Source organism: Sphingobacterium rhinopitheci (genome assembly GCF_022627575.1).
Lineage (GTDB): Bacteria > Bacteroidota > Bacteroidia > Sphingobacteriales > Sphingobacteriaceae > Sphingobacterium > Sphingobacterium rhinopitheci.
Genome location: NZ_JADEYQ010000002.1, coordinates 115344 through 173014, shown reverse-complemented (window position 1 = coordinate 173014; position 57671 = coordinate 115344). Strand labels below are relative to the sequence as shown.

Below are 57671 nucleotides of genomic sequence, written 5' to 3'. Positions count from 1 at the left end.
TTATTCCAGGCTTAAAACCTTTAACAAGTAAAAAACAATTGATAGCATTGCCAAAAATATTTCATTTGGATATACCAGAAGAATTGAGTGATGCCATCAGCAGCTGCAAAAATACGGCAGATGTACATCAAGTAAGTCAGGAATGGATGGTTAATATGTGTAAGGAGCTTATTGATTTTGGAGCGCCAGTTTTACATTTTTATACCATGAGTAATCCTGGGCCTACGAAAAAAATTGTAGAGCAATTATTCTAATATAAAAATAGGGAAGTAATATTACTTCCCTATTTTTATATTAAATCAAAGTGCTGTTATAGTCTGATACCTACTCCAAAACCTAATAGGAATGGGTTGAGGGTTACTTTTGCAGGGATATTTAAGCCTGCAGCTAAATTTGTAGCATCAACATCTGCATCTGTTTTTAAGAACAATTGCTTAATATCAAGATTCAAGAAGAAATTCTTTGATACATTTATATCTACACCTAATTGTGCGGCTAACGAAAATTTGTTTTTATAGCTGATGTCTTTTACAACAGGGCCTGCATCTTCATTATAAAAAATAGTATAATTGGCACCTATACCTACATATGGTTTCCAAATAGGGCTAGGGTGAAAGTGATATTGTAATGTCAATGTAGGTGGTAGCAACCAAACATGTCCCAAATCGATGGAAGTATTATTTGAGCCTCCAATAGATGATAAATCAGAATTCTGCGTATTTATTTTATGCTTTGATGTACCCAATATTAATTCTGCAGCAATATTTTTGGTAAAAAAATACGTGAAGTCTACTTCAGGGATAAATGTAGCGGAAACATCAACACTACCACCTATTTTGCCTACTTCAGAACTTTCCGTAGGTACAACACCTACTCCTCGAACTCTAATCTGCCATTTTGAATAATCACTACCATCTTGTGCTTGTACTACACCAAGACTTAAAAATAATCCTGATACCAATGCTAATAATCCCTTTTTCATATTAATATTATTATATTTTGATTGCTCAAATCTAGGGGTAATCAGGTATAATTAAAGTGACAAAAATCAGATTTAAATATGTAATGGGCCTATTTATTCGATATATATAGACTTTATCTTTGTAAGATATTATGTTTAAATATCCTATCTATAATTAATCTTTAGCATTTTTTTTGTCTATCCTTTAGTTGCTGACGCTATATTTTTCTCTTTGTTAAATAGTGTTAATTGCTTAGTTATGAGTGTTTTTATATTTAGATTTAAATAGTACTACCCAATTTAAATATATGAATTATAATAAATGGAATAATCTATTAGGATGGGCCTGTGGTCTTATTGCCGCTTTAATATATGTATCTACTGCGGACCGTTTTAATAGTTGGTGGGATACGGGAGAGTTTATTGCTTCCGCTTATAAGCTTGAGATTGTCCATCAACCTGGTGCTCCCTTGTTCTTAATGCTTCAAAATATACTTTCTAATCTTGCTTTTGGTGATACAAGTCGTATTGCATTTTGGATGAATGTAGGTTCAGCACTATATAGTGCTTTGACGATTGTTTTTCTTTTTTGGACGATTACTGCTTTAGCGAAGAAAATTCAACCAAAAGGAGAGGCTAAAAACTCTGCTTTAAATCAAGGGTTGATTCTTGGCGCAGGAGTAGTAGGTTCTTTGAGCTATGCTTTTACGGATACTTTTTGGTATTCTGCTGTGGAGAGTGAGGTTTATGCGATGTCTTCTTTGTGTACCGCTATCGTGTTTTGGATGGTATTGAAGTGGGAAGCACGTGCGGATCAACAAGATGCTAACCGATGGTTGTTGGCAGTGGCCTTTGTGATGGGCCTATCTATTGGTGTGCATTTGCTCAACTTATTAACTATTCCTGCGTTGGGCTTGGTTATTTATTTTAAGAAGGTTAAGAAACCTACTCTTTTAGGTATTTTAAAAACATTGGGCTTAGGGGTTATTGTCTTGGCTTTTATACTGTGGGGAATTATCCAATATACGGTTAAAGGGGCTGCTTATTTTGATTTGTTTTTTGTCAATTCCTTAGGTTTAAGTTTTGGTACTGGAATTGTTTTTTTTGTATTATGCTTAGCATCTATGCTCATTTATGCTATAGTTTATTCGATCAAAAAGCATAAACCAATAGTGCAATTGGTGGTATTAGCTATTTGTTTTGTGTTGTTTGGGTTTAGTTCGTATACTATGCTTATTATCAGGTCTCAGACCAATATATCCTTGAATAATGCATCTCCTGATAATGTATTTTCTTTTTTAGGCTATTTAAGTAGAGAGCAATATAGTTCGGAGCCTTTGTTGAAAGGTCCTATTTATACGTCGGAAATTGTAGGCGTACAAACAAAAGAATCATTTCACAAGGATGTGGATAAATATAGGCCGATCGAGGTAGGGGCGACTTATACCTATGATAAGGAGATGTTGTTCCCGAGAATATATAGCCATAAACATGGTTCCTTATATAACCATTACCTTAGTTTAGGATCTTCAAATCCTACATTTATAGATAATCTCAAATTCTTCTTCAGTTACCAGGTCAATCATATGTATTTACGTTATTTGATGTGGAATTTTGTAGGTAGGCAAAATGATGTACAAGGACATGGTGGGAAGATAAATGGTAATTGGTTGTCGGGGATAAATATACTAGATAGTAGATTAGCAGGCCAAGGTACTTTATCTGATGCAATGAAGGCTGATCCTTCACGAAATACGTATTTCTTCTTACCACTGATATTGGGCTGTATTGGTTTGATATGGCAACTAAAAAATCAAAAGAAAGATGCGTTAGTTACCGGATTATTATTCTTTTTTACCGGCTTGGCAATTGTTATTTATTTAAATCAAACTCCTATGCAACCTCGGGAGCGTGATTACGCGTATGCGGGCTCCTTCTATATATTCGCTATTTGGATTGGATTAGGGGTTTTGGGATTAGGTGCACTTTTGAAAAAAATGGTCGCTCAAAAAATTGCTATGCAGATGGCTTTTTCATTGGCTTTGTTAGGTGGCCCCATAATATTGCTTGTTCAAAACTGGGATGATCACGATCGTTCGGATCGACAATGGACGCGAGATATGGCTTATAATTATTTAGAATCTTGCGAACCCAATGCGATTTTATTTACCTATGCTGATAATGATACTTTTCCATTATGGTATTTGCAAGAGGTGGAGGGCATTCGTACGGATGTGCGTATTGTGAATTTGAGTTACTTACAATCCGACTGGTATATTAAACAAGCGATGGAAGATATTAATAAGGCCAAAGCTCTTCCAATGGAAATACCTTTTGAAAAAGTGAAAAAAGGAGTTCGTGATGTATTATATGTGCAGGAGATGGGGATCGATGGTTATACAGATTTAGCTACTTTACTAAAGATAATGCTTTCGGATAATGAAAGCAATCAAGTGCAGTTGACCAATGGTAAATATGTTAATATTTTGCCGACTAAAAAAATACAACTTCAAATAGATAAGGATACTGTTGTGCGTAATCGTGTTGTTCCTGCATCTTGGAACGATCATATCACTACAGCAATGAAATGGACTTATAATAAAGAATATGTCACTAAAGCTGAGCTAGGTGTGATGGCAATATTAGCACATAATAATTGGGAACGCCCAATTTATTTTGCCAATATGCTTTCTACAGAAAACTTTATCGGCTTGGATAAATATCTTGTTAATGAAGGGATGGTTTATCGATTGATGCCTATTGATGTTCAGCAACAAGAAGATCGCGTTTCTTTGGTCAATGAAGATTCGTTATATAGGAATATTATGGAAAAATATAAGCTTGGTAATATTGCTCATCTAAACCATTACGATACGGACTATAAAATATTTGTTAATCGCTACTTATGGGAGGAAACAATTGCCCTCGCTTTAGATACTTTGAATAAAAAAGGTGATCTCACAAAATCTAACGATATAGCGCAACTGGCATGGGCTAATATTCCCCGAAAAATAATCAATACACAGCAAGTACAGGTTAATTCTTATATCGTAGATACTTTGCTAAGGGTAAAGGATAATAATAAAGCGCTAAAATTAGCAGAAGTAGGGCTTGATTATTTAGATCAGCGTTTTGCTTATTTAGAATCTATAGGTAAAGGCTTGTCGGGTTTTGATGTTAATGAGTTACAGCTGGCGGTAGATACTTTAGATCGTTATAAATATATAGCATCACTGCACGGTAATACGAATTTGATAACACGTATCAACAATTTGGAAGCTCGTTATGTCAATAAGTATGAATAGTAAAACGGATTTTAACAGTATACTGAAAGTTATTAACAATTTGTAAATATCTATGTGGAGAGCTGTTGATAAAATTAAATTATCTATACACTTTTATTTGTACACGTGTTATCATCTATTTTTTCTTTGATGCTATGTTTATTGTTTTCTGTTTTAACATATAATTTAAAGTTATCCACATTTTGTGGATAACGGTGTGGAGAGCAGTTAGTAAAATAATACGATTTATAAATGTTAATTTCCGTACTCTTTATAATCAATTTTTTTAATCTGTGATTCTGAGCATCTATTTAAACATGTTATCTGAAGTTATCCACATATTGTGGATAACGGTGTGGAGTGCTGTTGGTAAAATAAAGTGATTTGGAATCTTTAATTTTTACTCGTTTTATTTTCTATATATTTATTTATGCTATGATTGCGGATATCTATTTAAACATATAAGTGAAAGTTATCCACATTTTGTGGATAGTGCTGTGGAGAGCTGTTGGTAAAATGTAGTCATATAGGATAGTAGCTTTGTGTTGTTGGATTTTAATATTATGATAGCGGTCCAATATTTTTATGCTTATTAACATGATATGTACATAATGTTCAATACCGATCGTATTTATAGCTGTTGAAAAGTGGATTGCTAGGATTATTATTTTATCTCATGTTGGCTCAGCGAATATTTTTATGCTTATTAACATGATGTGTACATAATGTTCAATACCGATGGTATTTCTAGCTGTTGAAAAGTGGATTGCAATGATTATTATTTCGAATCCCATGTTGGCCAGCCAATATTTTTATGCTTATTAACATGATGAGTGCATAATGTTCAATACCGATCATATTTATAGCTGTTGAAATGGAGAATTACTATGATTATTATTTATTATCCTATGTTGGCAAGCCAATATTTCTATATTTATTAACATGATATGTATATAATGTTCAATACAGATCGTATTTCTAGCTGTTGAAATGCTAGAATTACTATGATTATTTATTATCCTATGTTGGTAAGCCAATCTTTCTATGTTTATTAACATGATGTGTACATAATGTTCAGTACCGATCGTATTTATAGCTGTTGAAATGGAGATTGTATGATTATTATTATTTTATCCTATGTTGGCCCAGCGAATATTTTTATGCTTATTAACATGATGCGTACATAATGTTCAATACCGATCGTATTTCTAGCTGTTGAAAAGTGGATTGTTATGATTATTATTGTCGAATCCCATGTTGGCAAGCCAATCTTTCTATGCTTATTAACATGATCTGTACATAATGTTCAATACCGATCATATTTATAGCTGTTGAAATGCTAGAATTACTATGATTATTTATTATCCTATGTTGGTAAGCCAATCTTTCTATGTTTATTAACATGATGTGTACATAATGTTCAGTACCGATCGTATTTATAGCTGTTGAAAAGTGGATTGCTATGATTATTATTTTCGAATCTATGTTGGCCCAGCCAATCTGTCTATGCTTATTAACATGATGTGTACATAATGTTCAATACCGATCGTATTTATAGCTGTTGAAATGGAGATTGTTATGATTATTATTTTCGAATCTATGTTGGCCCAGCCAATCTGTCTATGCTTATTAAGCATGATGTGTACATAATGTTCAATACCGATCGTATTTCTAGCTGTTGAAATGCTAGAATTACTATGATTATTTATTATCCTATGTTGGTAAGCCAATCTTTCTATGTTTATTAACATGATGTGTACATAATGTTCAATACCGATCGTATTTATAGCTGTTGAAAAGTGGATTGCTATGATTATTATTTTCGAATCTATGTAGGCCCAGCCAATCTGTCTATGCTTATTAACATGATCTGTACATAATGTTCAATACCGATCGTATTTATAGCTGTTGAAATGGAGATTGTATGATTATTATTATTTTATCCTATGTTGGCCCAGCAAATATTTTTATGCTTATTAACATGATGCGTACATAATGTTCAATACCGATCGTATTTCTAGCTGTTGAAAAGTGGATTGTTATGATTATTATTGTCGAATCCCATGTTGGCAAGCCAATCTTTCTATCATTATTAACATGATATGTACATAATGTTCAATACCGATCATATTTATAGCTGTTGAAAAGCGGATTTCTATGATTATTATTGTCGAATCCCATGTTGGCAAGCCAATCTTTCTATGCTTATTAACATGATGTGTACATAATGTTCAATACCGATCGTATTTCTAGCTGTTGAAAAGTGGATTGTTATGATTATTATTATCGAATCCTATGTTGGCAAGCCAATCTTTCTATGTTTATTAACATGATGTGTACATAATGTTCAATACCGATCATATTTATAGCTGTTGAAATGCTAGAATTACTATGATTATTTATTATCCTATGTTGGCAAGCCAATCTTTCTATCATTATTAACATGATCTGTGCATTATGTTCAATGCTCCTTTTATAAAATATTATTCAATTAAAGTTATATTATATGTAATAATCCTATTAGGGTCGAATATGGTTTACTACAGGTTGATTATTCACAAAGTTATAAACATATGATCTATCGGTTACATACCCATTTTCATGTAAAAAGCCTAATCTAAGCTCATATTGACCAGATTTCTTCTCGAATTCATTTAAATCACATACAAATTCAAAATTATTACCTGCTGTAGTTTTCGTATTCCAGCTAATAGCGTCATAATCAAAGTTTTGACTCTCTGTAGAACCAAAAGGCTCGGGGTCATGCCATACTACAACGTCTGGTACTGTAATATTTGACGTATAATTTCCTCGTATGGTTATACTATTATTCTCCACAGCTACATTTAGGGTATTTAATTGAAATAGCGGTTCTTCGTACCAATTCGCTCGTGTCATCGTACTTACTGTTTGCGCATGGCTGATCTGTATCACAGCGGGGCCGGTTAAAGAAGTGGTGCTTAAGCCATATGTACTATTACCAAATCCCATCAGTGCGGTGCCTAGTGTTGGGGTTAGAGAAGGTCTCATTGTATTGTGGCTTGCTCCTAGCATATGGCCAATTTCATGGTATACGCTACCAATATTATACTCCGTTAGTCCGTCGAGTAGTCCCATGTATTCTGTATCTAGGTACAAAAAATCCATTACATAAGCCGTTCCATTCACTTCAAAATATGGGCCTCCTTGTGGATCTAAGTCGTCATCATTGTACTTAGGAATAAACACCAAGTCTTGACTGCTCTTTCTAGCTATGGTGTTATTTCGGCTGAAGAAGTTATCGATTTCACGTTCGATAATGATGTCTCCATCCTCTTCGGGATATGCATTCTTACCCAAGAGGCCATTTATTCTAATGATATTCACGGTATTGTCATCAATAAGATCCAGCCCAAACGATCGTCTACCTAATCCTTCTCTTTGTAGATTATTTGCAAAGTATTGCTGTGCCTCGAGTAGTATTTTACTTATTCTTTCTTCATATCGTGGGATAGGGCTTACGTCTCTAGGAACAAAGTAGATTACATTTACTTTATATGGGTTATTACGCCATGGGTTGCTCGTGCTCTCTGAGGGGGTGGGGCTCGGGTTGTTATCTTCATTTTTTGAGCATGAATAAAAAAAGAAGCTAATAAATAATAGTAAGATAAATTTTTTCATGCGCAGTAAGTGTTAGTTGTAGCGATTATAAATACATGGCTTTAGCCATATATTTGTTAATAGTTAATCTTTTTATAGTCCGTTGTTTTTGAAATAATTTCTCCATTTTTTTGGTATAAAAATGCTTAATACTTCATCATGTATCTTTATAGAATTGGACTATTAATTACTTAATCTATAATGTATTCTTTATTAAGTATTTATAGAAATAGGGCTATTTTGTATGCTGAGGTGAATACTTGATTAGCATAATGATTTCTATCAACAATTAATATAAGGCTTACTTAAAGATTGTGGTAATTTCTTTAAATGTAGGTAATTGTCGCTTTGGTTAATTGTGAAGTCGGTGGGAAAAATTTTTGCTGTAGAAAAAAAGCTACTTTATAAATCCTAAGATTTTATAAAGTAGCTTTACTATAAGTTGAGTTAAAAGGAGGTTATCCTTTTTTTACTTCTTTGGCCCAAGAGTCTTTTAAGGTTACCGTTCTGTTGAATACTAGATTATCTGCAGTAGATTTAGTATCTAACGTGTAATATCCAATACGGATAAATTGGTATCCTTTTCCTGCCTCTGCTGTTGCTAAATCAGGCTCAATGTATGCTTTCTTAATAACTGTTAAGCTATTAGGATTGATAGTGGCTTTGAAATCTTCTTCCGCGACAGGGTTTTCTACTTGGAATAAACGATCATATAATCTTACCTCAGCTTCTTTTGCATGAGCAACAGATACCCAGTGGATTGTTCCTTTAACTTTTAAACCTGAAGTGTCTTCACCAGATTTTGAATTTGGAATGTAGTTACAATGTACTTCTTTAACATTTCCATTTTCATCTTTTTTGAAATCGTGACATTCTACAATATAGCCATGTTTCAAACGAACAGATAAACCAGGGCCTAAGCGGAAGAATTTCTTTGGAGCATCTTCCATAAAATCATCTCTTTCTATCCACAACTCTTTGGTGAAAGGAATAATACGAGCGCCTTCACCACCTTCTACCTCAGGATTATTTTCGCCAATCAGCTCTTCAACTTGTCCGTCTGGGTAGTTGGTGATCACTAATTTTATCGGATCTAGCACTGCCATTCTGCGCCATGCTTTTTTGTTGAGGTCTTCACGAATACAGAATTCTAAAAGACTCATATCAATCATATTTTCGCGCTTTTGAACACCAATACGATCACAAAAATTACGAATACTTGCAGGTGTATAACCTCTACGACGGAAGCCCGAAATAGTAGGCATACGTGGATCATCCCAGCTTTCTACATGTCCTTCATTTACCAATTGCAATAGCTTACGCTTACTCATGACTGTATATGTCATGTTGAGGCGAGCAAATTCATATTGTTTTGACGGAAAAATATTTAAGCTTTTAATCAAATAATCATATAATGCACGGTGAGGAATAAACTCCAACGTACATATAGAATGTGTTATTTTTTCGATAGAGTCTGATTGCCCATGTGCAAAATCATACATCGGGTAGATACACCATTTGTCGCCTGTGCGGTGGTGATGTGCATGTTTGATACGGTACAATAATGGATCACGCATGTGCATATTTGGATTAGCTAAATCAATTTTTGCACGCAATACCTTTTCTCCATCTTTATATTTACCCTCACGCATCTCTTGGAAGAGTGTTAAGTTCTCTTCTATTGAGCGGCTACGATTAGGCGTTGGTACGCCTGGTTCTGTAGGCGTCCCTTTTGCAGCAGCAATTTCTTCTGCAGTACTATCGTCTACATATGCTAAGTCATTCTTTATTAAGGTGACAGCATAATCATATAATGTTTCAAAATAGTCTGAAGTATATAATTCATCAGCCCACTGAAACCCCAACCACTGTATATCTTTTTTTATGCTTTCAACGTACTCTGTGTCTTCTGTTACAGGGTTTGTATCGTCAAAGCGTAGATTTGTTTTTCCATTATATTTCTGTGCCAATCCAAAGTTTAAACATATGGATTTAGCATGGCCAATATGAAGATAGCCATTAGGCTCAGGAGGGAAGCGTGTCAATACACGTCCGTCATGTGTTCCTTCGCGAAGATCCTCTTCGACGATCTCTTCAATAAAATTTAATGATTTTTCTTCCTCTATCATAGAGCAAAGTTACTCAATATTGCGATATAAGTAAATATGTAGCATCATTTTATGTGGGATATACTGTAATTATAAGTGTCTATTTTATGTATATTCGGATATGAAATTGATTAATAGGACCATTTCGATAGTAGTTTTATATTTTAGCATCATTTTTAATCTATCTGCAAAAGAGGTAAAACCTCAATTGCTGGTTTATGGTGATAATATTCAAGCCTTTGCAGCAGCGTTGCAAAGTGCACGCTCTGGTGTTCCTACGCTCTGGGTGATGCCATCTGGCGATTGCTGTAGTGAGTTATTGGGTAATACTAGTAATATCGCAAATGAGAATAAGCTTATTGGCGGGATTTGGATGAATTTATTGCAAGAAGTAGGTTCGAATAAGGAAAAAAAAGATTCTCTGTTTACCCTTATACAGCAGGGACTCCGTCCTCAAATGCTTAAGGATGCTATTCTTAATATGATTGCTAATCAAGAGAATCTTACTGTTAGAAAGAATTTTAAAGTAACGAAACTGACAAATAATAGGAAGAATATTGATGTCGTATGGAATGATAAATCCAAAACCAAAGTATTGGCCGTCGTAGATGCTACTTATACTATGGATTTGAAATTATTTTTAAAGGAGCAGCCTTCGCCAGTACAACATGAAGTAGATACCGTGTACAATGGTCCCATTGTATTAATGCGAGATAATATTTTACGAACAATCGTGGCGACAGGAATTTCAAATCAGCAAATATGTGGTATTTCTTTGCGCGCTATTCTTGCGAAGGGTGTTGATAATATCTTTTTTACAGCCGATATGATGGATGATAAGAGGATCAATTCTTTGCCCTTTCAATTGGCTGTTGGTCAGGCAGTAGGCGCCTGTGCAGCATACACTTCATTTTTCAAAACTACTGCTGACAAAGTTGATGTACGCAAAGTGCAAACGGAGTTGATGTCTTTTGATAGTCGATTAATACCATTTGCTGATATAAGTGTTGAAGATCCTAACTTTAACGCCCTGCAAAGGATATTTTTGGTTAATATTTTACCTTGGGATCATACGGTCTTCCCGTTACAGTTTAACGGTACTGATTCCGTTTCTATTGCATCAGTAAGACCTGTGATACAGCAATTATATTCGCGTGCTCAATTGTGGTTTCTAGATAATGAAACTCAATTTTTTAAAACCAAAGACTTAATAGAATTGATCAAAGTAGTTGCTTTTCGTGGGGATGAATTGGATGAAGAGATCGAAAAAGCGTGGACCAAACGTTTCAAATTATCGGGTACATTTAGTCCAAGTCGTACGCTATCACGATACGAATTTGCTGTTTTGATGGATGCTTATGCCGAGCCATTTGCGAAGCGTGTCAATTTGCAAGGCGTAATATTGAGATAAATGTTGTTAACTAGTTATTTCAAAAAAACGATCACGCAACAATTGACAGGCACCATAGGATGCAGCAGATGAGCCATTTTTAGAAAATATGATTCTGGTATCTTTATTAACTATTGATAGGGAATATTTGTTGATAGAGTTTAATAGGGGGAGTGATAGGTAGTCATCTGCTTTAGCAATAATACCGCCTACCACAATCAATTCAGGATTGAAAATATTGATCAATGCCGCTATTCCACGACCCAATTTGTCTCCGATATAGTTTATCGATTCGATAGATAAGTTGTCATCTTTTTGCGCGGCTACGATTATATCATTCAACTTGATGTTATCATAGTTTTCAAATTTTCTATTAAGTATACTTGTACCACCATTTTTTAGCCTATCTATTACAATTCTTCGTAAAGCATGGCCTGATGCTTCCGTTTCTAAACATCCTATTTTACCACATCTACATAATATTTCATTTTCAAATATTGGAATATGCCCAAATTCACCCGAGAAGCCTGATTTACCATAGTAAATATTGTTGTTTATGAGTATACCTAAACCAATACCAGTATCTATATTTATGAATAAAACATCTTTTTCATTTTTAATAATACCGCTATTAAATTCTGCATAGGACAATGCTTTTGTGTCGTTTTCTAAAACCGTGTTTATCCCAAGCTCTTGTTCAAAATATTTGGATAGCGGATCTTCATAGAAATTAAAATAACTGTATGAATAACCTGTTCTATAATTTATTCTTCCAGATAAGTTGATGCCAATACCTAATATTTTTTCTTTTTTGATATTTTGCTTTGCAATAAACTCTTTTATCTGTATACAAATGATTTGTAATGATTTTTCATTGTTCTCAAGCAGGTAGGGGATCTCATCTTTTGTAGCGACAATTTCTTTTTTCATATTTATCATCGTGATACTTAGGTTGTCATTGCCTACCTGTACGCCTATGAAAAAGGCTGAATTCGCTTCCAGGCCATATGCATTTGGTTTGCGGCCTATACCCGCTGTAGATTTTCCGTAATCTTTGACTAATTTTTCCTCTATCAATTCGGTGATAGATTCATTAATTTTTGGAATACTAATATTGAACTCCTTACTCAATTCTGCAATTGTGCTATTACCATTGGTCGCAAAATACGCTAATATTTTTTTCTTTAAGCGTATATTTTTATACGCCACACCACTTACTGATGTCGAATGAATAGCGGAAAGGAAGTCTGGTATCATGTATTGTAATAATTAGTTTTATGTAAATATAATGAGATTTTTTGTGAAAGCTCTAGTTTTGTAAAAAATTGGAGTCAATAACATTACTTATTAATTTTTTTTAATAAATAATTTGATGTTATTGTTTTTATTGAATAATTTAGACCAGTTTTACAATACTATCCGAGATGAAACTTTACTATAAACCTATCCTATTTTGAATAAAACTACTAAAAAATCTGTTCATCCAATGAGGTGGATCCCTACAACATGGTTTGCGATGGGATTGCCTTTTGTAGCTCTTTCTGGAGCAAGTTCTATAATGTATAAAAATATGGGCGTATCCGATGCAAAGATTGCTTTCTGGACGTCTTTGATCATGTTACCATGGACATTAAAGCCACTTTGGGGGCCTTTTTTAGAGCTCTACAAGACACGTAAATTTTTTGTATATATCACTCAAATATTCACAGGATTGTTGTTTGGACTGGTAGGGATATCTTTACAATTAGATCATTTTTTCAGTATTTCGATAGCTGTTTTTACTATAATTGCACTAAGTGGTGCTACGCATGATACGGCGGCAGATGGTGTTTATTTAAACGAATTGTCGGAGACTCAACAAGCTAAATATGTGGGTTGGCAAGGGGCATTTTATAATGTGGCGAAGGTTTTTTCGGGAGGAGCTTTAGTATACTTAGCGGGCGAATTGGAGAAGACAATGGGTATACATATTGCTTGGATGATCGTCATGTTTGCATATGGAATTATTATGCTATTATTGGGTTTCTATAATATGAAAGCTATTCCGTCAACGGAAAGTGATGTAAAGACGTCTACCTTTCAGCAAGGTGTTTCAACGCTTAAAGATGTGATAATCAGTTTTTTTCAAAAAAAGTATATTTGGTTTAGTCTTGCGTTTATCGTTTTCTATCGATTTGCTGAAGGACAAGCTATCAAAATTATACCCTTGTTTTTTAAGGCTTCACGTAGTGAAGGTGGATTAGAATTGACAACTTCGGAGATTGGTATTTTATATGGCGTATTTGGGGCAATAGCATTTGTATTGGGTTCTATTGTTGCCGGTAATTTTATCGCCAAATTTGGACTAACGCGCAAGTCTCTTTTGATATTATGTGCATTTTTCAATATCCCCTTTTTGGCATATGCATATTTAGCTGTTATGTTGCCTACTAGTTTGTATGTGATTGGTACTGCAGTCGTGATAGAATATTTTGGTTATGGCTTTGGTTTTGTGGGATTGATATTGTTTATGATGCAAAATATAGCACCAGGGAAATATAAAATGGCACACTATGCTTTTGGTAGCGGTTTGATGAATTTGGGTTTTATGCTTCCTTCAATGGTGAGCGGTATATTGAGTGATTATCTTGGTTATAAAGAATTTTTTATTTGGGTGATGATTGCTACTATTCCAGCTTTTATCGTTACAGTATTAGTGCCTTTACGAAAAGCTGATGAGCAAGAGTAAGATTTTAAAGATTTATATTTTAGACAACCAATATATTATTAAATAATTTTAATAATATATTGGTTGTTTTTATTTTTTATTTGTAATTTAGATCCCGTTAACGATTTGATCTATGGTCGATTTGTTATAAATAACCTAAGGACTACTTATTTTTATTAAACCTATGATGCGATTCTTTCTTCAGGTACTATTGTTCTTTCCTATCGTCATTTGTGCGCAAGAGTATCAAAAAACAGATGTTATAATTATTGGAGGTGGCGCTAGCGGTACCATGGCCGCAATTCAATCGGCGCGATTGGGCGTTAGTACGTTGGTAGTAGAAGAGACACCATGGTTGGGGGGAATGTTAACTGCTGCAGGGGTGTCTGCTATTGATGGTAATCACAAAATGCCTTCAGGGCTTTGGGGGGAGTTTCGTGATCAGTTGTATGCTTATTATGGTGGACCTGAGGCCGTGGAAACTGGCTGGGTAAGCAATACTTTATTTGAACCTTCTGTGGGGAATTCCATTCTTCAAAAAATGGTTGCTGCCGAACCTAATATTAAAGTGCTATTCAATACGAAGTGGATTGCTGTAGAGAAAATGGATAGCGGATGGAAAGTAAAGATTAAAGGGAAAGATGCTAAGGTGAAGACTATAGAATCTAAAGTATTGATCGATGCGACTGAATTGGGGGATGTCATGGCTTATCTAAAAGTACCCTATTATCTTGGTATGGATAGTAAAGAATTGACTAAAGAACCTTTTGCTTTAGATAAATCAAATGATATTGTTCAAGACCTTACCTATGTAGTGACACTTAAGGATTTTGGTAAGGGGACGGATAAAACAATCAAAAAACCGAAAAATTATGATAAGGCAGAGTTTGCAGGTTGCTGTGATGTTTCTGACCCTGCAACATTATTGAAAGATAATAATGATTGTTTTAAGATGCTTACTTATGGACGTCTGCCAAACAATAAATTTATGATCAACTGGCCTAAGAAGGGTAATGATATTTATTTAAATATTATTGAGAAGACTCCAGAAGAACGCGCACTACTTTTGGAGGATGCTAAGCAGATGACTTTACGCTTTGTATATTATATACAACATGAATTAGGCTTTAAAAATTTGGGTATTGATTATACCGAATATCCTACAAAAGATGGTTTTCCTATGATTCCTTATCATAGAGAATCAAGAAGGTTAAAAGCCAAATCGTTATTTGCTTTACAGCATGTAATGACACCTTATGATACACCAGAAGCATACTACAAAACGGGGGTAGCTGTTGGTGACTATACAATAGATCATCACCATTATAAATATGGTAATGCGCCAGAAATTGATTTTGTTAAAATTCGTGTTCCTTCATATAATGTACCTATGGGATCCTTAGTTCCGCAAGATTATGATGGTTTAATCGTCGCCGAAAAGAGTATAGGCGTGACTAATATTGTGAATGGCGCAACTAGACTACAGCCAGTGGTATTAGGTATTGGGCAGGCAGCAGGTGTGCTTGCTGCATTATCCGTTCAACAAAATGTCCTGCCTTCAGATGTTTCTATCCGTGATGTTCAAAATACACTTTTAGATAATAAGGCTTATATCATGCCTTTTATTGATGTCCCAAATACAGATCCTCATTTCAAAATTTTACAGCAAATCGGTGCAACGGGTATTTTGAAGGGGGTAGGTGTTCCTTATAAATGGGCTAACCAAACTTGGTTTTATCCAGAACGTGAAATTAGTGAATATGAGTTAATGCAGGGCTTAAGATTATATTATCCAGCATTGAAATCAAATTGGAATGCTTCAGGGGCAGCATTGACAGTTGATGCATGTATCAATTTATTGAATGATATAGGTGTTCATCTAACAGTAGATAAAGTTAAATCCATTCTTATTAATGAGAATATAAATAAGCAGATAATAAAGAATACAATATTGAGTAGAAGAGAGGTGAGTATTCTATTGGAGGATCTTTTGCATGTGTTTGAAAAAGATATCGACTATAACGGGGATTTGAGGTAAAATATATTATAAATAAAGCTAATTAAATTATGAATTATCTAAAACTAAAATTTAGACAATCTTTTGTTTTTAGGTCATTCTGTTTGCTTTTTATGCTTACACAATTTTTTGCGGCATACGCACAAACTATTGTACGGGGAGTTGTAAAAGGTGAAAAGAATACACCTATTCCAGGAGCGACAATAAAAGTCGTAGGAAATGGAAAAACAAGCATGACCGATGCTAATGGAAATTTTCGGTTAGATGTAGAAAAGCTACCTATTTCGTTAAATGTCTCTTTTATGGGATATGCTACTAAGCAAGTATCTATTAAATCAGATCAGCAAGTAACCATTGATCTGGAAAAAGAATCTAGTGATATTGACGAGGTAATGGTTGTAGCCTATGGTACACAAAAGAAAAGTACAATGGTAGGATCTGTCGCACAAATAAGTGGAGATGAGATAAAAAAAGCTCCAGCGATGAATATTACCAACACATTAGCGGGTAGGTTACCAGGACTTACTTCATTGCAACAATCCGGTAGACCAGGAGCTGATAATGCTTCCTTGTATATACGTGGTATAGGTACAACAGGTTCAAATAGAGGGCCTTTGGTGATTGTTGATGATATCGAGAGACCATCTTCAACATTGGCTTATTTAGATCCTAATGAGATTGAATCTATTTCGATCCTTAAAGATGCTGTAGCAACAGCTGCATATGGTGTACAAGCTGCCAATGGTATTATTTTAGTGAAAACAAAAATGGGTAATCAAGGGCCTGCGAAAGTATCTTATGATTATTCTTTAAATATTGGGCAAAATACACGTCTACCTGAGTTTTTGGATGGTCCTGATTATATGTCTTGGTATAATAAAGGTATCGAGATGGATAATGATGCTCTTGTGAATATGGGAGGTGCTATAGCGCCATATGTATATTCTCAAGAAATGATTGATGCTGTTAGAGATGGTTCGAATACGAATCCTTTATTAGGAAATACCGATTGGATGGGAATACTAGCGGGCAAAAATAGTTATTCGCAGCATCATGCTTTAAATCTAAGAGGAGGATCTGCTAATACACAATATTTTGCCAGTGTGAATCACTTGAGCCAAGATGGTATCATCAATCATACAAATTTCAAACGTTACAACGTACGTACGAATTTAAATAGCAATTTGAATGATTATTTGTCTATCGGTTTAAATCTAGGTGCTAGAAATCAGGAAAGCAATACCCCGGGTATATCTCCTGATAATACGGCTTATATGAATCCTTTCTATCAGGCATCTCGAATGTTACCTAATATACCATTATATGCACCTAATGGGGTGTATACAGCGGTTAATAATACTGCAGGGTTGATGAGCCCAATAGCATCGGTAGAAAATTCGGGATACCAGAAATATTTGATGAATATATTTCAAGGTACGGCCAATATCCAATTAAAAGTGCCTGGTGTAACAGGTTTGATTGCTAAGGTTCAAGGCGCGTATGACTATACTTCACAAGAAGGTAAAGTTTGGACACAGCCTTATGCTACAATGATGAGAGGGACAGAACAAGTAACAGGTGATTATTCAGCACAAACGTTAATTCCTGGTATTTCTAAGACTACGTTGAGACAAAGTTTTTCTGCCAACTATGCTAAAACATTACAAGCAAGTTTAGCATATAATAATGTATTCAACGAAGATCACTCTGTAGGTGCATTAGCATTATACGAATTCTATAAAGGTAATGGTAATGGCTTTGCTGCAGGAGCGAGTAATTTTCCTATTGCAGTAATTCATGAGATAAATTATGGTTCAAAGGCTGAGGCTGATATCATAAGTTCAACAGGATCGTCAAATGCCGAAACTGCTCGTGCTGGGGTAGTTGTTAAATTGAACTATGCATATAAAGAGAAATACTTACTCGAGGCAGCTAGTAGATGGGATGCATCTGCCAACTTTGCTAAAAATAATCGTTGGAAAATATTCCCAGGTGCAGGTTTAGGTTGGGTTATTTCTAAAGAGAATTTCTTTGAAGATGTTACAGCTATTAATTTCTTGAAATTAAAAACATCTTTTGGTAAAACGGGTAACGATCGTGCTCAAGTAGGGACATTCCCGTATATGGCTACTTTTGTACAAAATACATCCCCTGTTGTGGTGATTGATGGTAAACCAGTAGCTGCAATTTATAGTTCTAATATTCCTAATCCAGATTTGAAATGGGAAGAATCTACCATGTTTAATGTTGGTTTCGAATCTCGCTTTTTAGAGAATTTCTCCTTTGACTTTGATTGGTTTTACAGAAAAACTACTGGTATCTTAAAAGGAGTAGCGAATCTTTATCCTTCTTCTATAGGTGGTTATTTCCCTTCATTAGTTAACTCTGGTGAAGTAGATAATAGAGGATTTGATGCGCAATTGAAGTATAATAAAGTATTTGGTGAATTTAGATTAGGTCTTACAGGTAATTTGAACTGGGCACGCAATAAAGTATTAAGAGATGACGTCGCTGATGGTACGCCTGCCAACTTGAGCACTATAGGAAGACCTATTGGTGGTAAAACAGGATATGTAGCGGACGGCTTTATTGAGACTTGGGAAGAAGCACAAAATACATCATCTCCATCTTCAGGTGTTATCGCTCCTGGTTTCTTCAGATTTAAGGATTTGAATGGTGACGGTCGTATTACTGCTAATGGAGATAGAACTTATATCGGTCGTTCAAATGTACCAGAGTTGATGTTTGGGTTCAATATTGATATGGCTTATAAAGGTTTTGATTTCTCTGCATTACTTCAAGGTGCTGCACTTGTTGATGTGTCTTTAGCCGGTGAATATGAAGGTGCTGTTGGCATAAGTAGTGGTGTTCATGATAATACGGTTTGGACAAAGACATTTTATGGAAGCGGTAACTCCCCGTATTTTATTGTTGAGAATGCTTGGAGACCTGATAATTTAGATGCAGAGTTTCCACGATTAACAGCTAACAAAGTTGGATTGTCGCCACACAATGCTAATGGTAATTCTGGTTGGATTCGTAAAGGGGATTATTTACGTCTTAAATCTATTCAGTTAGGGTATACAATTCCGGCTAAAATAATGAATAAAGCTAAAATTAGCAATCTAAGAGTATTCTTTACAGGATCAAACTTATTTACATGGGATCATATGAAATTTATCGATCCTGAGATGCCAAATGTGAATTTAGGTTTCTATCCTCAACAAAGGATTTATGCTTTCGGAGCGAGTATTACTTTTTAATTATTAGATTATGAAATTCAATAAAAAAATAAAATATAGTGCTTTGGCATTAATGACTTCAGTGGTATTTAGTATGAATAGCTGTAGTGTTGATGTCGTGCCTCAAGATAGGCTTGCAGAAGGAGTGGTATGGACTGATCCTATATCTATAGATCTGTACTCAAGTGGTCTTTATTCAGAATTTAAAAATTTCCAATTTGGTCTTTTTCCGGGATTAGGATATGATAATGCAATGGATGCCTTGTCTGATATCATGAAATTTACGTCTACTGTTTCAGGTAATGGTACAGTAAATACATTGATTTCTAATTCGAGCTCATTTTCTCCCGCAAGTGTTGGCCTAAATTATTGGAGCACTGGATATACGCGTATACGTCGTATCAATGAGTTTATTAATGGATTGTACGAAAGATCAAGTTTGAGTGACTCTGAAAAATTGAGATATGAATCTGAAGCTAGGTTTGTAAGGGCATGGACATATTTTTGGTTAGCTAAGCTACATGGTTCAGTAATTATTCTAAAAGATATTAATGAATATGCCAATAAGGATAATGCAAGGTCTAGCGAAGAAGCGGTATACGACTTTATGATCGACGATCTGAAGTTTGCAGCAGCAAATTTGGCAGCAACTAGTAAAGCAGGTACTGCTAATAAAATGGCGGCCAATGCGCTATTGTCTCGTGTAGCATTGTACGCGGGGTCGATCGCTAAGTACGATTTGAAGCAATATAATGATGATCCACTAACAGGGATTAGCACAGGTAGAGCCAAAGAGTTTTACCAAATTGCGGCCGATGCGGCCCAAGCTGTAATTGGTTCTGGGCAGTTTGCTTTAGAGACCAATTTTGCTTCAATTTTTTCAAATAAAAATACCAAAGAAGCCATCTTTAGAGTGGACTTTTCGGCACCACAGATTACACATCAATATGACTTTGGGTATGCTCCCCCAAGAGATAATAATGGTAATACAATGGTGTATGGTGTTCCAACAGCAGAGTTAGTGAATGAGTATGAAATGGCAGATGGTACTAAGTTCTCTTGGGCAAATGCTACACATGCCGCCAACCCATATAAAGACAGAGAGCCTCGTTTTTATGCAACTATTCTTCACAATGGTGCTACTTGGAAAGGACGCACTATGAATACCTCTACGACTGATCCGATCGATGGATTTGCGTTGTATGGTGAAAGTGCTGAGCCTCGTAAAACAGTAACAGGCTATTATGCCAAGAAATTGTTAGACACGGCTAATACTACGTTTGCTGTGAATAAAAGTACACAAAGCTGGATTGAGCTTCGTCTTGGTGAAGTGTATTTAAATTTAGCTGAAGCGAAAGCAGGATTGGAAGATTACCAAGGTGCAGCAGCTACATTGTCTGAGTTGAGAGCTAAGAGAGGTATTAATAACGTAACTTTTAATACTGCAGCTACTGCATTAACGGCCATAGAGCACGAAAGAAAGGTAGAGTTAGCATTTGAAGGTCATCGTTTTTGGGATCTTAGACGCTGGAGAAAGGCACATATTACTTTAAATGGAATTCGTGTGACAGGGCATAAAATTGAACCTAATGATACAGGGTTTACATATACTGTTGTTCCTGCAGATAATCTAGATAGAAGTTTCTCTAGTAGATTGTATTATCTACCAATTCCGGAAGGCGAAATACAAGTAAACTTGGCATTAACACAGATTAAAGGCTGGTAAAATTAAACCGATAGATTATGAATAAGTTTTTAATAAATATCATAGGTATTTTTGGTGTTGGCATGCTCATGTATTCGTGTGCAAAGCCAGATACTGTGACTCCTAATGATAAAACAGAAATAGCAGATTTTTATGCGACTTATGAAGGTGATGGTCGTACTAGATATTTTGATAGTAAAATTAGTAATGATACAGTATATCTTAATGTAGATTATTATTATCCAATCAACTCTGATAATGAAGTGGATCTTAAGAGAATGTTGCTTAAAGCATCTATACCAGTAGATGCTAGCATATCACCTTCATTGGATGGTTTTACAGACCTTAGTAGCCCTATAACGGTAACAGTAACTGCAGGTAATGGCGAGCAAAAGAATTATGTAATTGTAGCGAATAAGAAAGGTAATACAGATGTATTGTCGGCTACTGTTACATATGAAGATTTCTTAGGAGCTACACAAGAGGTAGATGCTATTATTATAGGTGACAAGATGAATTTTTCTTTAGTACCTGGTACTGTTATGAATAATCCAAGAGTTACTTATACTTTGAATCGTCACGCTACGGCGTCGTTATCAAATGGTGCTTCTGTAAATTTAAGTACAGCAATTCCTTTTGTTGTATCATCTGCTGGCGATGCTAAGAAAACCTATAGCATGCAAGTTGTTGAAGCTAAAAAATTAGCTAAAGGTATCAGACCAGGTAGTGCAAAGATTTTATTTGCTAAAAAGTTAAAGGCAGATCTTGGTATCACGGTAGACAACCTTACGGGAGGTATCGCAGCAACAGGTCAATATGTAGTGTTAAATACACGTAACGAAAATAGTATGGTGATCAATGCTATGACGGGTGCTAAAGTAGGTCAAATCGAATTAGGCGCTATACGCGGTAGTCTTCGTAATTTCTATAGTACTGCTGATGATGGAGGTAATATTTTAATAAATAATCTTGCACCAAATGATGGCAACACATTTAATATATGGAAATTATCTTCTATCACAAGTACGCCTGAACTATTTATTTCGTGGAATGCTGGTGGTTCGGGATATGGTCGTAAAATTTCCGTCATAGGTGATATTAATAAAAATGCAATTATTACTGCTCCATTGGTAGGATTAGCTACTCAAAATTCTTTTGCTAGGTGGCAAGTGATAAATGGGAGTTTGGTGTCTTCAACACCTACAATTGTTGCGGTTAGTGGTTTCTCATGGACATGGAATAATGCTGATTTAGTGTATACAAATCCAACAAATGTAAATAGTGATTATTTTGCTATTGGTTACTCTAGTAATAAGTTGACTAAAGTCAATGGATTGACAAACAATGTGTCAGGGGCATTAAATGCTTTAGATGCCAACTTTATCTGTAATGCCGTAGATTATATAGAATTTAATAATTCTAAGTATGCTGCATTTACACATTTGAATGGTTTTACGTGGGGATCTGCGGATCAAGCATTTTTGATCGATACGGAAGCAGGATTGTCTGGTGATCCAAATACAACACAAAGTTTAGTATGGGCTGCACCTAAAGGGTCTTATGGTCCGGCTGCCGCACAATCTGTAGCTAATGCCAATTCTACTGCTGATGTAGCACTTACAACATCAGCAAATGGATACTTTATATATATGTATTTTATGTTTACAAATGGATATGTAGTAGGTGTGCAATTTGACTGTGTAGATTTATAATTGAATGATTAAATACCATGTGCTTGATAAGAGCACATGGCATTTTTATAAAATATATTATTATGAAAAAATTAATAGCATATGGATTATTACTTTTAGGACTTTTTTCTTGTTCTAAAGATAAAGGTCAAGTACCCACGGTGAATCAACCTAAAGAACCTGAAGACGAAAATATAGATCCATCTGAGCCGGGTAAACAAGCTTTGGTATGGGTTGATGCACATTCAAATGTATTTGGTACCTATGGTAAATTTAGCGATAAAAATGAGATAGTTAAGATTTTAGATATTCTGAAAGACTGTGGTGTTACTGGGCTTGTAGTCGACGTTAAACCTAGTACTGGATATACTATGTATCAAAGCTCCTATACTAAGGAATTTTTAACACAAAATGGAAAGACAAAACCCGCAGATTATGTAGATTTTGTAATTGCCGAAGCTAAAAAGAGAGACCTTAAGGTATATCTTTCGATTGTTACCTTCGTAGAGGGGACCACCAATGGAACTGTAGGATATGCAGCAGATAATCCGGACTTTAAAGAGAAATATGAATCTATTGTTGTCAAAAATGTTCAAGGTGAATTAGGACGTATTTCACAAACAGCTAAAAATACTTTTGTCAACCCAGCACAGCCTGCTGTTCAAGAAAGAGCATTAAATATCATAAAAGAAGTTGTTGGAAAATTTCCCCTAGATGGGCTTATCCTTGATTATGCTAGATATACAGACATCAATGCTGATTTTTCAGATTATAGCAAAGATCAATTTATTGAGTTTATGAAGACTAAGTATAATGATGCTTCGGCGGCTAATATGAATTTTCCAACGGATATAGTATCATCCTGGAAAGAGTCTTCAGGTCAACTTGTACCTAGCGTTACCGGTAAATATTACAAACAATGGCTAGTATATCGTGCATCTGTAATTCAAGGATTCTTTAAAAAAGCACGTCAAGCGGCAAAATCAGTAAAGCCTAATGTTGATTTCGGTGTATACGTAGGTGCTTGGTATAGCACTTATCATTATGTAGGAGTAAATTGGGCGAGCAAGGACTATGATCCTTTTCAAGACTTCAACTTACGTTTTGATTGGGCTTACCCTGGATATGGAGAGACAGGTTATTTGGAAGAATTAGATTTGATATTAACCGGTAATTATTTCACGCAAGTGATGTTATCTGAAAATTCGGCTACTGCAGCTATGAAATATCATTGGTGGAGTATTGAAGGCTCTCTAAACGGTATAGAGTACATTACCAAAAATAAGAAACCTATTTATGGAAGTATGGATGTCGGAAATATAAATTATGCTAGTAAAGCTGAAATTTCTAGAGCGATCAAATATATAATGTCTAGAGCATCTGGTGGTGTCATGTTATTTGACGTAGTTCATATGTATGGTCCTCAATACAATTATTTAAAGCAAGAATTATTTGACGCCGTTAAAGACGGTATTAAAAACTAAGAGATGTCGAGATTATTTTATTTATTATTTGCTGTTACTCTATTTTTAGGCGCTTGTTCTACAACCAAAAAAATTGAAAGTAAAAATAAGTTTTTTATAGACCGTAATATTCTATGGTATGATGCTACGGCTAATTTTGATCGTTTTTGTAATAAGGATTCTATTCTTTATTACTTAAAGAAATCTAAAGAGGTAGGTGTTACAGATATCGTGGTCGATGTAAAGCCTATCACAGGAGAAGTGTTATATCCCAGCAATATTGCTCCAGTAATGAATTCCTGGGGCACCTCAGGTGTAAAAAAAGATTTATCATGGGATATGCTTTCTTTTTTTATAGAACAAGGACATAAGCTTGGCTTGAAAGTACATGCTTCAACAAATGTTTTTGTGGCTGGTCACAATTTTTATGATAGAGGCGTTGTGTATGATGATCCTACAAAAGCAGCGTGGCAAACATTGTCCTTTTTGCCCGAAGGTTTTGTCAAAATTACCGATCAAAAATCGAAGTACTCAGCTATGTTGAATCCTGTGTTGGAAGAAGTACGTAATTATGAACTTTCTATTTTGAAAGAGTTGGTTGGTAAATATCCCAAGCTAGATGGTATCATCTTAGATCGCGTACGTTTTGATAATTTGAATGCTGATTTTTCGGATTCTTCTAGATATGCATTCGAAAAATATATTGGAAAAAAGGTAGAGAATTATCCTGATGACATTTATAGCTTCAGTGGTAAAGATCGTATAAATGGCACATTGTATAAAGAGTGGTTAGAGTGGAGAGCAAGTATTGTTCATGATTTTATTTATACAGCGCGTAAAGAGATTAAGGCTATTAATCCGAATATCTCTTTTGGTGATTATACGGGATCTTGGTATCCTTTATATTTTGATGTTGGGGTCAATTTTGCCAGCAAAGAATACGATCCTAGTAAAGATTTTGATTGGGCTACGCCAAAATATAAAGATTACGGCTACGCTGAAGCTTTAGATTTATTTACTACCGGGAATTACTTTTTTGAAGTAGATAAAGAAGAATTAAAATCGCAAGCTGCCGCAGCTACTAAAACGTTAGAATCTGGATTAGTGGTAGAAAAAGAGGATTGGTATACCGTAGAAGGGTCTGCCGAATTGGTCACCAAAGTTACTAAAGGGAAAACTCCCGTTTACGCAGGTTTATATGTTGAACAATATAAAGATAACCCCGATCAATTTGTAAAAGCGTTAAAAATGTGCCGAGAAAAATCTGATGGTTCGATGATTTTTGATATCGTGCATATCATCAATTACGGTTGGTGGGATGAATTGAAAGAAGGTTTAAAATAATAATATCTAATCATGATAAAAAATATATTTTCAGTAGCACTAACATCTTTATTATTAAACGGTGTTTATGCACAAACAGATTTGAAAAAAGTATCAAGCATTCTAAAAAATGCGAAAGAGGGTGAAGTTGTCTTGTTAGATAATTTCCTAGATCCTAATTTCAAAAAAATTGAATACAAGCAAACTATTGCCCCAGGTCCTCAGTTCATTATTTCTGATGATCCTGAATATATTCGTCTTCCTGAGGCTATTGCTATGCAAGAAGAGGTTTTACCAGGTGCTGTTCGTTTGTATGTTTATAATGTAAATGGTATTAATGAACCCCAACAAATGCCGCGCAAAATTAATGCGGTAATAAAGAATCTTGGTAAGGAAAATTTACATCTACGTATGCTGAAATATTCGTCACAAAAGCCAAGTACGAATTATTTCCAAATAGGAAAACAGGGTTTAGCAGATTATTTTGCTTCTGAAGAGAAAGGTAATGTACGTGTGGTAAAGCCGGGCGAAGTTATTGCTATCGATGAGGCGTTTGATAAGCATATTGTAAAATATGATGAGTTAGTACATGGTCTTTATGAATTTGTAGTTGATCAGCCTGCTCAAATAAGTGTTTTACAGTTTGCTCCAGAAAAAACAGCTGTTCAGGCTTTCTCACAAATTGATACTGTGATACCATTTAGTCATGTCAATGCAGGAAGAGGTATTTTTCCAGTTTCTAATTATAAAATAGTTAGTAAAGATACTTTACTAACGACCAATGGAGTTAGTCAACTTGTAGTTGCGGATGGAATTGACGATCCATGGATCACAGGAACTATCGGTGCTGATAAACAGGATGCTAAGAATGCCGGAAATTATGGCGTGTTGTATGATACTAATATCAAATGGAAAAGTACTGATGGTAAAGGATTAGCACTAATTACTTGGAATAGCCGTTCAGCAGATAACCAATGGTGTGGTGGTATGGGATTAACTATGGAGTTGTTTGATAATGATAACAATAAATCTGTTGTTCAATTTCCTTCGGATAGGTTAGTTACTAAGGCTGCTCCAGAGGCTATTTTGTTGAAAATATATAAGCCGGATCCTACAAAAGATATTCAGGAGATTAATTTCACATATTCTCCTCCAGGAGCATCATGTCTACCTACGCCGCTAATATTGGTACCTATAGATTTGAAAAAATAGAAATTTTTTCTGATCTATTTTAGATGGGAGTGAATTAAACTGGGGTATTGGGTTTGGAGAATAAGTGTCAGATTGACTAATCTTTGTGGTATTTAGATTGAAACGTAACCGTTTTATGGAATTATTGTGGATAGCATTAAATCGTATGTTAAGTAGAATTGGCCTTACTTTACTCTCGTTTTTATTAATGAGTTGTATGCACAAGATGAATAATAATTCCTTAATACTAGGAAACCTTAAGAGTAAAAATAAGTTAGTTTTTTTGCCGAATGAGGTTATACCTGACGATAACTATACCTGTTTCAAAGGTGCCTATTATAGAAAAGCTGTCAGTAGTAAAGATCATTGGATTGGTATAAAGGGAGAGGTAACACTACCTTACGTCACATTTGATTCCTCAAGACTCAATACCGCTAAACCAGGGCAATACTTGGATAATCCATCTATTTATTTAGGTGGAAATATGGATGGACAAGAAACGGATATTGGTCTTACCTGGGAAGTGCTGAAATATGAAGACGGTTCTGTATCGAAGGAACGTTTAGCATTTAGACCTTTTTTTAGAAGGACGAGCCATAAATCTGGACAAGAGAGCGTATGGGTTTATGCTCCTGCAAGCAAAGAGTTTTATTGGTATCCAGGTGAAAATGTAGAGATGTCTATTGAAGTGATAAAAGATGGTCTTGTACGATTTATTGTCAAAGGTGCTGGCAAGTATTATGAAGGAGATTTTGAATGTGCGGGTTATACGTTAAGTGGTATCGCAGATTTTAAACGTGTCAATGCTATTGACCAAGTTAGGAATGAAGGTAAACCAGCGCAACCGACTAAGACTAAAGTAGAAGGTGCCGTATGGGATTATACTACTTTAATTCGTATGCACGATGGTAAGCGCTTAGAGGTTCCTATGCACAATGGGCGAAGAACTGATATGCGCTGTCCTGAAGCTAATTTCTTCTCTATTAAACAGTCTCCGACTGCTGCACAAAAGGGAGCAGAGGTTATCAATATCAATGGTTTAGGGAGTTAATTTATCACAATATGCTTAATAATAGAAATTTAGCCATTGACTTCTTGCGTGGTTTAGCTATCATAGGAATGGTAATGGCTGCTGTTATTCCTTGGACTAATGATTTTCCAGCTTGGATGTATCATGCACAAGTAGGGCCTCCAGATTTTATATTTAATCCTCAAAATCCAGGTATTACTTGGGTTGATTTGGTGTTTCCATTTTTCTTATTTGCTATGGGTGCTGCATTTCCTTTAGCATTGCGTGGAAAATTGGATCGTGGTGAGCATAAAGTTATAGCCTTAGGATTGCTACGTAGAGGTGTGTTATTAGTGTTTTTTGCCATTATATTAGCCTATCTTGAACCAAATAATTTACACGCTTCTCCAGTTGTCAATTACCTGACAGCAATAGCTACTTTTGGCTCTTTCTTTTTAGTATTTATGCGATTTGAAGGTTCTTTGGTACGCAGGTATGGTCTTCAGGTGCTTGGTTTTCTAATCATTGGTATTCTTGTGTTTTTTCACAGTGAAATTTTAGGGAATACCTTTGTCAAGTCTAAAAATAATATCATCATTTTAGTATTGGCAAACATGGCTTTCTTTGGATCGATATGTTGGCTAATTACGGCAAAGAGCTTTCTTCTGCGTATAGGTATTGTTGTTGCTTTCATGGGGATTTGGTTTTCTCATACGATCGAAGGAAGTTGGACATCTATTCTATGGGATTTTCATCCTGATATAAAATGGTTCTATAATTTCTCTTTCCTAAAATACTTATGTATTGTGTTACCGGGTTCTATTTTGGGAGATTTACTATTAGAGCAGAAGCATTTGGTACAACAAAACTACACTGCTGATGAGAAATCTAAAAATAGTATTATTGCTATTATTTGCTTGGCTTTTGTCGTTTTTCACGTGGTTACCTTGTATGTAAGGGCCATTAATATCAATTTATTAGGACAAGTTCTTTTTGGTTTTATTTTCTTTTTATATTTTAAATATAATACATCTGGGCAAGCATCATTTTACAAAATATTAGTATTATGGGGTTACGTACTTACGTGTATTGCCCTGTGTTTTGAACCTATAGATGGAGGAATAAAAAAGGATCCTTCTTCTTTTAGTTATTGGTTTTTAACAAGTGGATTAGCTTTTGTATTCTATATAGTATGTGACTATTGTACTAGGATTTTTCGTAATAATATTATCATTATGTCCATCGTAAGAAATGGTCAGAATCCAATGGTAGCCTATTGTGTTACTGCATTTTTTATTACCCCTCTTTTTGGATTAACTCATTTACTTCCATTATTTGATCATTTATCAGCTTTAAGTCCATATTGTGGTCTTGTTAAGGCTGCGGTTTATATTTTCTTAATGGTATTTATAACAAATTATACAACATATAAAAAATGGTTTTGGCGTTCATAACTAAAACAACCTATTAATAATGAAATTAAAAATTGTAAAGTATTCTATTCTTACTTGTTTGTTATCTGCAGTATTTTATAATAATACATATGCTCAAGCTCCAGTAGATAGTAATTATATTTTCTCTGGTTATACCGAAAAAGTAGATTTTTTTAATAAAATGCCTACACGTAAGGGACCAATTATATTTATTGGAGATAGTTTGACCGACGCAGGTCGTTGGGCAGATATTGCTCCAGACTTGCCTATATTGAATAGAGGGATTAGCGGTGATATTTCTTTTGGGGTATTAGCTCGTTTGGATGAAATTGTAAAGCATCAACCGCAGAAAGTATTCTTAATGATCGGTGTCAATGATTTGAAAAGAAATGTGCCGACGAGTTTTATTATTAATAATTATAAAAAAATTGTCTCTAGAATACAGATGGAGTCACCAAGAACAATTATTTACTTAAATAGTATTTTACCTATTAATTCTAGCAAATTGATTGAACCTTTTCGTTCTGTAAAGAATGAAGATGTAGCACAGTTGAATCGTGCTTTGAAAGAAATCAGTGCATCAAATAAAAATGTTCATTTTGTCGATTTGCATAAGGTCGTAGCTGATAAAGATGGTCAATTGCGTGCAGATATTACTTCAGATGGTATACATATGGAGGTGGCAGCATATATAGAGGTAATAGATTATTTGAAAAAAGTAAAAGCATTATAATATGAAATTTTTGAATTTATTTCTGCTGCTAATCGGGGGTGTCCAATTAGTAAATGGCCAAACGGAAACGAATAAATCTTATAATACAGGATATAATAACTGGTATTATGACTCCAGAGAGTTATTGTATCAAGGATTGAAAGATACCAAAGTAGATATTGTTTTCTTTGGTAATAGTATTACAGAAAGGGGCCCATGGCACGATGTATTTGGAGACAAATACAAGATCGCTAATCGGGGTATTGGTGGTGATAACACCTATGGGATGAAGGCACGTATTGCTGATGTGGTAAGTACCAAACCGAAAAAAATATTCTTGATGATGGGGATTAATGATATAGGTCGCGGACTACCTATGGATTCGATATTGAAAAATTATGAAGAGATAATACAGATTATTAAAAACAATAGCCCCAAGACGAAAATATATGCACAAAGTACACTGCCCTTGAACGAATCTAAAATTACTATGGATTATTTAAAAGGCAGAGAGCAGGATATAAGAAGCCTTAATACGGGTATTGTAGCGTTAACAAAGAAGTATAATATCACATTCGTGAATGTAAAAGAGGTATTAGCGGATGATTATGTCCTTAAGCCATATTTTACGGCAGATGGTATTCATCTCAATGCAGATGCGTATGTAGAATGGACAAAATACTTGAAGAATAAAAAATATTTATAATGAAGATTACAGGAACTTTTATCGATGAGATAAGCCACGATATTCCTCATCAAAATTGGGGTAGAGAAGAATGGGATAAGGATTTCGCTTATATGAAAGCTGTAGGGATTGATACTGTAATATTAATCCGTAGTGGATACCGAAGATTTATTACTTATCCTTCTGCATGGTTGCAAGATACACATGGTTGTTATGAACCGCCGATAGACTTAGTGGAGATGTATTTGCAATTGGCAGATAAGCATGGTTTGAAATTTTATTTTGGATTATATGATAGCGGCAAATATTGGGATACAGGAGTGATGCAGCATGAGATCGATGCCAATCGCTATGTCATCGATGAGGTATGGGCTAAATACGGTAAGTATAAAAGTTTTGCTGGATGGTATTTGAGTATGGAGATCAGCCGTCAGACAAAAGGTGCTGCTAGTGCATTTCGTATCCTTGGTGAACAATGTAAAGCTGTAAGTGGAGGACTTCCTACGTTTATTTCGCCATGGATAGATGGTAAAAAAGCCGTGATGGCAGCATCTTCATCCTTATCGAAGACTGATGTTGTCTCTTTGAAAGAGCATGAAAATGAGTGGAATGAAATATTTCATGAAGTGCATAACGCGGTAGATGCCGTAGCCTTTCAAGATGGACATATTGATTACCATGAATTGGAGGATTTCTTTAGCGTAAATAAGATGCTAGCAGATCGCTATAATATGCAATGCTGGACAAATGCAGAGTCTTTTGATCGGGATATGCCTATTAAATTTTTACCAATCAAATTTGAAAAATTGAAATTGAAATTGGATGCTGCACGAAGAGCAGGTTATGATAAAGCTATCACTTTTGAGTTTTCTCATTTTATGAGCCCTCAATCTGCTTATTTACAAGCAGGTCACCTTTATAACAGATACAAAGAATATATAGAATCATTGAAAGCGTAATACGATGAAACAATTTGCCGAGAAATATAAACAAGAATTAGTAGATAATGTAATGCCTTTTTGGGAGAAATACTCCGTAGATAAGGAATATGGAGGTTTTTTAACTTGTCTGGATCGTGATGGGAAAGTTTTTGATACCGACAAATTTATGTGGTTGCAGGGGCGTCAAGTATGGACACTATCCTCTTTGTATGATAAGTTAGAACCCAATGAGAAGTGGAAAGAAATGGCTATCCATGGGGCTGAGTTTATACTCAAAAATGGACGTGACAACAATGGGGATTGGTATTTCTCGTTAGATCGTGCAGGTAATCCATTGGTACAGCCGTATAATATTTTTTCAGATTGCTTTGCAACCATGGGCTTAGCGGCATTGTATAAGATTACAAATAAGGATGAATATGGAGAAGTAGCACATACTACTTTTAAACGAATAATCGAACGACAACATAACCCTAAAGGCCAATATAGTAAAGCTTTTCCGGGTACTAGGAATTTGAAGGGATTTTCATTGCCTATGATTCTAAGCAATTTATCATTGGAATTGGAACATATTGTAGGCTCTCCTTTAGTAGATGAATTAATAGATCAAGTAATTCATGAGGTGATGGAAGTGTTCTATCAGCAAGAAACGGGGCTCATTATGGAGAGTGTGCATCTTGATGGCTCTTTTTCTGACACCTTTGAAGGACGTCTAGTCAACCCAGGACATATCATTGAAGCGATGTGGTTTATGATGGATTTAGCAGATCGCAGAAAGGATCCTCTGCTAATGGAAAAATGTATAGATATCGCTATACGTGCATTAGAATTTGGCTGGGATGAAAAATACCAAGGGATTTTATATTTCAAAGATATCCTTAATAGACCTCCTCAACAATTGGAATGGGACCAAAAATTATGGTGGGTACACTTGGAGGCATTAGTATGTATGGCAAAAGGATTTGCTTATACGGGTGATGAAAGATGTAAAAAATGGTTCGAAAAATTAGATGATTATGCATTTAAGCATTTTGCAGATCCTCAATTTGGAGAGTGGTATGGGTATTTAAATAGACAAGGAGAGCCTTTATTGACCCTCAAAGGGGGAAAATGGAAAGGCTGCTTTCACGTACCTCGTGCCCTCTTTAAAGTATATGAGACACTCAAGTAACTTAAATTTCTACCTATAAATTATGAAAAAGTATAAACTGACAATGCTATTTTTCTTATTAGCATTATTCGTTAATGCTTCTTGCAAAGAAGAGAAACATGTTCCTCCTACTTGGGGAGAAGATAAGGAGGAACAAAATAAAGAACCAAATGCTGCTGTAGTTAAATCTGGCTGGAAGTATGTAGAAGATTCTTATGGAGAGTTACCTAATTATATAAATGGTGCTGGCTCTAGTGGTATGCTTGTAAATGGCAAGGAAACTATTAAGCCTAGTGATGGTACGCAGCGTGCAATTTTGACGGCTGTAGGATTACAATAGATAAATCTTATGAGGAAATTTTATGTACTGATATCCTACTTGTTATGGATGTCCACTTTATTGGCGCAACGTACTATTAAGGGAAGAGTGATCTGTGATGGAAAAGGAGTGGTAGATGTGGTGGTTTCTAGTGGTTATCAATTTGCGAAAACAGATAAAAAAGGTGATTTTAAGTTAGTTATAAATGAGGGGAATAAGTTTGTACAGATAACGAGTCCTTCAGGTTACCTCGTTGAGTCCACCAATTCTATACCTAGGTTTTATCACCCCATTAGTGATTCTATAAATACCTATACCTTTCGCTTACATAAAAATCCTAAGGACGAGACTAGGCATAAGCTTATTGTGCAGACAGATATACAAGTGGCTAATGCTGAAGAGCTCACGATTTATAAAGATAAAGTTCTTCCTGATATTAAAGCTACACTAGCGCTACAGAGGGAACAGTATACCTTAGGTTTAGATTTGGGTGATATTGTAGGTGACAATCCACAATTGTTTGAACCTTATATTGATGTCATGCATACCCTAGATTTGCCTTTCTATCGCGTCATTGGAAATCATGATATGAATTATTGGGGGAGGACATTTGAAACTTCAGAGTCTAAATTTCAATCTTATTTCGGACCTACTGTTTACTCTTTTGATAAAGGAAATGTCCATTACGTGGTTTTAAATAATAATTTCTATATCGGTAGGGATTACTTTTATATGGGATATATTGATGAAAAAACATTTAAATGGCTGGAACGTGACCTCTCATATATTCCTAAGGGACATACTGTTTTTGTGATGTTGCATATACCCACACAATTGACGGTAAAGCAGAACCCTTTTGCCTATAACTATTCTACAATGGGAGGAACAACGATTAATGCTTCCTCTTTATACAGATTATTAGAAGGTTATAACGTTCATATATTGTCTGGACATACACATCAATCTTTTAATATTGAGCACAATCAAACGTTGTATGAACATAATATTGCAGCAGCTTCTGGAAGTTGGTGGCAGATAGATTTATGTACGGATGGGACGCCGCGGGGGTATCGTGTATTTGATATTGATAGTACCAATGTATCTTGGTATTATAAGTCAGTAGGCAGAGATAAAGATTATCAATTTCGCCTATTTAGGGATGATGAAGGAACAGTTATAGCTAATGTCTGGAATTATGACCCACAGTGGAAGGTTGAGTATTATGAAGATGGGAATTATATTGGCGAGATGGAGCAATTTGAAGGAATTGATCCTATCGTAGCTAATCTTACCAAAGATAAGTCACGATTTAAGTACAGTTGGATAGCTGCTTCAACTACATCTCATCTTTTTAGAGTAATACCTAGAGAGAATGTTAAAACGCTAGAGGTTAAAGTGACGGATAGATTTGGCAATATTTATAATGAACAATTAAATTTTTAAATGATGAAAGCAATATTTTATTTATTAGTAATTATTTCAATGAGCTCTTGCTCGATAATTAAAAGTAAGTACTTTAAAGTATCGAAATCGGAAATCGAAGATAAAGTAGCGGGCGCTTGGGCCGCCAAAATGATAGGGGTAATGTATGGTCGGGAGATGGAATTCAAAGCTCTTGGGAAAACATATGATGACGTTATCCCTTGGACTCCGCAATTAATCGAAAAAGCGTTATTGGAAGATGATATCTACGGGCAATTGAGTTTTATGAATAGCTTGGTAAAGCATGGTGATGCTGCAACAACTTATTTATTAGCACAAGATTTTGCTAATGCTAGTTTCCCATTATGCCATGCTAATTTACAAGCCCGTAAGAATATTTTTGATGGTTTGAAGCCTCCTTTTACAGGTAGCCCAGAATATAGTATGCATGCTGATGATATTGATTTTCAGATAGAATCTGATTTTATAGGTTTTATACATCCTGCAATGTCTCAAGAGGCAAATGCTATGGCTGATAGTATAGGTAGAATAATGGCTTATGGAGATGGATTATATGGAGGTATGTATGTCGCAGCGATGCATAGTCTAGCATATAAAGAGAATAATGTATTAAAAATAGTTACGCAGGCATTGCATGCAATACCTGCCAAGAGTAGCTATGCACAATGTATTCAAGACGTAATTGATTGTTATAAGAAAGATCCTAATGACTGGAAGAAAGCTTGGGCTTTTGTACAAGATAAATGGGCGGAGCATGATATCTGTGTGCCTTACCATGAATTTAATATTGATGCAAAATTAAATGGCGCCTACATTGTTATAGGTTTGTTATATGGGAATAATGACTTACAGAAAACAATGGAAATTGCAATTAGATGTGGTCAAGATACTGATTGTAACTCGGCTAATGCAGCCGCTGTTTTGGGTATTATTGATGGATATGAAAGAATTCCTTTAAAATTTAAATCTCACCTTCCCTCAATAGCTGATAAAAATTTCTTGCATACAGAATATTCTTATAATAAAGCCGTAGAAGAAACGATAAAACTTATAGAAAAGAACATAGTTGCACATGGGGGGAGTATAAAGGATAACGATTATTATATTAAAATTCAAAAACCGGCTTTTAAAGGTCAATTAGAGCAATCCTATCCTAACAAAATTATGAGTCATCAGATTAGGATGTCAGACAATAATCTATGGGACTTGAGTGGAAATTGGAAAGAGTTTGTTTATGGGGATGGTGATCCAGATTTATATAAAGTTGCTCAATCGCCAAATGATACCTTAACAGTGGATTTTGAAGGTTCAGGCATATCTTTATTAGGCAGCTGGAACAATGATGGTGGCCAAGCTGACGTATATATAGATGATATCTTTGTGAAAAGGGTAGACACTTACTTCAGAGAAGAGGCAGGTAAATATGACGTTAATAGAGCACATATATTTCATAGTATGAATTTAAAACCAGGTAAGCATCGCTTAAGATTGGTTGTTGCCGATCAGAAAAATGAAAAATCTGTAGGGAATAAAATATATGTTGAACGTGCGGTAATATATAAAGACAGATAAGGTATAGCTTTATTACATAATAAAAGGCGTTCAATACATTGAACGCCTTTTATTATATAAATATATTATTTCTCTATTTATAAGAGAATACTTCGCCTAATTCATCATTGCTCGTAAAAGTCGTATCCAAGTCAATAAGCTCTCCTGTACCAATATTGATGACCATGCCATGAACAGCTAAATCATTACGCTCTTTCCATGCATTTTGAATGATAGAAGTTGTACATAAGTTGAATACTTGTTCTTTAACATTTAGTTCAACTAACTTATTTGCTTTATCTTCAGTATTTTCAATTGCATCGATCTCTGCAGAATGTAAACGATATACATCTTTGATGTGACATAACCAGTTATCAATGATACCATATTGATTGCGGCTCAATGAAGCAGCAACACCACCACAACCATAGTGACCTGCGATAATGATTTGTTTTACTTTTAATACATTCACAGAATAATCTAGTACAGCCAACATACTCATATCGGAGTGAATAACCATATTGGCAATATTACGGTGTACAAATACTTCACCAGGTTTTTTACCCGTCAATTCGTTTGCTGGAACACGGCTGTCAGCACACCCAATCCATAGTACTTCAGGACTTTGTCCTTTTGCTAATTGCTCAAAACGTCCAGTTGTATCATTACTTACAAAATCAACCCACTCTTTATTTCCGTCTAATATTTTTTGAAATCCTAATTCTAATTCTGTATTTCCCATGTTATATGTTTTTAAATGCCATAAGATAGTGGCTTGTATCTTTAAATGTATTTAGTTAAAGTTAAATGACTTTTTTGTTTTTTTCTTGTTTCTTACGTAATTTTTTTTTGTACGAGATGTCATTTAGTTCAATATTGACTCCTTTGCTGAGGGCATTTTGTTCGAAATCCTTAATAACCTCTATTACGTCTTTATCTATGAATTTACTTTCATTACCGTTGATGATGACTTTATCAATTCCCTTTGGTAAACCATATAATTTTTGTTGAATAGGTGCTTTATTCAAAAATGAAACCTCTTCAGCTAATGTGATGATAGCGGTACTCTTATCTTCTTTATGCTTTAATTCGTAGTGGTATGCATTTTGCATATTTGCTTTAAGGATATAGAATGTAGCAACTACAATTCCAATAGCAACACCTGTTAATAAATCGGTAAGCACAACAGCTAATACAGTTACCGCAAATGGTATGAATTGATCAAGACCTTTACTAAGCATTTGTTTAAATAATGCTGGTTTTGCTAATTTATATCCTGTAAATAATAAAATAGCAGCTAAACAGGATAGCGGGATATGGTTTATCAGTGATGGAACAGCTAATAAAGCGAGTAATAACCATATACCATGCAATATAGCGGATTGTCTTGTACGACCACCAGCAGTAGCATTAGCAGACGAACGAACAATAACTGATGTCAATGGTAAACCACCCAACATACCACTTGTAATATTACCTACTCCTTGTGCCAATAATTCTTTGTTTGTAGGAGAATTACGCTTGAATGGGTCTATTTTATCTACTGCTTCAATACTTAATAGCGTTTCCAAACTCGCAACTATAGCAATAGTAAAAGCTACAGTCCATACTTCTTTATTCCCTATTTGAGCAAAATCTGGAAATATAAATAGCCCTAAAAATTCATTAAAGGACGAAACGACGGGGATGGATACAAAATGACCTTTTGCAGCTAAAGAAAAGTTTGTTCCTTGAAAGGCTAAACTTAGACCAATACCTATTAACACAACCATGAGTGGTGCAGGTAGTTTATTAAGCCCTTTTATACTTGGCCAATAGATTAATATCGCCAACGACAAGAAACATATGATAGTAGCACCCCAGTTTACTGTATTTAGAATAGTATTTGTAAATGCGGTGATTCCACCACCCTCCATTTCAAAGGCATGTGTTTCTATCATTCCAAATGCTAAGGGTAATTGCTTTAGAATAATAGTGATACCAATAGCGGCAAGCATCCCAAGTATCACTGAAGAAGGGAAATAGTTTCCTATCATACCTGCCTTTACAAAACCCAATATCAATTGGATAACTCCTGCTACAACGACAGCTAATAAAAAAGTCTCATAAGCGCCCAATTGCATGATTGAACTTGCGACAATTGTCGTGAGCCCAGCTGCAGGTCCACTTACACTTAATGCAGACCCAGAAAATGAAGCTACTACAATACCGCCAATCACTCCCGTTAATACTCCCGCAAATAATGGTGCACCTGAAGCCATAGCAATACCCAAACATAGGGGTAATGCAACTAAAAATACCACAATACTCGCTGGGAAATCATATTTCAAATCCCTCTTCGACAATTTCAAAAAAGCGGATATACGTGTTCCTAACATAATTTTAAAAACCAGATTATATTTTAAATAATTAATAAAAATAAGCACAGACATTTCATTTCGTGTCGTTTATAGACGCAAAGAAGGTGCTTTAAATAAGATAAGTACTAATTATTAACAGTTAGGAGGGGGCGTAGGAACTTCAGGATGAAAGCTTTGGATAAGCTTATCATTTTTAGCATATCTTTTCAATTTGACAAGATCTTCGTAAACTGATCCGTAGCTAAGGAAATCCATAGCATCAGGTTTAAATATTTTTACACCGTGCTCATGTAGGTCCTCGTTGTTATTATTGGTTGTTGAACCTAATTCAATCTCCCATTGCATGACAACTTGTAGCACAGTTCCTTTATCTAATACATCAATAAACATAGGCGTAGCAGAAATAAGCATCTTTATCATAAAGATAGAGAAACAAATTAGTGCAGCAGCCTTACGATGTGCCTTTTTAAATAGATGTATACCTGTTTTCATACGAGTATTGCAAAAATATAAGAAAAATTGGATTCTACAATTAACCGTATTAATAAGAAGGAAAAAAAATGTCAATTATATGTAAAATAGATAGCAATTAACATTGGCTTAATATTAAGTTTATATTGTGATAATATCTCTAAAAGATATTACCTTTAGTATATATAACCTTATTTAAAAGTTATGACAAGTGAATTTGTAAATAGTATAACTTCATCATATAGTCCAAAGGGACCATATATACAATTAGGATCTGGAATTCTTAATGGTTTAGTAGTTACAGATGCTAAGGTCAATTTAGCCTTAAAAATGATGAATCGGCATGGGCTTATTGCTGGAGCAACGGGGACAGGTAAAACGAGAACTTTACAGTTAATTGCGGAGCAATTATCTGATGCTGGTGTTCCTGTATTTATGTTAGATGTAAAGGGTGATCTTTCAGGACTTACACAAGCGGGTAATATAAATGATGCTGTGCTAGAAAGAGGAATTTCTGTTGGGGTACCATTCGAACCAAAAGGGTTTCCAATAGAGATATTTTCTTTAAGTGGTAAATTAGGTATACCAATGCGTATTACTGTTGAAGATTTTGGACCCATTTTTTTAGCTCGTATATTGAGTCTTAACGATACGCAAGAAGGGGTATTAAGTGCTATATTTAAATATGCTGATGATAATAATTTACCTATTGTGGATCTACAAGACCTAAAAAAATTATTATCCTACTTATCAGAAGGTCAGGGAGCAGAGGATATTAAAGCCGATTATGGAAAAATAAGTACTTCAAGCTCTGGTGCTATTTTACGAAAGATTGTAGCTATCGAGCAACAAGGTGTTGATCATATTTTTGGTGAAAAGGAAATAGATATAGCGGATCTTTTTGGTAAAGTTGACGGACAGGGCGTCATTACACTCTTAAATATCGCTGATATCCAAGATAAACCTTTATTGTATTCTACTTTTCTATTGAGTTTGCTATCTCAATTGTTTAAAAAACTCCCTGAGGTTGGTGATTTAGATAAACCAAAGTTAGTATTTTTCTTTGATGAAGCTCATTTATTGTTTAATGGATCTTCTAAAGCTTTTTTGGCTCAAATTGAACAAATAGTACGCTTGATACGATCCAAAGGTATAGGTGTGTTTTTCTGTACCCAAGCGGCGACAGATATCCCCGAATCTGTGCTTGGACAATTAGGGAATCGTATTCAGCATGCTTTACGTGCTTTTACACCTAACGATGCTGATAATCTAAGAAAGGTAATTAAGACTTATCCTGTGTCTAATTTTTATGCTATAGATTCTATACTAACTTCGTTGGGTACTGGTCAGGCTTTAGTGACAGTACTTAATGATAAGGGTATTCCAACAGAAGTAGTAGCTACACATTTAGTGCCCGCAAGAGCTGTGATGGGTCCCTGTGATCCTGCTAAATTTAAGGAAGTAACTGAGGCGTCATCTTTTTATTCAAAATATCAGCAACGTATAGAGAGAACAACAGCAGCAGAAATTATCCAAGAAAGAGAGCGCGCGACCCAAAAACTAAAAGCTGAACAAGAAAATAAACAAAAAGAAGATAAATTAGCAAAAGAGCAAACGAGTGCAAGACCACAGTCAAGAAGACAGACGCCACTAGAAGCTGCTCAAAGTCAAGCAAGTAGAACTTTAGCTCGTGAAGGGGTTAAATTACTCGGTAAGTTAGCTACAGGCCTAATGAATGCTTTTTTTAAAAAGAAATAGTATATTTGCCAGCATAATATATAATCTATTAAATATTAGTTAAATTTATGGGAAAACCTACTTTATTAGTTCTTGCAGCTGGAATGGCAAGTCGCTACGGGTCTCTAAAACAAGTTGATAGTTTTGGTCCTCATGGCGAAACAATTGTTGATTACTCGATTTATGATGCTATTAATGCAGGTTTCGGTAAGGTTGTATTTATTATTCGTCAAGAATTTGAAGCAATTATGCGTGAGAAATTCGATAGCAAATTTGCAGGTAAAATTGAAGTTGAGTATGCATTTCAAGACTTTGATTTAAAGAAATTTGGGATAGATCGCGAAATCGAAAGAACTAAGCCTTGGGGTACTGCACATGCTGTGTTGAGTGCTAAGGATCAAATAAATGAACCATTTTGTGTAATTAATGCGGATGATTTTTATGGAACAGATTCATTTGTAAAAATGGCTGATTTCCTTAAAAATGATGTCAATGATACACATATGGCTTTAATGGGTTTTGAAGTAGGCAATACCATGTCTGAGTTTGGTTATGTATCTAGAGGAGTATGTGAAGTGTCGCCCGAAGGACATATGGATTCTGTTACCGAACGTACCAATATATATTATACTTCTGCTGATGATGGAGCTAAAAAAATTGTCTTTGAAGAAGATAATATTCAATACGAATTGGATCCTAAGACGCGTGTATCAATGAATTTCTGGGGATTCACACCTAAAGTATTTGATATAGCGTTGTCTATGTTCCCGAAATTTGTGGAAGAAAATGCTGAAAATTTAAAAGCTGAGTTTTTTATCCCTTCTGTTCCTGATTATATGGTGAGAAATGGGTTAGCTGATTTTAAAGTAATTCCTACATCATCTAAATGGTTCGGTGTTACATATGCTGAAGATAAGCCTATTGTTCAAGAAAGTATTTCTAAATTGATTGCTGAAGGAGCATATCCTGAAAAATTGTTTTAAGAAAAATATTTTTAAATAAAAGAGGTATAGATTTAAGTCTGTACCTCTTTTTTGTTATAGTATTTTGTGACCTAATTATGGAAGATATTTTCAGTTCATACCTTGTTTTGGTTAATGTATGTAAGGTGAATTTATATTTTACGTAGCATTATTTCTATTAATTTATATTGTTGTTTTTTGGTTTAATATTTGTATTGTTAATTGGAGGGTTTTTAATGAAAAATAATATTAGGATAAATAGACTAATAAAAGATTATTCACAAGAACAATTGGCGAATATAGTCGGGGTGAGTCGTCAAACGATAAATGCCTTGGAAGCAGCTAAATATGTGCCTTCTACTGTTCTAGCTTTAAAAATATCTCGAGTCTTAGGAAAACCTATTGAGGAGTTGTTTGAACTTGAGGATAAGGATTAGCGAATGCTATAAATTATTGCTGGATGCATTCGTTGAATTATTCCTATAAATGTGATTATAGAAACTTTAGGAGGTCCAATTAGAAATACCCAAATCTGAATAGAATCTTTCAGTTATTACTATATGTAAGGCCTTATATACAAAAATCCCGAAGAAATTAATCTTCGGGATTTTTTATGGTGTAGAGAAGTAAGATTACTTAACTTCTTCGAATTCTACGTCTTGAACGTCATCACCACCTTGGTTTGCACCTTGTTGTGATTGACCTGCGTCACCTTGAGGTTGACCACCTTGTTGTGATGCGGCGTACATTTCTTCTGATGCTGCATTCCATGCATTCTCTAATTCAGCAGTTGCTGTATCGATATCTGCAAAGCTACGTGCCTCAAAAGCTGCTTTCAATTTAGCTAAACCTGCTTCGATAGGTGCTTTTTTATCTGCAGAGATTTTGTCACCGTATTCTTTCAACTGTTTTTCAGTGGAGAATATTAATGCATCTGCTGCATTGATTTTATCCGCTTCTTCTTTTAATTTTTTATCCGATTCTGCATTAGCTTCTGCTTCTTGCTTCATTTTTTGGATTTCTTCGTCAGATAAACCTGAAGATGCTTCGATACGAATATTTTGCTCTTTACCTGTAGCTTTATCTTTCGCAGATACTTTGATGATACCGTTAGCATCAATATCAAAGATAACTTCGATTTGAGGAATTCCACGTGGAGCAGGAGGGATATCCGCCAATTGGAAACGACCTAATGTACGGTTTTGTGCTGCCATTGGACGCTCACCTTGTAATACGTGAATTTCTACTGATGGTTGGCTATCTGATGCTGTAGAGAATACTTCTGATTTCTTTGTAGGAATAGTCGTATTTGCTTCGATCAATTTAGTGAATACACCACCCATAGTCTCAATACCTAATGAAAGAGGAGTAACGTCTAATAATAATACGTCTTTAACCTCACCTGTCAATACACCACCTTGGATAGCTGCACCTAAAGCAACAACCTCATCCGGGTTAACACCTTTAGAAGGTTCTTTACCGAAGAATGCTTTTACGGCATCTACAACAGCTGGAATACGTGTAGAACCACCTACTAAGATTACCTCATCAATATCAGAAGTGCTGTAACCTGCATTTTTCAATGCTGTACGACATGGGTCGATAGTACGTTTTACTAAGTCTGACACTAAAGATTCAAATTTAGCACGAGATAAAGTGCGTACTAAGTGCTTAGGGCCTGTTGCGTCAGCTGTAATATATGGCAAGTTGATCTCTGTAGATGTAGTGCTAGAAAGTTCAATTTTTGCTTTTTCAGCAGCTTCTTTCAAACGTTGTAACGCCATAGCGTCTTTTTTCAAGTCAAAGCCATTGTTTTCTGCTTTGAACTCATCGTTTAACCAGTTGATGATTGCATTATCAAAGTCATCACCACCTAAGTGTGTATCACCGTCAGTAGCTTTTACTTCAAATACACCATCACCTAATTCTAAGATAGAAACGTCATGTGTACCACCACCACAGTCAAATACTGCGATTTTCATATCTTTGTTTGCTTTATCAAGACCGTAAGCTAACGCTGCAGCTGTAGGCTCGTTGATAATACGCTCTACTTTCAAACCAGCGATTTCACCAGCTTCTTTTGTAGCTTGACGTTGTGCGTCATTAAAGTAAGCAGGTACAGTGATTACCGCACGTGTTACTTCTTGTCCTAAGTAATCTTCAGCAGTTTTCTTCATTTTTTGAAGAGTCATTGCAGAGATCTCTTGAGGAGTATATTTACGATCGTCGATTTCTACACGTGGTGTATTGTTGTCACCTTTTACAACAGTGTAAGGTACGTGTGAGATCTCATTTTGTGCTTCCGTGAAAGAAGTACCCATAAAACGTTTGATAGAGTAAATAGTTTTATGAGGGTTTGTAATAGCTTGACGTTTTGCAGGATCTCCCACTTTGCGCTCTCCACCATCTACAAAAGCAACAATTGAAGGTGTTGTGCGTTTACCTTCGTTGTTAGCAATAACTACGGGTTCATTACCTTCCATTACGGCTACACATGAGTTCGTAGTTCCTAAATCGATTCCTATAATTTTAGACATATCTTGTATTTGTTATTTCCTTAATTATTAATTGTGATATGTATATAACAACCGTTGTGCCAATGTAGGATTTGTCCATAAAAAAGTCAAATCAAACACAAAATGTCTTATTTATGACATGTTTTTGTGACAAAATGTCTTTTGATTAGTAAATTAGTTGTTCCTGCACCTGTCTTTTGGACGAATTACTGTCACGACCGCGTTGAAAAAATCTGCCAAAAGAGGTTACAAAGTCATCTAATGGTACAACCTTAGCTTTTTTGTCCTTCCAATCATTTTTGATGAGCTGATTAGTAAAGTCTACTTTGGTAGCCCAATATTGAATATGCATCTCTGGAATGACTAAGCCTAATATCATCCCTGGCAAGCCTGATGCAAGTGCAGGGCCAGCTGCTAAAGGTATTTCATCGGTATAAAAGGCAATTAGATAGAGCGAATCCTGTGTTGCACCATTTACACGCCTGCATTCGTAACCTGCGATATTGCGGTATTCATCCGAAAATCGCCACGTTATTTGGTTTAATGTGTCAGTAATAATATATTTATCATCAATTTCGACTTGAACTTCTGCGGTTTGATTTTTTGTGTTCTGATAAATAATTTTAGAACTATTGTTGGGTCTTCCTCCTGCCCCTCTGTTGTTAGCCCCTCTATTGATACCGACCGAACGTGTTTGTCCAGTTCCGGCAACGCCTACATTTCCTCTTGTCGATTTATTTTGCCCTTTAGCTGAGATCTCATTTGCTTGTACATTAGGGTCGATATACATTAGGGTTGAATTCTCATCAAATTTGAGTACGTATTTTTCAGTGCTAGATTCTTCAATATTGTCAATATCAAACATACGCCCTCCCATCCCTGGTCTGTTGGTATTATTTTGAGACATTTGCTGTTGCATATCGCGCATTCGTGCTCTTGTATAGGTTATTTTGTCGTATGTAATAGTACCACGTGTAGGAAAATAGGCATACTGTGCAGAAGCTATTCCATATGTAAGTAATCCTATGATTGTGATTATTAGTTTATTCATCTTTCTTCTTTCCTAAGTTTTTATTAAAATCCCATTTTAGTCCAAAGAGGATATATCTAGTTAATACGAGTTGGGTAGATTCTGAGAAGTTTGTTTCAGACACACTTCTGTTTATATTATTGTAAGTATTGAAAATGTCGAACGCTTTTATACTCGCTGTAAGATTCTGACTTTTTAGTAATTTTTTTTCTAAGGCTAGATTCGTGTAAAATTGCTGGATACTCTTGTCATAGAATTTTGTCGGTCCTTCCAAGCTGTAAACTATATTGGCAACAATGTTAAACTGTTTTGGGAAAAAGTATTTTACAAATCCATTTCCACCAGTAGATACATTGGTGTAGTTAAGGTTTTGTTGGAGACTATTACGTTGATTGTTGACAGTAACTCGCCAGTTGAAATCATAATCTAAGCCTTTGGAATCTTGTTCATTAAAACCAAATCCAGTATTGAAATTCGCATTTTGTGTGTTTGCGAGTTCATATTGTGCTATATTAGATTGTGTTGCATCAGCAGTATATCTAATAAAGGAAAAGCCATTGTTGTAATTTGCGCCAGCGAAATAGTTAAATTGGACCGTTTTGTTAAATAGTGGTTTGCTATAGCCTGTATTTATATTGGCATTCCAACTTGATTTGTCATGCACATTAATATATGTACTCGTGGTAACAGAATTTTCATCAATACTACGTTTGTTAACAATAGGATTTCTTTTGGTCGAAATACTAGAATTTATATTCCAGCTAGTTCCTCTTAATAAACTTATCGTATTGAATGCAAAGCGAACAGTATTATTACTGGCTCTTTCTAAATTGGGATTTCCTTCTTGTATAAAAATAGGATTTGTTTGTGGCTGAAGTGGTTGTAACTGTCCAAATGAAGGAATGTCATAATTATTCTGGTAAGAAAGATTTAAACTCTTTCTATTAGAAATACGATATGCTATAGAAGCATTCAGGTCATTGTCCCAAAATTTGCGAGAAAGGTCTATAGCGCGGTATGTATCTATCAACTCTTGATTTTTGTGGTTTGTTCTGTTCGATATGTTTACATTATACTTGTCACTATTAAGGTTAATACTAGCTATAATACCTTGATTGAAGTTGTTATTTCTTTGATTTTGCGAATAATCTAAATCTAGTATCGGTGTCGCTGTTAGATTGTCATAGGCATCAAGTTTATTCTTGCTATTATTACTTGATAAGCTATAGCCCAACGAATAATTTAGTTTTTGGTTAATACGATCTGAAAACTGTAATTGCGTAGCGAAGTTATTGCTCAAATTATCAGATATTCTTGTTTGATCTATAGTAACGGTACTATCGTTTCTGTAGAAGTATGTGTATTGTTTTACTAAACTTTCTTGGTCTGAATCGGTGTAGTTGTTGTTTAAATGGATGTTTATACTACGCCCTGTTTTATTCAGTCGTTTTCTATAATTTAATCGTATCTCATTAGAATTGTTATTGCCTAATGTAGCATTGTCGTTGCTGTATTCTCGGATAGGAGCACCATTGCCATCTTGCATATCACTTTTGGAGGAAACACCGCTTGTTGTTTCCGCGATTTTAGCATTTATCTCTACTTCTATATTTGTAGTAGAATCGGCACGAAGCCTGAATTTAGAATTAAATGTGTGTCCTTGATTGGAGTTTTCATTACGCGAGCTACTATTTGTCTCTTGAATTTGGGTTGGTGATATTATCTCTTTATTGAAGCTGCTATTTTCATTTCTATTGCTATTTGTATAGAAATTGTAGTTGCCGTTAACATTTAGTTTTTTCTTAAAAAATTGATTCTCATAGTTTGCACCAATGGAGGTAGAACGTGGATCTCCTGTTATACGACTATTGTTACGCAAGTTACCTTCACGACCACTACTACCGCCCATATTATTGGTGTTGGCAGTAATTCCGATGCGTTCGGTCTTATTAAATTTGGCCACAAATAGGTTTCCTGTATATAGATCTTCTGTCCCCAATAATAGTTCGGCGTTGCCAAAGATCCCTTTTCTGGCTTCTTCTTTTAGAATAACATTGATGGTCTGTAGTCGTTCGCCATCATCGATTCCTGTCAATTCTGCCTGTTGAGATTTGCGCTCGTATACTTGTACTTTGTCTACAGCATCAGCACGGACATTACGGATCGCAATTTTGGGGTCATAGCCAAAGAATTCCTCCCCATCGATAAGGACTTTGGATACAGATTTACCTTGTGCGGTGATAGCACCATCTCCAGATACTGTAAGTCCAGGTAATCGACGTAACAAATCCTCTAATTTGGCATTTTTTTCCGTTTCAAAGCTGCCGGCATTATATTCAATGGTATCTCCTTTTATTTTGATAGGTAGTTTTTGATTTACAACGACCTCTTCGATTAAATGGGCTCTTGAGCTAAGGGGGATTGTATTTAGATTTGTATTTCCTTGTACCTCAATATTCTTACTATACAATTCAAATTTTGGATAGGTTATTAAAAATATATATGGGGCATTAGGAACATTTTTGAAATGGAATTTTCCATCTTCGTCTGCCCGGACAAAGAATTTTAATATCGAGTCTTGGTTCAATAGTATTATTGAAGCATTCGATAAGGGTTTATTATCCGTTTTATCTATAACCTTTCCATCTAATGTACTTTGACTATATGAATGTGTATATAGGAGTAAAAAAATGATAAATAGGGGGATGTATTTCATATGATGGGTTATAAAGAAGTAAAGTTAATGGAAGTAGTATTAATGAATGTTAAATTATTGCAACATTTCAATGACGAATATATTTCATATATGAAGTGAAAAAGTTTTATTTAAAGAATTAGTAGTTGAAATAAAGCCATAAGAAAGTCAGTTTAAATAAGTTTCAGTCAACTATATTAGTAATTGTTTATTTTTGAAGCATATTTGTATGTTATGAAATTTGAAGATTATTTAGATTATTTTGATGCCATCCTAAAGAATCCATCTGCCTATTCTTTATACCAAGATGAAGAGTATTTGAAGTATACCAAATTGAATTGGTCACGTATGTCAAGATGGTTGAAGAAATTTGAACCAACTACACAAGCGAAGGATTTTGTAAATGCTATCTGTGAAAAGCAAACGTGGATTGTCATTACAGAGCCTTGGTGTGGTGATGCAGCACATTCAGTACCCCAAATTTTTAAATTGGTAGAAGGAAATCCTAATATTACATTAGATATCCAATTGAGAGATCAAGAACCTTTATTGATCGATAAATATTTGACAAATGGGGGCAAGTCTATCCCTAAATTGATTATCCGTAATGAAAAAGACGAGGATATTGTTGTTTGGGGACCAAGGCCTGCTAAACTTCAAGAGTTATTCTTAAAATTGAAAGCAGAAGGATTGGAGTTTGAGGCTATTAAAGAAGTAGTACAAAAATGGTACAATGAGGATAAAGGTGCTGAAATTCAAACTGAATTGAAGGCTTTATTATCTTAATAATCTAAAATTCTATTATATTGGGCTGGTACATTATCTATTAAAATATGCATATCGAAGATATAAGAGAATTTTGTTTATCCTTATCTTTTGTCACTGAAGAAATGCCTTTTGGCCCTGATACTTTAGTGTTTAAAGTAGGAGGTAAGATATTTCTACTTGTTGGGCTGGACCAAATGGATAGTGTCCGATTTAATGTCAAATGTGATCCTGAGTATGCGATTGAGCTTCGTGAACAGTATGAACAAACAGTACTGCCGGGTTATCATATGAATAAGAAGCATTGGAATACAGTATATTGTAATCGCGAATTATCGGATTACAAACTTAAAGAGTTGATTGCTGATAGCTATGATTTGGTTTTTAAATCATTGCCGAAATCTATAAAGGATAGTTTAGTGTAAACAAAATAATTCGGTTTCAAATGCCGACTTATTTTTTGTTTTCTATATTCGTTGGTTTAAACTCTCTTTTCCATTTTTGAAGTCTATTATTACTGAATTCAAATAAATAATATTCGTCATAGGGGAAGTTTTCATAGGATAAAATTTCAGTTATCTCTGTTCCGTTTGATTCCTTACTGCTTATAGTATATTTTTTACCAAGTATTGATGTTAATTCTTCCTTTGACATACCGAGTTTGAGTTTTTCCATTTTCTCCTGGTTCATTTGTGCTATATGGTATGCAGAGCATGAACTTAGGATGAGTGTTAATAAAAGTGCTTTTGTGAATTGATACTTCATGTGTTTGGTTTTTAGTTAGATACTGATATAAGAATTAATAGGTAGAGGTATTTTGCATGGAAAGGTTTAATGAGGTATGTTCTTTTTTGTAATTCTCAAGTATAAGCTATGAGAATTGTTGTTGCCAGATATTTTTGTATATAAATAAGTAAAGGCGGTCTTAAAAAAAGATCCGCCTTTACTCTTACTATTTTGTTTGTGTTTATTTACATTTTCAAACCTATCTCTCTTAGACGTTCGTCTAAGTATTGACCTGCAGTATAATCTTCATATGCCTTTGGATATGCCTCAGAGATGCAAGAATCTAAAGAAGCTAAACTCATTGATCCTTTTGGATGTAAGAAGAATGGAATAGAATAACGGGAGGTACCCATTTTCTCTACGGGAGGATTTACAACGCGGTGCGTAGTAGATTTCAATTTGTTGTTGGTCAAGCGTTGTAACATGTCTCCTACATTGATAACAATATCTTCACCATTTGCTTTGATAGGGAACCATTCGCCATCTTTCGTCATTACCTCTAAGCCATCTGCACTAGCTCCAATTAACAATGTAATTAAGTTAATGTCCTCATGAGCACCTGCGCGAACAGCATCTGGAGCAAGATTCTCCGGATTTGTGATCGGGAAATAATGAATAGCTCTTAATATAGAATTACCATTGATAACAAATTGTTCAAAGTAGTTTTCATCTAATTCTAAATACGTAGCAATAGCTTTTAATAGACTACGGCCTGTATCTTCCAATTTTTTGTATGTTTCTCCTGTTACAGCATCGAATCTAGGTAGTTCAGCAACTTCTGGGTTGTCTGGGAAATCCGCTTTAGAATATTCTTCTCCAACAATAGTCTGACCACGTTGCCAAAATTCCTTTAAGTCAGGGACTTTTGAATCTTTAGCTTTCTCACGCCCTTTACTTGTATAACCCCTTTGTCCTGCTAATTCTGGAAATTCATACTTATCTTTTACGTCTTGTGGTAAGTCAAAGAATGCTTTAACTGTTGTATATAGATCTTCAATAAGCTCTGTGCTAAGGCCATGATTTGCGATAGTAACAAAACCTGTCTCATTAAATGCTTTTCCAATATCTTGAACAAACTGATTTTTTTGTTCTGCATTACCTTCGGTGTAATGCTGTAAATTTAATCTTGGGATATTTACTAATGCCATATTGTTTGAGTTTGTTTTACAAAGGTAATAGAATATTAACGTTAATTTTATGAAATGTGTTTATAACATACGCTAATTTAATGTTAAAGACTTGATATTCAGTATTAAAAAGTTATCAACATAACAGGCTCTGAGTGGTTAAAATTATTAACTGATTTAATTCAGTCACTTTTTTATTTAAAAAATCGTTAGCTATTTGAAATTGTAATTATAAATATTAAATTTGTTATGCTTGCATAATAAACTAAATATATGTTAATAGGTACTATGAACCAAAATAAAACTATAGATTATCTTCTTAAATCTACCTGGCAGACAGTCGTAAATAAGTATAATACAATAGCTTCGCAACATGGCTTTACACAAGCTGCAGGCTATATTTTGATCAATATACATAAAGAAGGAACCTCCGTGTCTCAAATCGCAAACGCTACTGGAGTGAAGACTACTTCATTGTCTAGAATCCTTAATAATCTTGAATGCTTGGGTTTTATATATCGTGAAGTCAATGAAGATGATAAGCGCTCTGTAAAAGTATATCTTACACCACTAGGGGTAGAGAAGCGTAAGATTGCTAAAGATGTAGTGAGAGGGTTTAATACTTTTTTGGAAAAACAGCTTTCTGAAAAAGAAAGACTGCAGTTAGAAAATTTGCTGGTCAAGGTCAATGGGCTTGCGCTGTCTTACGAAGATAGATCTAGCGTCGAAGCTTAATTACAAATCGTAAACTTAATAATTATGAATAGAAGTATTAAAAAAGTTGCTGTATTAGGTTCGGGAGTGATGGGCTCACGAATTGCCTGCCACTTTGCTAATATAGGTGTGGAAGTATTGTTATTGGATATTAATCCAAAGGAATTGCTACCTACCGAAGAAGCAAAGGGGATGACATTAGCGCATCCAGCGGTACGCAATCGTATTGTAAACTTATCTTTGGATACCGCTATAAAATCCAACCCTGCGCCGCTATATAGTGCATCCTTTGCTAAGCGTATACAGACCGGAAATTTTGAGGATGACATGCCAAAGATAGCACAGGTAGATTGGGTGATAGAGGTCGTGGTTGAGCGTCTCGATATCAAGCAATCTGTGTTTGAGCAAGTCGAGAAGTACCGTAAACCTGGCACCTTAGTGACCTCAAATACTTCAGGTATTCCTATTCATTTGATGATAGAAGGGCGATCTGATGATTTTGCTACACATTTTTGTGGTACACACTTTTTTAATCCTCCACGATATTTACAGCTTTTCGAAATTATACCTACAGCTAAGACCAATAAAGATGTCGTTGACTTCTTGGTGAGTTTTGGCGATAAAAGGCTAGGTAAAACAGTAGTTCTATGTAAAGATACACCCGCATTTATAGGCAATAGAATTGGTGTTTATTCTATGTTAGCATTGACACATTTGGTCGAGCCATTGGAGCTAACAATAGAAGAAGTAGATAAGTATACGGGACCTGCCATGGGGCATCCTAAATCGGCTACTTTTCGTACTGCCGATGTCGTAGGTTTAGATACATTGGTAAATGTAGCTAATGGCTTAGCGCAAAATGCTCCCAATGATGAAGCTAAAGGTATATTTACGCTCCCTTCATTTATTACCCAGATGGTGAATAATAAGTGGTTGGGAGAAAAAACAAAAAAAGGATTTTATCAAAAAGTTAAAGCTGCGGATGGTAGCTCTGAAATCCTTGCTTTAAACCTAAAATCTTTTGATTACGGTGCTCCGGCAAAAGTAAAGTCCTCGACGCTGGAAGCTACCAAATTGGTAGAGGATATCCGTCAACGAATGAAAGTCTATGAACAAGGGAATGATAAAGCAGCTGAATTGTTCAGGGCTATGCATTATCCTTTGTTTGAGTACGTATCTAACCGTGTGCCAGAGATAACAGATGATTTTTTTCGTATAGATGATGCGATGCGTGCTGGCTTTGGTTGGGAGATAGGACCTTTTGAAGTATGGGATGCACTAGGTGTTCGTGATACTTTAACTAAGATCAAAGCGGAGCCCAAACGTCTTCCTGGGCAGACAGGCGAAGTAGCACAATGGGTTCGTGATATGCTGGCTTCGGGTGCTGAGTCATTCTACAAAGTAGAGAATGGTGTACGCCATTATTATGATATTTCGAGTAAATCATATCAGGTAATTCCTGGTGCTGAGGATTTGATTGTCTTAGATCATATCCGTGAGTCCAATACCATTTGGAAAAATTCGGGTGTTTCTATTATTGATTTGGGAGATGGTATCATCAACTGTGAGTTTCATACCAAGATGAATACTATCGGTGCTGATGTCATTCAGGGGATCAATAAAGCGATTGACTTGGCTGAAAAGGAATACCGTGGTTTAGTAATTTCTAACGATGGCAAAAATTTCTCTGCAGGTGCAAATATTGGGATGATCTTTATGATCGCTGTAGAGCAAGATTACGACGAGTTAAATATAGCCGTTCGTATGTTTCAAAATACAGCCATGCGCCTACGCTATTCGTCCATTCCTGTTGTAGCAGCTCCATTCCAGTTGACACTAGGAGGAGGCTGTGAATTTTCAATGCATGCTGATTTTGTGCAATTGCATGCGGAGACGTATATGGGATTAGTAGAATTTGGTGTTGGCGTGATACCTGGTGGTGGTGGATCCAAGGAGTTCGCTTTGCGTGCTTCAGATGAATATAAGCCAGATCAAATCGTCCAAAATACATTGAAGGATCGTTTCTTGACGATAGGTCAAGCAAAAGTATCGACTTCAGCTGTCGAAGCTTTTGAATTGGGATACCTGCAGCAAGGGAAATATGCTATCACGATGAATCGTTCTCGTTTATTAGCAGATGCTAAATCCAAAGCAATAGCGTTGGCTGAAGCTGGTTATGTTCAACCCATTCAACGGACAGATATCAAAGTATTGGGAAACCAAGGATTGGGCATTGTATATGTAGGGGCGGATTCTATGCGTGAAGGTAAATACATATCCGAGCATGATAAAAAGATTTCAGAAAAATTAGGATGGGTAATGTGTGGTGGTGATTTATCAATGCCAACAGAAGTGTCTGAGCAATATCTCCTAGACTTGGAACGGAAAGCTTTTTTGGAGTTATGTGCTGAGCGCAAATCCTTAGAGCGTATCCAACATATGTTGACGAAGGGTAAACCTTTAAGAAACTAGCTATTAGAATGGAGACTTTAGATTTAGTATCTAACTACAAACTCAAAAAAAATGGAAGCATATATTGTAGCAGGTTATCGTACAGCAGTAGCGAAAGCACCCAGAGGTGGGTTTCGTTTTATGCGCGCTGACGATTTAGCAGCAGAAGTAATAAAGCATTTGGTGGCCGCAGTGCCCCACTTAAATAAAGATGATATCGATGATGTTATCGTTGGTAATGCAATGCCTGAGGCAGAGCAAGGGATGAATTTAGCACGTTTTATATCCTTATTGGGTTTAGATACGGATAAAGTTCCTGCTGTGACAATAAATCGTTACTGTGCATCAGGATTGGATACCATAGCTACAGCTACAGCAAAGATAAAGGCGGGTATGGCTGATATCATTATTGCAGGTGGCGTAGAGGTGATGTCGGGAATGCCTTTTGGTGGTTGGAAGATTGTTCCAAATCCTAAAGTCGCAAAAGATAACCCTGATCGGTATTGGGGAATGGGTTTGACAGCAGAAGCTGTAGCCAAAGAGTATAACATATCAAGAGCAGATCAAGATGCCTTTGCGCTGAAGTCCCATCAAAAAGCCGTCGCAGCCATCAAGAATGGAAATTTGCAGGATGGTATTGTACCTATTACGGTGAGGGAGAATTATGTACAAAATGGCAAGATCGCGATGCGCGAGTATGTTGTCGATACTGATGAAGGGCCACGTGCGGATTCTTCTTTAGAAGCATTAGCTAAGCTGCGACCCGTATTTGCTGCCGATGGTTGTGTGACAGCGGGCAATTCTTCGCAGACTTCGGATGGTGCAGCTTTTGTATTGGTGATGTCTGCTCGAAAAGTGGAAGAATTGGGTTTGAAGCCTATTGCAAAACTTGTTTCTTATGCTGTAGCCGGCGTTCCTCCCCGCATCATGGGCATAGGTCCTATTGTGGCTATTCCAAAAGCGTTAGCAATGGCAGGGCTCAAACTAGAGGATGTAGATCTCTTCGAGTTAAATGAAGCTTTTGCTTCCCAATCGTTGGCTGTAATTCGAGAACTAGGATTGGATGAAGACAAAGTAAATGTAAATGGCGGTGCGATAGCGCTCGGTCATCCATTAGGATGTACAGGTGCTAAGCTTACTGTGCAGGTTCTTAATGAATTGAAGCGCCGAGGGAAAAAGTATGGTATGGTGACTATGTGTGTGGGGACAGGTCAAGGGGCAGCAGGTATTTTTGAAATGTTAGATTGATAGTAAGTTTTTTATAAACCAATTAAGTACTATTTTTTTATAGGTTACTTAAGCTAATTGATAAACAGTTATGAGCGAGAAAAAAGTAATTAAAGGTGGTGAATTTGTGATTAAGGAAACTCTTTATACAGATATATTTATTCCTGAAGAATTTGATGAAGAGGCACAGATGATACGCCAAACTTGTTTGGACTTCTTGCAAACAGAAGTATTGAACAAGTTGGACCGTATAGATAGTCAAGAAGAAGGGCTTATGCAAAGCTTACTTGATAAATCGGGTGAGTTGGGTATGTTGGGGGTTTCTATACCTGAGGAGTATGGTGGTTTTGGCAAGAATTTTAATACTTCTATGCTGGTAGCTGATGCTGTAGGTGGAGGTTTTTCCTTTGCTGTAGCGTTATCTGCACATACAGGAATTGGTACTTTACCGATTTTATATTATGGTGACGCAGCTCAAAAAGCGAAGTATATTCCTAAACTAGGTACTGGAGAATGGAAAGCCGCTTACTGTTTAACGGAGCCTAACTCAGGATCTGATGCTAATTCGGGACGTACATCTGCCAAATTGAATGCTGAAGGTACTCACTATCTGATCAATGGTCAAAAAATGTGGATTACGAATGGCGGATTCGCTGATATTTTTATTGTTTTTGCTAAAATTGATGATGATAAAAATTTAACTGCTTTTATCGTAGAGAAGGATTTCGGTGGCATCACGATGAATCCCGAAGAGCATAAATTAGGGATCAAAGGTTCTTCTACGCGACAAATATTCTTTAATGACTGTGCTGTTCCTGTAGAGAATATGTTGTCCGATCGTGAAAATGGTTTTAAAATAGCAGTTAATATTTTAAATATAGGACGTATCAAATTGGGAGCTGCTACTATTGGCTCTGCTCGTTCGGTGATATCTACTGCTGTCAATTATGCCAATGAGCGCGTGCAGTTTAATTTACCTATCTCTAAGTTTGGTGCTATCCGCTATAAATTGGCCGAGATGGCAATACGCTTATTTGCTACTGAATCTGCTGCATATCGTGCAGGACAAAATATAGACGATGTGTATGAAGCGTTGATTGCGGGCGGTATGGATGAAGCTAAAGCCAAGCTTAAATCGGTGGAGCAATATGCGATAGAGTGTGCTATTATCAAAGTATGGTGTTCGGAGATGTTGGACTATGTCGTAGATGAGGGGGTACAGATATATGGTGGGATGGGCTATTCGGCTGAAGCGCCTATGGAAAGAGCATACCGTGACTCGCGTATCAATCGTATCTTCGAAGGTACAAATGAAGTAAACCGTATGTTGGTGGTGGATATGCTGTTGAAGCGTGCTATGAAAGGCGAAATTGATTTGATGGGGCCTGCGCAAGCGGTGGCTGGAGAATTGTTATCTATCCCAGATTTTGGGGACGAGGATGATGCTCCTTTTGCTGCAGAAAAAAAGATTATCGCTAATTTGAAGAAAGCAGGATTATTAATTGCTGGCGCAGCAGTGCAGAAGCTGATGATGACCTTAGCAAAGGAACAAGAGATTTTGATGAATATAGCGGATATTATCGGTTATATATATATTGCTGAATCGGTATTATTACGTGCCGAAAAATTGTACTATACCAAAGGTGAAGATGCGGCAGCATTGCCTATAGATATGGCCAAAGTATATCTCTATTCTGCCCTTGATAAGGTAAATGTTGCGGGCAAAGAAGCTTTGTATTCTTTTGGTGAAGGTGACGAATTGCATATGATGTTGGTAGGCCTGCGCCGCTTTACGAAGGCGCAACCTTTCAATGTAAAGGATGCGCGTCAGCGTATTGCACGTAAACTTATTGAGGAAAATAAATACTGTTTTTAATAGCATAATATTTAGTTGATTATTTTGAAGCCTGCATCTTTTGTAGGCTTTTTTAGGTATAAAACCAAAATGTATATTAAATCTATAAATTAAGTAGACTTTATGAAAAATATTTTTACATTTGCATTGTTGTTATTAACAATTGGGGCTGAGGGGATTTTATGAGTTGTTTGTAATAATTGATAAATTAACGTAAAGAATGAAAAATATTAACCTATGTAAAGCTAAATCAGATTTAAATGTATTAGATCTAATTATCATCAATTGTTTTGATTCGCGAATGCGAATGTGTTGCTAATGAGTTTTTTGCCTTCTCGTGCATAATTTATTTCAACACTATATCCACAGCTGTGGATACATCAAAACAATTGAACAAAATGAAAAAAAATAAAATTCTTTATTTTTCACTACTCCTAGGAGCTAGTACTATAGGTAATCCTCAACGATCCGTGGCTCAAGAGACTAGACCTATTATAAATGCATCATTGACAGGGACTGTTATTGATGCGGTGACAAATGAGCCTTTACAAGGTGTTACTGTGCAATTGGATGGGGTAACGCATCAAGTGACGACAGGTAATAAAGGCTTGTTTGAATTTGTGACAGGTCAAAAGTTGCCTTTTACATTGAATTTGACTTTAGTAGGTTATCAGCCCAAAAAGATTGTTGTTGCTACTTCGCCTACTGTAATAGCGCTGTCTCCACGATTGGAATCTTTGGAGCAGGTGACCGTAACTTCCCGTCGTCGTAAAGAAATATTACAAGATGTACCCATTCCTATTTCAACAATAAAAGGATCTACCTTAGAAGATGCTGGTGCTTTCAATGTAAATCGATTGAAAGAGTTGGTCCCTACTGTTCAATTGTATGCTTCTAATGCACGTAATACGACATTGAATATTCGTGGTTTAGGTTCTACCTATGGATTGACAAATGATGGTATCGATCCTGGTGTAGGTTTCTACTTGGATGGGGTATATATAGCGCGTC

General features: G+C 35.5%; 43 protein-coding genes (2 of these 43 cut by a window edge). 30 read left to right on the top strand and 13 right to left on the bottom strand.

Going from position 1 to position 57671, the window contains the following annotated elements; translation table 11 throughout:
* On the top strand, positions 1 to 254 hold the 3' portion of the coding sequence (locus tag IP023_RS03535; RefSeq protein WP_241788874.1) for a methylenetetrahydrofolate reductase. Its footprint begins 703 nt before the window's first position; the window shows 254 of its 957 coding nt (coding positions 704-957); its start codon lies off the left edge, out of view; it ends in the stop codon at positions 252 to 254.
* Positions 255 to 310: 56 nt separating this feature from the next.
* Here the strand turns inward: IP023_RS03535 and IP023_RS03530 are convergent, their stop codons facing one another.
* Positions 311 to 982, bottom strand: a complete 672-nt coding sequence (locus IP023_RS03530; protein WP_241788873.1) for an OmpW/AlkL family protein — start codon at positions 980 to 982, stop codon at positions 311 to 313.
* 287 nt (positions 983 to 1269) lie between these two features.
* On the opposite strand from IP023_RS03530, the gene IP023_RS03525 reads away from it, so the two are divergent.
* The gene (locus IP023_RS03525; RefSeq protein WP_241788872.1) at positions 1270 to 4266 is read left to right on the top strand and encodes a glycosyltransferase family 117 protein; all 2997 of its coding nucleotides are present in this window, start codon (positions 1270 to 1272) and stop codon (positions 4264 to 4266) included.
* Positions 4267 to 5726: 1460 nt separating this feature from the next.
* On the opposite strand, the gene IP023_RS03520 is transcribed toward IP023_RS03525, so the two are convergent.
* From IP023_RS03520 to IP023_RS03510, 3 genes are all read right to left on the bottom strand, one after another.
* Positions 5727 to 5996, bottom strand: coding sequence for a hypothetical protein (locus IP023_RS03520; protein WP_241788871.1), 270 nt, complete (start codon positions 5994 to 5996; stop codon positions 5727 to 5729).
* A gap of 769 nt (positions 5997 to 6765) precedes the next feature.
* Positions 6766 to 7905 (bottom strand): hypothetical protein, encoded by a 1140-nt coding sequence (locus tag IP023_RS03515; protein WP_241788870.1) that lies wholly within the window; start codon positions 7903 to 7905, stop codon positions 6766 to 6768.
* 437 nt (positions 7906 to 8342) lie between these two features.
* On the bottom strand, positions 8343 to 10013 hold the full coding sequence (locus IP023_RS03510; RefSeq protein ID WP_241788869.1) for a glutamine--tRNA ligase/YqeY domain fusion protein: 1671 nt from the start codon (positions 10011 to 10013) through the stop codon (positions 8343 to 8345).
* A gap of 100 nt (positions 10014 to 10113) precedes the next feature.
* Here IP023_RS03510 and IP023_RS03505 point away from each other — a divergent pair, with 100 nt between their 5' ends.
* A complete protein-coding gene (locus IP023_RS03505; RefSeq protein ID WP_241788868.1) occupies positions 10114 to 11403 on the top strand; it encodes an FAD-dependent oxidoreductase in 1290 nt (429 codons plus the stop codon).
* A 6-nt stretch (positions 11404 to 11409) separates the two neighbouring features.
* On the opposite strand, the gene IP023_RS03500 is transcribed toward IP023_RS03505, so the two are convergent.
* Complete coding sequence (locus tag IP023_RS03500; RefSeq protein WP_241788867.1) at positions 11410 to 12639, bottom strand: ROK family transcriptional regulator; 1230 nt, start codon at positions 12637 to 12639, stop codon at positions 11410 to 11412.
* Positions 12640 to 12835: 196 nt separating this feature from the next.
* On the opposite strand from IP023_RS03500, the gene IP023_RS03495 reads away from it, so the two are divergent.
* The 17 genes from IP023_RS03495 (at position 12836) to IP023_RS03415 (ending at position 35985) form a co-directional block, all read left to right on the top strand.
* Positions 12836 to 14110, top strand: a complete 1275-nt coding sequence (locus tag IP023_RS03495; RefSeq protein WP_241788866.1) for an MFS transporter — start codon at positions 12836 to 12838, stop codon at positions 14108 to 14110.
* 163 nt (positions 14111 to 14273) lie between these two features.
* Positions 14274 to 16127, top strand: a complete 1854-nt coding sequence (locus tag IP023_RS03490) for an FAD-dependent oxidoreductase (RefSeq protein ID WP_241788865.1) — start codon at positions 14274 to 14276, stop codon at positions 16125 to 16127.
* A gap of 92 nt (positions 16128 to 16219) precedes the next feature.
* On the top strand, positions 16220 to 19369 hold the full coding sequence (locus IP023_RS03485) for a SusC/RagA family TonB-linked outer membrane protein (protein WP_241788864.1): 3150 nt from the start codon (positions 16220 to 16222) through the stop codon (positions 19367 to 19369).
* Positions 19370 to 19379: 10 nt separating this feature from the next.
* Positions 19380 to 21074 carry a RagB/SusD family nutrient uptake outer membrane protein gene (locus tag IP023_RS03480; RefSeq protein WP_241788863.1) on the top strand — a complete coding sequence of 565 codons (1695 nt, stop codon included), beginning with the start codon at positions 19380 to 19382 and terminating at the stop codon, positions 21072 to 21074.
* A 17-nt stretch (positions 21075 to 21091) separates the two neighbouring features.
* A complete protein-coding gene (locus tag IP023_RS03475) occupies positions 21092 to 22765 on the top strand; it encodes a DUF5018 domain-containing protein (RefSeq protein ID WP_241788862.1) in 1674 nt (557 codons plus the stop codon).
* Positions 22766 to 22827: 62 nt separating this feature from the next.
* Positions 22828 to 24228: an alpha amylase family protein gene (locus tag IP023_RS03470; protein ID WP_241788861.1), complete on the top strand. Its 1401-nt coding sequence runs from the start codon at positions 22828 to 22830 to the stop codon at positions 24226 to 24228.
* A gap of 3 nt (positions 24229 to 24231) precedes the next feature.
* Positions 24232 to 25551, top strand: a complete 1320-nt coding sequence (locus IP023_RS03465) for an alpha amylase family protein (RefSeq protein ID WP_241788860.1) — start codon at positions 24232 to 24234, stop codon at positions 25549 to 25551.
* Positions 25552 to 25563: 12 nt separating this feature from the next.
* Entirely contained in the window at positions 25564 to 26742 is a 1179-nt protein-coding gene (locus IP023_RS03460; RefSeq protein WP_241788859.1) for a copper amine oxidase, read from the top strand.
* Positions 26743 to 26857: 115 nt separating this feature from the next.
* Complete coding sequence (locus IP023_RS03455; RefSeq protein ID WP_241788858.1) at positions 26858 to 27772, top strand: hypothetical protein; 915 nt, start codon at positions 26858 to 26860, stop codon at positions 27770 to 27772.
* Between the two features lie 11 nt (positions 27773 to 27783).
* Positions 27784 to 29184: a DUF5009 domain-containing protein gene (locus IP023_RS03450; protein ID WP_241788857.1), complete on the top strand. Its 1401-nt coding sequence runs from the start codon at positions 27784 to 27786 to the stop codon at positions 29182 to 29184.
* Positions 29185 to 29203: 19 nt separating this feature from the next.
* Positions 29204 to 29896, top strand: coding sequence for a GDSL-type esterase/lipase family protein (locus IP023_RS03445; RefSeq protein WP_241788856.1), 693 nt, complete (start codon positions 29204 to 29206; stop codon positions 29894 to 29896).
* A 1-nt stretch (position 29897) separates the two neighbouring features.
* Positions 29898 to 30581, top strand: coding sequence for a GDSL-type esterase/lipase family protein (locus tag IP023_RS03440; protein WP_241788855.1), 684 nt, complete (start codon positions 29898 to 29900; stop codon positions 30579 to 30581).
* Positions 30581 to 31519 (top strand): DUF4434 domain-containing protein, encoded by a 939-nt coding sequence (locus IP023_RS03435; protein WP_241788854.1) that lies wholly within the window; start codon positions 30581 to 30583, stop codon positions 31517 to 31519. The genes IP023_RS03440 and IP023_RS03435 overlap by 1 nt, the downstream gene beginning before the upstream one ends.
* A gap of 4 nt (positions 31520 to 31523) precedes the next feature.
* On the top strand, positions 31524 to 32672 hold the full coding sequence (locus IP023_RS03430) for an AGE family epimerase/isomerase (RefSeq protein WP_241788853.1): 1149 nt from the start codon (positions 31524 to 31526) through the stop codon (positions 32670 to 32672).
* Positions 32673 to 32694: 22 nt separating this feature from the next.
* Positions 32695 to 32991: a hypothetical protein gene (locus tag IP023_RS03425; protein ID WP_241788852.1), complete on the top strand. Its 297-nt coding sequence runs from the start codon at positions 32695 to 32697 to the stop codon at positions 32989 to 32991.
* A gap of 9 nt (positions 32992 to 33000) precedes the next feature.
* Positions 33001 to 34413 carry a calcineurin-like phosphoesterase C-terminal domain-containing protein gene (locus IP023_RS03420; RefSeq protein WP_241788851.1) on the top strand — a complete coding sequence of 471 codons (1413 nt, stop codon included), beginning with the start codon at positions 33001 to 33003 and terminating at the stop codon, positions 34411 to 34413.
* Positions 34414 to 35985 carry an ADP-ribosylglycohydrolase family protein gene (locus IP023_RS03415; protein WP_241788850.1) on the top strand — a complete coding sequence of 524 codons (1572 nt, stop codon included), beginning with the start codon at positions 34414 to 34416 and terminating at the stop codon, positions 35983 to 35985.
* 73 nt (positions 35986 to 36058) lie between these two features.
* Here IP023_RS03415 and IP023_RS03410 read toward each other — a convergent pair whose 3' ends face one another.
* From IP023_RS03410 to IP023_RS03400, 3 genes are all read right to left on the bottom strand, one after another.
* Positions 36059 to 36706, bottom strand: coding sequence for a carbonic anhydrase (locus tag IP023_RS03410; RefSeq protein ID WP_241788849.1), 648 nt, complete (start codon positions 36704 to 36706; stop codon positions 36059 to 36061).
* 61 nt (positions 36707 to 36767) lie between these two features.
* Entirely contained in the window at positions 36768 to 38342 is a 1575-nt protein-coding gene (locus IP023_RS03405) for a SulP family inorganic anion transporter (RefSeq protein ID WP_241788848.1), read from the bottom strand.
* A gap of 114 nt (positions 38343 to 38456) precedes the next feature.
* Positions 38457 to 38816 carry a hypothetical protein gene (locus IP023_RS03400; protein WP_241788847.1) on the bottom strand — a complete coding sequence of 120 codons (360 nt, stop codon included), beginning with the start codon at positions 38814 to 38816 and terminating at the stop codon, positions 38457 to 38459.
* Positions 38817 to 38999: 183 nt separating this feature from the next.
* On the opposite strand from IP023_RS03400, the gene IP023_RS03395 reads away from it, so the two are divergent.
* The 3 genes from IP023_RS03395 to IP023_RS03385 all read left to right on the top strand — a co-directional run bounded on the left by IP023_RS03395 (position 39000) and on the right by IP023_RS03385 (position 41931).
* Positions 39000 to 40553, top strand: a complete 1554-nt coding sequence (locus IP023_RS03395) for a helicase HerA-like domain-containing protein (RefSeq protein ID WP_241788846.1) — start codon at positions 39000 to 39002, stop codon at positions 40551 to 40553.
* A 47-nt stretch (positions 40554 to 40600) separates the two neighbouring features.
* On the top strand, positions 40601 to 41515 hold the full coding sequence (locus IP023_RS03390) for a sugar phosphate nucleotidyltransferase (RefSeq protein ID WP_241788845.1): 915 nt from the start codon (positions 40601 to 40603) through the stop codon (positions 41513 to 41515).
* Between the two features lie 215 nt (positions 41516 to 41730).
* The gene (locus IP023_RS03385; protein ID WP_241788844.1) at positions 41731 to 41931 is read left to right on the top strand and encodes a helix-turn-helix transcriptional regulator; all 201 of its coding nucleotides are present in this window, start codon (positions 41731 to 41733) and stop codon (positions 41929 to 41931) included.
* Between the two features lie 195 nt (positions 41932 to 42126).
* Here IP023_RS03385 and dnaK read toward each other — a convergent pair whose 3' ends face one another.
* From dnaK to IP023_RS03370, 3 genes are all read right to left on the bottom strand, one after another.
* Entirely contained in the window at positions 42127 to 44031 is a 1905-nt protein-coding gene (gene dnaK, locus IP023_RS03380; RefSeq protein ID WP_241788843.1) for a molecular chaperone DnaK, read from the bottom strand.
* Positions 44032 to 44176: 145 nt separating this feature from the next.
* On the bottom strand, positions 44177 to 45061 hold the full coding sequence (locus IP023_RS03375; protein WP_241788842.1) for a GLPGLI family protein: 885 nt from the start codon (positions 45059 to 45061) through the stop codon (positions 44177 to 44179).
* Complete coding sequence (locus IP023_RS03370; protein WP_241788841.1) at positions 45054 to 47756, bottom strand: outer membrane beta-barrel protein; 2703 nt, start codon at positions 47754 to 47756, stop codon at positions 45054 to 45056. The genes IP023_RS03375 and IP023_RS03370 overlap by 8 nt, the downstream gene beginning before the upstream one ends.
* A gap of 213 nt (positions 47757 to 47969) precedes the next feature.
* Here IP023_RS03370 and IP023_RS03365 point away from each other — a divergent pair, with 213 nt between their 5' ends.
* On the top strand, positions 47970 to 48521 hold the full coding sequence (locus IP023_RS03365; protein WP_241788840.1) for a thioredoxin family protein: 552 nt from the start codon (positions 47970 to 47972) through the stop codon (positions 48519 to 48521).
* Positions 48522 to 48568: 47 nt separating this feature from the next.
* A complete protein-coding gene (locus tag IP023_RS03360; protein WP_241788839.1) occupies positions 48569 to 48925 on the top strand; it encodes an MmcQ/YjbR family DNA-binding protein in 357 nt (118 codons plus the stop codon).
* A gap of 28 nt (positions 48926 to 48953) precedes the next feature.
* On the opposite strand, the gene IP023_RS03355 is transcribed toward IP023_RS03360, so the two are convergent.
* Together IP023_RS03355 and IP023_RS03350 are read right to left on the bottom strand one after the other, a co-directional pair.
* The gene (locus tag IP023_RS03355) at positions 48954 to 49265 is read right to left on the bottom strand and encodes an outer membrane protein assembly factor BamE (RefSeq protein WP_241788838.1); all 312 of its coding nucleotides are present in this window, start codon (positions 49263 to 49265) and stop codon (positions 48954 to 48956) included.
* Between the two features lie 206 nt (positions 49266 to 49471).
* Positions 49472 to 50434 (bottom strand): isopenicillin N synthase family dioxygenase, encoded by a 963-nt coding sequence (locus IP023_RS03350; protein WP_241788837.1) that lies wholly within the window; start codon positions 50432 to 50434, stop codon positions 49472 to 49474.
* A gap of 267 nt (positions 50435 to 50701) precedes the next feature.
* On the opposite strand from IP023_RS03350, the gene IP023_RS03345 reads away from it, so the two are divergent.
* From IP023_RS03345 to IP023_RS03325, 5 genes are all read left to right on the top strand, one after another.
* On the top strand, positions 50702 to 51148 hold the full coding sequence (locus tag IP023_RS03345) for a MarR family winged helix-turn-helix transcriptional regulator (protein WP_241789126.1): 447 nt from the start codon (positions 50702 to 50704) through the stop codon (positions 51146 to 51148).
* Between the two features lie 24 nt (positions 51149 to 51172).
* Entirely contained in the window at positions 51173 to 53599 is a 2427-nt protein-coding gene (locus tag IP023_RS03340) for a 3-hydroxyacyl-CoA dehydrogenase/enoyl-CoA hydratase family protein (RefSeq protein WP_241788836.1), read from the top strand.
* A gap of 51 nt (positions 53600 to 53650) precedes the next feature.
* Complete coding sequence (locus IP023_RS03335) at positions 53651 to 54826, top strand: acetyl-CoA C-acyltransferase (RefSeq protein WP_241788835.1); 1176 nt, start codon at positions 53651 to 53653, stop codon at positions 54824 to 54826.
* Positions 54827 to 54896: 70 nt separating this feature from the next.
* A complete protein-coding gene (locus IP023_RS03330) occupies positions 54897 to 56681 on the top strand; it encodes an acyl-CoA dehydrogenase family protein (RefSeq protein ID WP_241788834.1) in 1785 nt (594 codons plus the stop codon).
* 377 nt (positions 56682 to 57058) lie between these two features.
* On the top strand, positions 57059 to 57671 hold the 5' portion of the coding sequence (locus IP023_RS03325) for a TonB-dependent receptor (protein WP_241788833.1). The gene runs 1979 nt beyond the window's last position; only the first 613 of its 2592 coding nucleotides appear in the window; it begins with the start codon at positions 57059 to 57061; the stop codon falls past the right edge of the window.

What these genes read in the sequence shown, in the direction of transcription:
- IP023_RS03485 (WP_241788864.1), top strand. Translation starts at nt 16,220, where the DNA reads ATGCTTACACAATTTTTTGCGGCATACGCACAAACTATTGTACGGGGA.
- IP023_RS03515 (WP_241788870.1), bottom strand. Translation starts at nt 7,905, where the DNA reads ATGAAAAAATTTATCTTACTATTATTTATTAGCTTCTTTTTTTATTCA.
- IP023_RS03400 (WP_241788847.1), bottom strand. Translation starts at nt 38,816, where the DNA reads ATGAAAACAGGTATACATCTATTTAAAAAGGCACATCGTAAGGCTGCT.
- IP023_RS03415 (WP_241788850.1), top strand. Translation starts at nt 34,414, where the DNA reads ATGATGAAAGCAATATTTTATTTATTAGTAATTATTTCAATGAGCTCT.
- IP023_RS03350 (WP_241788837.1), bottom strand. Translation starts at nt 50,434, where the DNA reads ATGGCATTAGTAAATATCCCAAGATTAAATTTACAGCATTACACCGAA.
- IP023_RS03355 (WP_241788838.1), bottom strand. Translation starts at nt 49,265, where the DNA reads ATGAAGTATCAATTCACAAAAGCACTTTTATTAACACTCATCCTAAGT.
- IP023_RS03490 (WP_241788865.1), top strand. Translation starts at nt 14,274, where the DNA reads ATGATGCGATTCTTTCTTCAGGTACTATTGTTCTTTCCTATCGTCATT.
- IP023_RS03405 (WP_241788848.1), bottom strand. Translation starts at nt 38,342, where the DNA reads ATGTTAGGAACACGTATATCCGCTTTTTTGAAATTGTCGAAGAGGGAT.
- IP023_RS03340 (WP_241788836.1), top strand. Translation starts at nt 51,173, where the DNA reads ATGAATAGAAGTATTAAAAAAGTTGCTGTATTAGGTTCGGGAGTGATG.
- IP023_RS03500 (WP_241788867.1), bottom strand. Translation starts at nt 12,639, where the DNA reads ATGATACCAGACTTCCTTTCCGCTATTCATTCGACATCAGTAAGTGGT.
- IP023_RS03385 (WP_241788844.1), top strand. Translation starts at nt 41,731, where the DNA reads ATGAAAAATAATATTAGGATAAATAGACTAATAAAAGATTATTCACAA.
- IP023_RS03525 (WP_241788872.1), top strand. Translation starts at nt 1,270, where the DNA reads ATGAATTATAATAAATGGAATAATCTATTAGGATGGGCCTGTGGTCTT.
- IP023_RS03370 (WP_241788841.1), bottom strand. Translation starts at nt 47,756, where the DNA reads ATGAAATACATCCCCCTATTTATCATTTTTTTACTCCTATATACACAT.
- IP023_RS03410 (WP_241788849.1), bottom strand. Translation starts at nt 36,706, where the DNA reads ATGGGAAATACAGAATTAGAATTAGGATTTCAAAAAATATTAGACGGA.
- IP023_RS03430 (WP_241788853.1), top strand. Translation starts at nt 31,524, where the DNA reads ATGAAACAATTTGCCGAGAAATATAAACAAGAATTAGTAGATAATGTA.
- IP023_RS03420 (WP_241788851.1), top strand. Translation starts at nt 33,001, where the DNA reads ATGAGGAAATTTTATGTACTGATATCCTACTTGTTATGGATGTCCACT.
- IP023_RS03435 (WP_241788854.1), top strand. Translation starts at nt 30,581, where the DNA reads ATGAAGATTACAGGAACTTTTATCGATGAGATAAGCCACGATATTCCT.
- IP023_RS03375 (WP_241788842.1), bottom strand. Translation starts at nt 45,061, where the DNA reads ATGAATAAACTAATAATCACAATCATAGGATTACTTACATATGGAATA.
- dnaK (WP_241788843.1), bottom strand. Translation starts at nt 44,031, where the DNA reads ATGTCTAAAATTATAGGAATCGATTTAGGAACTACGAACTCATGTGTA.
- IP023_RS03440 (WP_241788855.1), top strand. Translation starts at nt 29,898, where the DNA reads ATGAAATTTTTGAATTTATTTCTGCTGCTAATCGGGGGTGTCCAATTA.
- IP023_RS03480 (WP_241788863.1), top strand. Translation starts at nt 19,380, where the DNA reads ATGAAATTCAATAAAAAAATAAAATATAGTGCTTTGGCATTAATGACT.
- IP023_RS03445 (WP_241788856.1), top strand. Translation starts at nt 29,204, where the DNA reads ATGAAATTAAAAATTGTAAAGTATTCTATTCTTACTTGTTTGTTATCT.
- IP023_RS03470 (WP_241788861.1), top strand. Translation starts at nt 22,828, where the DNA reads ATGAAAAAATTAATAGCATATGGATTATTACTTTTAGGACTTTTTTCT.
- IP023_RS03330 (WP_241788834.1), top strand. Translation starts at nt 54,897, where the DNA reads ATGAGCGAGAAAAAAGTAATTAAAGGTGGTGAATTTGTGATTAAGGAA.
- IP023_RS03520 (WP_241788871.1), bottom strand. Translation starts at nt 5,996, where the DNA reads ATGTTAATAAACATAGAAAGATTGGCTTACCAACATAGGATAATAAAT.
- IP023_RS03360 (WP_241788839.1), top strand. Translation starts at nt 48,569, where the DNA reads ATGCATATCGAAGATATAAGAGAATTTTGTTTATCCTTATCTTTTGTC.
- IP023_RS03395 (WP_241788846.1), top strand. Translation starts at nt 39,000, where the DNA reads ATGACAAGTGAATTTGTAAATAGTATAACTTCATCATATAGTCCAAAG.
- IP023_RS03335 (WP_241788835.1), top strand. Translation starts at nt 53,651, where the DNA reads ATGGAAGCATATATTGTAGCAGGTTATCGTACAGCAGTAGCGAAAGCA.
- IP023_RS03465 (WP_241788860.1), top strand. Translation starts at nt 24,232, where the DNA reads ATGTCGAGATTATTTTATTTATTATTTGCTGTTACTCTATTTTTAGGC.
- IP023_RS03475 (WP_241788862.1), top strand. Translation starts at nt 21,092, where the DNA reads ATGAATAAGTTTTTAATAAATATCATAGGTATTTTTGGTGTTGGCATG.
- IP023_RS03455 (WP_241788858.1), top strand. Translation starts at nt 26,858, where the DNA reads ATGGAATTATTGTGGATAGCATTAAATCGTATGTTAAGTAGAATTGGC.
- IP023_RS03425 (WP_241788852.1), top strand. Translation starts at nt 32,695, where the DNA reads ATGAAAAAGTATAAACTGACAATGCTATTTTTCTTATTAGCATTATTC.
- IP023_RS03365 (WP_241788840.1), top strand. Translation starts at nt 47,970, where the DNA reads ATGAAATTTGAAGATTATTTAGATTATTTTGATGCCATCCTAAAGAAT.
- IP023_RS03345 (WP_241789126.1), top strand. Translation starts at nt 50,702, where the DNA reads ATGAACCAAAATAAAACTATAGATTATCTTCTTAAATCTACCTGGCAG.
- IP023_RS03390 (WP_241788845.1), top strand. Translation starts at nt 40,601, where the DNA reads ATGGGAAAACCTACTTTATTAGTTCTTGCAGCTGGAATGGCAAGTCGC.
- IP023_RS03510 (WP_241788869.1), bottom strand. Translation starts at nt 10,013, where the DNA reads ATGATAGAGGAAGAAAAATCATTAAATTTTATTGAAGAGATCGTCGAA.
- IP023_RS03460 (WP_241788859.1), top strand. Translation starts at nt 25,564, where the DNA reads ATGATAAAAAATATATTTTCAGTAGCACTAACATCTTTATTATTAAAC.
- IP023_RS03450 (WP_241788857.1), top strand. Translation starts at nt 27,784, where the DNA reads ATGCTTAATAATAGAAATTTAGCCATTGACTTCTTGCGTGGTTTAGCT.
- IP023_RS03530 (WP_241788873.1), bottom strand. Translation starts at nt 982, where the DNA reads ATGAAAAAGGGATTATTAGCATTGGTATCAGGATTATTTTTAAGTCTT.
- IP023_RS03505 (WP_241788868.1), top strand. Translation starts at nt 10,114, where the DNA reads ATGAAATTGATTAATAGGACCATTTCGATAGTAGTTTTATATTTTAGC.